51 protein-coding genes, 1 tRNA gene and 1 other RNA gene are annotated in these 57492 nt (G+C 71.5%); 35 read left to right on the forward strand and 18 right to left on the reverse strand.

The genetic code is table 11. The features are described 5' to 3' along the window. Positions 1-38: 38 nt before the first annotated feature. Together gabT and ACFQO7_RS26625 are read right to left on the reverse strand one after the other, a co-directional pair. A complete protein-coding gene (gene gabT / locus ACFQO7_RS26620) occupies positions 39-1316 on the reverse strand; it encodes a 4-aminobutyrate--2-oxoglutarate transaminase (protein ID WP_376808935.1) in 1278 nt (425 codons plus the stop codon). 2 nt (positions 1317-1318) lie between these two features. Beyond that, the gene (locus ACFQO7_RS26625) at positions 1319-2749 is read right to left on the reverse strand and encodes a gamma-aminobutyraldehyde dehydrogenase (protein ID WP_376808936.1); all 1431 of its coding nucleotides are present in this window, start codon (positions 2747-2749) and stop codon (positions 1319-1321) included. An 83-nt stretch (positions 2750-2832) separates the two neighbouring features. On the opposite strand from ACFQO7_RS26625, the gene ACFQO7_RS26630 reads away from it, so the two are divergent. From ACFQO7_RS26630 to efeB, 10 genes are all read left to right on the forward strand, one after another. Beyond that, on the forward strand, positions 2833-4266 hold the full coding sequence (locus ACFQO7_RS26630) for an aldehyde dehydrogenase family protein (RefSeq protein WP_376808937.1): 1434 nt from the start codon (positions 2833-2835) through the stop codon (positions 4264-4266). A 256-nt stretch (positions 4267-4522) separates the two neighbouring features. Continuing rightward, the gene (locus tag ACFQO7_RS26635; protein WP_376808938.1) at positions 4523-5902 is read left to right on the forward strand and encodes a phosphomannomutase/phosphoglucomutase; all 1380 of its coding nucleotides are present in this window, start codon (positions 4523-4525) and stop codon (positions 5900-5902) included. 97 nt (positions 5903-5999) lie between these two features. Further along, entirely contained in the window at positions 6000-6182 is a 183-nt protein-coding gene (locus ACFQO7_RS26640; protein WP_360522247.1) for a Trm112 family protein, read from the forward strand. Continuing rightward, complete coding sequence (locus tag ACFQO7_RS26645) at positions 6182-7384, forward strand: SIS domain-containing protein (RefSeq protein ID WP_361040082.1); 1203 nt, start codon at positions 6182-6184, stop codon at positions 7382-7384. Before ACFQO7_RS26640 ends, ACFQO7_RS26645 begins: the two co-directional genes overlap by 1 nt. A gap of 34 nt (positions 7385-7418) precedes the next feature. Continuing rightward, positions 7419-8357, forward strand: coding sequence for a cation diffusion facilitator family transporter (locus tag ACFQO7_RS26650; RefSeq protein WP_361040080.1), 939 nt, complete (start codon positions 7419-7421; stop codon positions 8355-8357). A gap of 2 nt (positions 8358-8359) precedes the next feature. Then, the gene (gene manA, locus ACFQO7_RS26655) at positions 8360-9523 is read left to right on the forward strand and encodes a mannose-6-phosphate isomerase, class I (RefSeq protein ID WP_376808939.1); all 1164 of its coding nucleotides are present in this window, start codon (positions 8360-8362) and stop codon (positions 9521-9523) included. A gap of 384 nt (positions 9524-9907) precedes the next feature. Then, positions 9908-11359: an adenosylhomocysteinase gene (gene ahcY, locus ACFQO7_RS26660; protein ID WP_376808940.1), complete on the forward strand. Its 1452-nt coding sequence runs from the start codon at positions 9908-9910 to the stop codon at positions 11357-11359. Between the two features lie 167 nt (positions 11360-11526). After that, entirely contained in the window at positions 11527-12399 is an 873-nt protein-coding gene (efeU, locus tag ACFQO7_RS26665) for an iron uptake transporter permease EfeU (protein ID WP_376808941.1), read from the forward strand. 29 nt (positions 12400-12428) lie between these two features. Further along, entirely contained in the window at positions 12429-13556 is a 1128-nt protein-coding gene (efeO, locus tag ACFQO7_RS26670) for an iron uptake system protein EfeO (RefSeq protein ID WP_376808942.1), read from the forward strand. Positions 13557-13625: 69 nt separating this feature from the next. Beyond that, positions 13626-14885, forward strand: coding sequence for an iron uptake transporter deferrochelatase/peroxidase subunit (efeB, locus tag ACFQO7_RS26675; protein WP_376808943.1), 1260 nt, complete (start codon positions 13626-13628; stop codon positions 14883-14885). A 183-nt stretch (positions 14886-15068) separates the two neighbouring features. Here efeB and ACFQO7_RS26680 read toward each other — a convergent pair whose 3' ends face one another. Then, positions 15069-16037 (reverse strand): RDD family protein, encoded by a 969-nt coding sequence (locus tag ACFQO7_RS26680; protein ID WP_376808944.1) that lies wholly within the window; start codon positions 16035-16037, stop codon positions 15069-15071. 81 nt (positions 16038-16118) lie between these two features. Here ACFQO7_RS26680 and ACFQO7_RS26685 point away from each other — a divergent pair, with 81 nt between their 5' ends. Next, positions 16119-17138 carry a stage II sporulation protein M gene (locus tag ACFQO7_RS26685; protein WP_376808945.1) on the forward strand — a complete coding sequence of 340 codons (1020 nt, stop codon included), beginning with the start codon at positions 16119-16121 and terminating at the stop codon, positions 17136-17138. On the opposite strand, the gene ACFQO7_RS26690 is transcribed toward ACFQO7_RS26685, so the two are convergent. From ACFQO7_RS26690 to ACFQO7_RS26710, 5 genes are read right to left on the reverse strand one after another with little or no spacing between them, the layout of a single operon-like run. Next, positions 17105-18418: a DUF58 domain-containing protein gene (locus tag ACFQO7_RS26690; RefSeq protein WP_376808946.1), complete on the reverse strand. Its 1314-nt coding sequence runs from the start codon at positions 18416-18418 to the stop codon at positions 17105-17107. The two genes, ACFQO7_RS26685 and ACFQO7_RS26690, sit on opposite strands and share 34 nt — an antisense overlap. Positions 18419-18424: 6 nt before the next feature. Beyond that, positions 18425-19402 (reverse strand): AAA family ATPase, encoded by a 978-nt coding sequence (locus ACFQO7_RS26695; protein ID WP_376808947.1) that lies wholly within the window; start codon positions 19400-19402, stop codon positions 18425-18427. Beyond that, a complete protein-coding gene (locus tag ACFQO7_RS26700; RefSeq protein WP_376808948.1) occupies positions 19399-20622 on the reverse strand; it encodes a DUF4350 domain-containing protein in 1224 nt (407 codons plus the stop codon). The genes ACFQO7_RS26695 and ACFQO7_RS26700 overlap by 4 nt, the downstream gene beginning before the upstream one ends. Then, positions 20619-21185 (reverse strand): DUF4129 domain-containing protein, encoded by a 567-nt coding sequence (locus ACFQO7_RS26705; protein ID WP_376808949.1) that lies wholly within the window; start codon positions 21183-21185, stop codon positions 20619-20621. Before ACFQO7_RS26705 ends, ACFQO7_RS26700 begins: the two co-directional genes overlap by 4 nt. Beyond that, positions 21185-22039: a hypothetical protein gene (locus ACFQO7_RS26710; RefSeq protein WP_376808950.1), complete on the reverse strand. Its 855-nt coding sequence runs from the start codon at positions 22037-22039 to the stop codon at positions 21185-21187. The genes ACFQO7_RS26705 and ACFQO7_RS26710 overlap by 1 nt, the downstream gene beginning before the upstream one ends. Positions 22040-22268: 229 nt before the next feature. Here ACFQO7_RS26710 and mtrA point away from each other — a divergent pair, with 229 nt between their 5' ends. From mtrA to hpf, 5 genes are all read left to right on the forward strand, one after another. Next, the gene (mtrA, locus tag ACFQO7_RS26715) at positions 22269-22958 is read left to right on the forward strand and encodes an MtrAB system response regulator MtrA (RefSeq protein ID WP_120316862.1); all 690 of its coding nucleotides are present in this window, start codon (positions 22269-22271) and stop codon (positions 22956-22958) included. Positions 22959-23087: 129 nt separating this feature from the next. Continuing rightward, positions 23088-24734, forward strand: a complete 1647-nt coding sequence (gene mtrB, locus ACFQO7_RS26720; protein ID WP_376808989.1) for an MtrAB system histidine kinase MtrB — start codon at positions 23088-23090, stop codon at positions 24732-24734. After that, a complete protein-coding gene (locus ACFQO7_RS26725) occupies positions 24731-26569 on the forward strand; it encodes an LpqB family beta-propeller domain-containing protein (protein WP_376808951.1) in 1839 nt (612 codons plus the stop codon). Before mtrB ends, ACFQO7_RS26725 begins: the two co-directional genes overlap by 4 nt. A 3-nt stretch (positions 26570-26572) precedes the next feature. Further along, positions 26573-27301, forward strand: a complete 729-nt coding sequence (locus ACFQO7_RS26730) for a ComF family protein (protein WP_376808952.1) — start codon at positions 26573-26575, stop codon at positions 27299-27301. Between the two features lie 254 nt (positions 27302-27555). Continuing rightward, entirely contained in the window at positions 27556-28191 is a 636-nt protein-coding gene (gene hpf / locus ACFQO7_RS26735) for a ribosome hibernation-promoting factor, HPF/YfiA family (RefSeq protein WP_376808953.1), read from the forward strand. Positions 28192-28252: 61 nt separating this feature from the next. Here hpf and ACFQO7_RS26740 read toward each other — a convergent pair whose 3' ends face one another. Genes ACFQO7_RS26740 through ACFQO7_RS26750 form a run of 3 tightly spaced genes read right to left on the reverse strand, consistent with a single transcriptional unit; the run spans position 28253 to position 31616 of the window. Beyond that, positions 28253-29374 carry a GNAT family N-acetyltransferase gene (locus ACFQO7_RS26740; protein ID WP_376808954.1) on the reverse strand — a complete coding sequence of 374 codons (1122 nt, stop codon included), beginning with the start codon at positions 29372-29374 and terminating at the stop codon, positions 28253-28255. Continuing rightward, entirely contained in the window at positions 29371-29952 is a 582-nt protein-coding gene (locus ACFQO7_RS26745) for a GNAT family N-acetyltransferase (protein ID WP_376808955.1), read from the reverse strand. The genes ACFQO7_RS26740 and ACFQO7_RS26745 overlap by 4 nt, the downstream gene beginning before the upstream one ends. 50 nt (positions 29953-30002) lie before the next feature. Beyond that, entirely contained in the window at positions 30003-31616 is a 1614-nt protein-coding gene (locus tag ACFQO7_RS26750; protein WP_376808956.1) for a BTAD domain-containing putative transcriptional regulator, read from the reverse strand. Between the two features lie 387 nt (positions 31617-32003). On the opposite strand from ACFQO7_RS26750, the gene secA reads away from it, so the two are divergent. Beyond that, complete coding sequence (secA, locus tag ACFQO7_RS26755; protein ID WP_376808957.1) at positions 32004-34841, forward strand: preprotein translocase subunit SecA; 2838 nt, start codon at positions 32004-32006, stop codon at positions 34839-34841. Between the two features lie 112 nt (positions 34842-34953). Here secA and ACFQO7_RS26760 read toward each other — a convergent pair whose 3' ends face one another. Continuing rightward, positions 34954-35460, reverse strand: a complete 507-nt coding sequence (locus ACFQO7_RS26760) for an Rv3235 family protein (RefSeq protein WP_376808958.1) — start codon at positions 35458-35460, stop codon at positions 34954-34956. Between the two features lie 125 nt (positions 35461-35585). Further along, the gene (locus ACFQO7_RS26765) at positions 35586-35819 is read right to left on the reverse strand and encodes a helix-turn-helix transcriptional regulator (protein WP_376808959.1); all 234 of its coding nucleotides are present in this window, start codon (positions 35817-35819) and stop codon (positions 35586-35588) included. 129 nt (positions 35820-35948) lie between these two features. Between ACFQO7_RS26765 and ACFQO7_RS26770 the strand changes: the two genes are divergently transcribed. After that, positions 35949-36452 carry a DUF6912 family protein gene (locus tag ACFQO7_RS26770; protein WP_360522316.1) on the forward strand — a complete coding sequence of 168 codons (504 nt, stop codon included), beginning with the start codon at positions 35949-35951 and terminating at the stop codon, positions 36450-36452. Between the two features lie 6 nt (positions 36453-36458). On the opposite strand, the gene ACFQO7_RS26775 is transcribed toward ACFQO7_RS26770, so the two are convergent. Continuing rightward, positions 36459-37412, reverse strand: coding sequence for a hypothetical protein (locus ACFQO7_RS26775; RefSeq protein WP_376808960.1), 954 nt, complete (start codon positions 37410-37412; stop codon positions 36459-36461). A gap of 380 nt (positions 37413-37792) precedes the next feature. Between ACFQO7_RS26775 and pruA the strand changes: the two genes are divergently transcribed. The 3 genes from pruA to ACFQO7_RS26790 all read left to right on the forward strand — a co-directional run bounded on the left by pruA (position 37793) and on the right by ACFQO7_RS26790 (position 41303). Further along, complete coding sequence (gene pruA, locus ACFQO7_RS26780) at positions 37793-39439, forward strand: L-glutamate gamma-semialdehyde dehydrogenase (RefSeq protein WP_376808961.1); 1647 nt, start codon at positions 37793-37795, stop codon at positions 39437-39439. Positions 39440-39520: 81 nt separating this feature from the next. After that, a complete protein-coding gene (locus ACFQO7_RS26785; RefSeq protein ID WP_376808962.1) occupies positions 39521-40300 on the forward strand; it encodes a tryptophan 2,3-dioxygenase in 780 nt (259 codons plus the stop codon). Positions 40301-40787: 487 nt separating this feature from the next. Then, positions 40788-41303 (forward strand): PadR family transcriptional regulator, encoded by a 516-nt coding sequence (locus ACFQO7_RS26790; protein WP_120316849.1) that lies wholly within the window; start codon positions 40788-40790, stop codon positions 41301-41303. A gap of 4 nt (positions 41304-41307) precedes the next feature. Here ACFQO7_RS26790 and ACFQO7_RS26795 read toward each other — a convergent pair whose 3' ends face one another. The 3 genes from ACFQO7_RS26795 to ACFQO7_RS26805 are packed head-to-tail and all read right to left on the reverse strand — an operon-like array spanning position 41308 to position 44826. Next, positions 41308-42312 carry an N-acetylglucosamine kinase gene (locus ACFQO7_RS26795; RefSeq protein ID WP_376808963.1) on the reverse strand — a complete coding sequence of 335 codons (1005 nt, stop codon included), beginning with the start codon at positions 42310-42312 and terminating at the stop codon, positions 41308-41310. A 37-nt stretch (positions 42313-42349) separates the two neighbouring features. Next, positions 42350-43609, reverse strand: a complete 1260-nt coding sequence (locus ACFQO7_RS26800) for a 6-phospho-beta-glucosidase (protein ID WP_376808964.1) — start codon at positions 43607-43609, stop codon at positions 42350-42352. 29 nt (positions 43610-43638) lie between these two features. Further along, entirely contained in the window at positions 43639-44826 is a 1188-nt protein-coding gene (locus ACFQO7_RS26805; protein ID WP_376808965.1) for an ROK family transcriptional regulator, read from the reverse strand. Between the two features lie 113 nt (positions 44827-44939). Between ACFQO7_RS26805 and prfB the strand changes: the two genes are divergently transcribed. From prfB to ACFQO7_RS26855, 10 genes are all read left to right on the forward strand, one after another. Further along, positions 44940-46055, forward strand: coding sequence for a peptide chain release factor 2 (gene prfB, locus ACFQO7_RS26810; RefSeq protein ID WP_360522337.1), 1116 nt, complete (start codon positions 44940-44942; stop codon positions 46053-46055). A gap of 221 nt (positions 46056-46276) precedes the next feature. Continuing rightward, positions 46277-46957 (forward strand): cell division ATP-binding protein FtsE, encoded by a 681-nt coding sequence (gene ftsE, locus ACFQO7_RS26815; protein WP_203689272.1) that lies wholly within the window; start codon positions 46277-46279, stop codon positions 46955-46957. A 63-nt stretch (positions 46958-47020) separates the two neighbouring features. Next, positions 47021-47896, forward strand: a complete 876-nt coding sequence (ftsX, locus tag ACFQO7_RS26820; protein WP_360522340.1) for a permease-like cell division protein FtsX — start codon at positions 47021-47023, stop codon at positions 47894-47896. Positions 47897-48040: 144 nt separating this feature from the next. Beyond that, positions 48041-49282: a peptidoglycan DD-metalloendopeptidase family protein gene (locus tag ACFQO7_RS26825; RefSeq protein ID WP_376808966.1), complete on the forward strand. Its 1242-nt coding sequence runs from the start codon at positions 48041-48043 to the stop codon at positions 49280-49282. 172 nt (positions 49283-49454) lie between these two features. Then, positions 49455-49931 carry an SsrA-binding protein SmpB gene (smpB, locus tag ACFQO7_RS26830; RefSeq protein WP_203689265.1) on the forward strand — a complete coding sequence of 159 codons (477 nt, stop codon included), beginning with the start codon at positions 49455-49457 and terminating at the stop codon, positions 49929-49931. 101 nt (positions 49932-50032) lie between these two features. After that, positions 50033-50830: a cellulose binding domain-containing protein gene (locus ACFQO7_RS26835; protein WP_376808967.1), complete on the forward strand. Its 798-nt coding sequence runs from the start codon at positions 50033-50035 to the stop codon at positions 50828-50830. 65 nt (positions 50831-50895) lie between these two features. Beyond that, complete coding sequence (locus ACFQO7_RS26840; RefSeq protein WP_376808968.1) at positions 50896-52302, forward strand: SRPBCC domain-containing protein; 1407 nt, start codon at positions 50896-50898, stop codon at positions 52300-52302. A gap of 89 nt (positions 52303-52391) precedes the next feature. Next, a complete protein-coding gene (locus ACFQO7_RS26845; protein WP_376808969.1) occupies positions 52392-53537 on the forward strand; it encodes an SRPBCC domain-containing protein in 1146 nt (381 codons plus the stop codon). Between the two features lie 86 nt (positions 53538-53623). Next, positions 53624-53999: a transfer-messenger RNA gene (gene ssrA / locus ACFQO7_RS26850) on the forward strand. A 171-nt stretch (positions 54000-54170) separates the two neighbouring features. Continuing rightward, positions 54171-54437, forward strand: a complete 267-nt coding sequence (locus ACFQO7_RS26855; RefSeq protein ID WP_376808970.1) for a hypothetical protein — start codon at positions 54171-54173, stop codon at positions 54435-54437. Between the two features lie 16 nt (positions 54438-54453). Here the strand turns inward: ACFQO7_RS26855 and ACFQO7_RS26860 are convergent, their stop codons facing one another. Beyond that, on the reverse strand, positions 54454-55041 hold the full coding sequence (locus tag ACFQO7_RS26860) for a nucleosidase (RefSeq protein ID WP_376808971.1): 588 nt from the start codon (positions 55039-55041) through the stop codon (positions 54454-54456). A gap of 48 nt (positions 55042-55089) precedes the next feature. On the opposite strand from ACFQO7_RS26860, the gene ACFQO7_RS26865 reads away from it, so the two are divergent. From ACFQO7_RS26865 to ACFQO7_RS26880, 4 genes are all read left to right on the forward strand, one after another. After that, positions 55090-55545, forward strand: coding sequence for a hypothetical protein (locus ACFQO7_RS26865; RefSeq protein ID WP_376808972.1), 456 nt, complete (start codon positions 55090-55092; stop codon positions 55543-55545). A gap of 40 nt (positions 55546-55585) precedes the next feature. Continuing rightward, positions 55586-56149 carry a hypothetical protein gene (locus ACFQO7_RS26870; protein ID WP_376808973.1) on the forward strand — a complete coding sequence of 188 codons (564 nt, stop codon included), beginning with the start codon at positions 55586-55588 and terminating at the stop codon, positions 56147-56149. 417 nt (positions 56150-56566) lie between these two features. After that, positions 56567-57187: a YqgE/AlgH family protein gene (locus ACFQO7_RS26875; RefSeq protein WP_376808974.1), complete on the forward strand. Its 621-nt coding sequence runs from the start codon at positions 56567-56569 to the stop codon at positions 57185-57187. 176 nt (positions 57188-57363) lie between these two features. Then, a tRNA-Ala gene (locus ACFQO7_RS26880) sits at positions 57364-57436 on the forward strand. Positions 57437-57492: the final 56 nt, after the last annotated feature.

Raw genomic sequence — 57492 nt, forward strand, 5'->3', positions numbered from 1 at the left:
ATGACGCTCCGCGTCATGAAGGTGCCCTTGCTTTGTTCTCAGGTGGTGGTGGCGAAGGCCTGGTCGAGGATGGTGAGGCCGCGGTCGAGGTCTTCGTCGGAGATGACCAGGGGCGGGAGGAAGCGGAAGACGTTGCCCCAGGTGCCGCAGGTCAGGGTGAGCAGGCCGGCCGCGTGGCAGGCCTTGTTGACCGCGCCGGTGAGGACCGGGTCGGGATCGAGGGTGCCGGGTTTGACGAGCTCGATGGCGATCATCGCGCCGCGGCCGCGGACCTCGGCGATCTGCGGGTACTTGTCGGCCAGGGTGGACAGCCGGTCGGTGAGCACGGTGCCGATGCGGCGGGCCGCCGTGGTGAGGTCCAGGTCGCGCATGGTCTGGATGGAGGCCAGGGCGGCGGCGCAGGCGAGCGGATTGCCGCCGTACGTGCCGCCGAGGCCGCCGACGTGCACCGCGTCCATGATCTCCGCCCGGCCGGTGACCGCCGCGAGGGGCAGGCCGCCCGCGATGCCCTTGGCCGTGGTGATCAGATCCGGGACGACCTGCTCGTGCGTGGAGGCGAACCAGTCGCCGGTGCGGCAGAAGCCGGTCTGGATCTCGTCGGCGACGTACAGCGCCCCGTTCGCCGATGCCCAGGACGCCAGCGCGGGCAGGAACCCGGGCGCGGGCACCACGAAACCGCCCTCGCCCTGGATCGGCTCGATCACGATCGCGGCCACGTTCTGCGCCCCGACCTGCGTCGTGATCATGTCGATGGCGCGGGCGGCGGCCTGCTCGCCGGTGAGGCCGTCGCGCATCGGGTACGACATCGGCGCTCGGTAGACCTCCGGCGCGAACGGCCCGAACCCGTGCTTGTACGGCATGTTCTTCGCGGTCAGCGCCATGGTCAGGTTCGTCCGGCCGTGGTAGCCGTGCTCGAACACGATCACCGCGGACCGCCCGGTGGCGTACCGGGCGATCTTCACGGCGTTCTCGACGGCCTCGGCGCCGGAGTTGAACAGCGCCGAGCGCTTTTCGAAGTCACCGGGCGTCAGCTCGTTGAGCTGCTCGCACACCGAAACGTACGACTCGTACGGCGTCACCATGAAGCAGGTGTGGGTGAAGCGTCCGACCTGTTCGCGCACCGCGGCGACGACCGCGGGAGCGCTGTTGCCGACGTTGGTGACGGCGATGCCGGCCGCGAAGTCGATCCACTCCCGCCCGTCGACGTCGGTCAGCGTGCCACCGCTCGCGTGGTCCACGTAGGAGGGGAGCACCGAGCCGACGCCGCGGGCCACCGCGCCCACGCGCCGGGCGTGGATCTCAGAGGACGTGCTCAAGGTCATTCTCCGATGTTGTGCATGACGTGCTTGACCCGGGTGTAGTCCTCCAGGCCGTACGCGGACAGGTCCTTGCCGTACCCGGACTGCTTGAAGCCGCCGTGCGGCATCTCGGCGACCAGCGGGATGTGGGTGTTGATCCACACGCAGCCGAAGTCGAGGCGCTTGCTCAGCCGCATCGCCCGCCCGTGGTCGGCGGTCCACACGCTGGAGGCCAGCCCGTACCGGCAGTCGTTGGCGTAGCGCAGTGCCTCCGCCTCGTCGGCGACCTTCTGCACCGTGATGACCGGCCCGAACACCTCGTCGGTGACGATCTCGTCGCCTTGGATCAGGTCCGCGACCACGGTCGGGGCGAAGAAGTAGCCGCGCTCGCCGACACGCTCGCCGCCGGTGGTGACCCGGGCGTGCGCAGGCAGCCGCTCGATGAATCCGGCGACCTTGGCGAGCTGGTTGGCGTTGTTCAGCGGGCCGTAGAGCACGTCCTCGTCGTCGGCCGCGCCGGTCTTGAGGCTGCGGGCCTGCTCGGTGAGGGCTTCGACGAACGCGTCGTACGCCCCCTCGGTGACCAGCACCCGGGTGGCCGCGGTGCAGTCCTGGCCCGCGTTGAAGAACCCGGCGATCGCGATGCCCTCGGCGGCCGCGGCGATGTCGGCGTCGTCGAACACCAGCACCGGGGCCTTGCCGCCCAGCTCCAGGTGGGTGCGCTTGAGCGCGGGCGCGGCCGACGCGGCGACCTCGGACCCGGCCCGGGTGGAGCCGGTGATGGAGACCATGGCCGGGGTCGGGTGGGCGACCAGGGCGCGGCCGGTGTCGCGGTCGCCGCAGACCACGTTCAGCACGCCCGGCGGCAGGAACTCGGCCGCGATCTCGGCCAGCAGCAGCGTGGACATCGGCGTGGTGTCCGATGGCTTGAGCACGACGGTGTTGCCCGCGGCGATCGCCGGCGCGAACTTCCACACGGCCATCAGCAGCGGGTAGTTCCACGGCGTGACCTGCGCGCAGACGCCGATCGGCTCGCGGCGCACGTAGCTGGTCATGTTCGCCATGTACTCGCCCGCCGAACGCCCCTCCAGCAGCCGGGCGGCCCCGGCGAAGAAGCGGATCTGGTCGATCGCGGGCGGCAGCTCCTCGCTCGCGGTCAGGTGCAGCGGCTTGCCGGTGTTGCGGCTCTCCAGGGCGACCAGCTCGTCGGCGCGCGCCTCGACCGCATCCGCGATCTTCAGCAGGGCCTTCTGGCGCTCGCTGGGCGTGGTGTCGCGCCAGGTCTCGAAGGCGGCGGCCGCCGCGGCCATGGCGTCCTCGACGTCCTGCTTGCCGGAGACCGGCGTCTGGGCGAGAACTTCCCCGGTGCACGGGTCGATGAGGTCGGCGTAGCCGCCGTCGACGGGAGCTACGTACTTTCCGTTGATGAAGTTGGCAAGTTTCTCTGTCATCGGTGGCATAGAGCTATCCTCGCGACGAAATCCGTGTCGAGCAAGGGTCTTGAGCAACTGTTTCCGTGCGTTAGGGTGGGCGTATGGCCGATCGGACCCCGTACTGGATCGCCGGTTCCCCGGAGACCAGTGATGATCTCGTTGATGTACGCAATCCCTACGACGGGCGCGTGGTCGGTCAGACCGCCAACGCTACGCCTGAGCAGGTCGAAAACGCGGTAGCGGCCGCGGCGTCGGTCGCGCCGGACGCGGCCCGGCTGCCCGCCGCGGCACGTGCCGCCGCGCTCGACCACGTGAGCCGCCGGCTGGCCGAACGGGGCGACGAGATCGCCGCGCTCATCAGCGCCGAAAACGGCAAGCCGCTCATGTGGGCCAAGGCCGAACTCGGCCGCGCGGTCTCCACCTTCCGCTGGGCCGCCGAGGAGGCGCGCCGCTTCTCCGGCGAGCTGATGCGGCTGGACACCGACCCCGCCGCGGCCGGGCGCATGGCCGTCGTACGGCGCTTCCCCAAGGGCCCGGTGCTGGGCATCAGCCCGTTCAACTTCCCGCTGAACCTGGTCGCGCACAAGGTCGCCCCGGCGATCGCGGTAGGCGCGCCGATCATCGTCAAGCCCGCCCCTGCCACTCCGCTGTCCGCGCTGCTGCTCGGCGAGCTGCTGGCCGAGACCGACCTGCCCGCGGGCATGTTCTCGGTGGTGCCGGTGCCCAACGAGCGCGCCGCCGCCCTGGTCGCCGACCCGCGGCTGCCCGTGGTCTCGTTCACCGGATCCGGGCCGGTCGGCGCGCAGATCCAGGCCGCGGTGCCGCACAAGCACGTGACGCTGGAACTGGGCGGCAACGCCGCCGCGGTGGTCTGCTCCGACTACGCCGACCTGGCCTGGGCGGCCCAGCGCATCGCCCTGTTCAGCAACTACCAGGCCGGGCAGAGCTGCATCGCGGTGCAGCGGGTCATCGTGCACCGGGACCAGGCCGAGGCGTTCGTGCCGAAGCTGGTCTCGGCGGTGCAGGCGCTGAAGACCGGCGACCCGGCCGCCGCCGACACGCAGGTCGGGCCGATGATCAGCGAGGCGGCGGCGGAGCGGGTGCAGAGCTGGGTGGACGAGGCCGTCGCGGCCGGTGCGACGGTGCTGACCGGGGGCACGCGTGACGGCGCCACCTACGCGCCCACGGTGCTGGCCGACGTGCCCGCCGATGCGAAGGTCGCCTGCGACGAGGTGTTCGGGCCGGTGCTCGTGGTCTCCACGGTGGACTCCGACGAGGCCGCGTTCGCCGCGGTCAACGACTCGGCGTTCGGCCTGCAGGCCGGTGTCTTCACGAGCAACCTGCAGACGGCGTTCGCCGCGCACGCGACGTTGCAGGTCGGGGGCGTGATCGTCGGCGACGTGCCGTCGTTCCGCGCCGACCAGATGCCGTACGGCGGCGTGAAGGGCTCCGGCACCGGCCGCGAGGGCCTGCGCAGCGCCATGGACGACTACACCGACCCCCGCGTCCTCGTCCTCACCGGGTTGCAACTCTGACGATCGCGCCACAACCGACAGTGATCGCGAAACGCGCCCCGGCGGCCTCGGCCCCGGGGCGCGCACGTCCGATGGCCGTCGTTGATCGTTCGACTTGCCAGGCACCTGTGCGAATCGTTGTTCAAGATACGCACGAGTGCCTGGCAAGTCGGGCGATCTTGGTCGATCGTTCATGCGGGATACGTGCGCGCCCGGCCCGGGTACGTAACGTGCGGTGGTTAGGGTGAAGCAGATAGCTGAGGCTTAAGGAGATGTTGTGTCTGACCTGTCCCAGATCGTCAAGGCGTACGACGTTCGCGGCACCGTGCCGGACCAGCTGAACGAGCCGGTGGCCGGTGCGCTGGGCCGGGCGTTCGCGCAGACGCTGCGGGCGCTGGGGGAGGACCGCGGGACCGTCGTGGTCGCGCACGACATGCGCGACTCCGGTCCGTCGCTGGTCAAGGCCTTCACCGACGGCGTACGCGCCGAGGGGATCAACGTGATCAACGCGGGTCTCGGCTCGACCGACCTGCTGTACTACGCGTCCGGCATCCTCGACCTGCCCGGGGCGATGTTCACGGCGAGCCACAACCCGGCCCAGTACAACGGCATCAAGCTGTGCTTTGCCGGGGCCAAGCCGGTCGGGCAGGCCAGCGGCCTGGCCGCGATCCGCGAGCGGGCGCAGGAGCTGCTGGACACCCGGGCCGAGATGCCCGCTCCCGCGGGCGAGATCGAGACGCGCGAGATGCTGGCCGACTACGCGGCGCACCTGCGCCTGCTGGTGGACCTGCGCGGGATCCGGCCGCTGAAGGTGGTCGTCGACGCCGGCAACGGCATGGGCGGGTACACCGTGCCCGCCGTGCTGGGCGACGCGGTGCTGGACCCGCTGCCGCTGGAGATCGTGCCCATGTACTTCGAGCTGGACGGCTCGTTCCCGAACCACGAGGCCAACCCGCTGGAGCCGGCCAACCTGGTGGACCTGCAGGCCGCGGTCCGCGAGCACGGGGCCGACCTGGGCCTGGCCTTCGACGGCGACGCCGACCGCTGCTTCGTGGTGGACGCCGACGGCGCGCCGGTCTCCCCGTCGGCGGTGACGGCCCTGGTCGCGACGCGGGAGCTGGCCAAGCACCCCGGGTCCACGATCATCCACAACCTGATCACCTCGGCGGCGGTGCCGGAGATCGTGCGCGAGCACGGCGGCACCCCGGTCCGCACGCGGGTGGGCCACTCCTTCATCAAGGCGGAGATGGCGGCCACCGGCGCGGTCTTCGGCGGCGAGCACTCGGCGCACTACTACTTCCGCGACTTCTGGGGCGCCGACACCGGCATGCTGGCCGCGATGCACGTGCTGGCGGCGCTGGGCGAGCAGTCCGGACCGCTGTCGGAGCTGGGCGCGCAGTTCGAGCGGTACACCTCCTCGGGTGAGATCAACTCGGTGGTGGCGGACCAGGGCGCGAAACTGGCGCAGGTGCGCGCGCACTTCGCCGGGGAGAAGCAGGACGAGCTGGACGGCCTGACCGTGACCTTCGCCGACGGCAGCTGGGTCAACCTGCGCGCCTCCAACACCGAGCCGCTCCTGCGGCTCAACGTCGAGGCGGCGACGCCGGAGCGGATGTCGGAGCTGCGCGACGAGGTGCTGAAGCTGGTCCGTGGGTAGGCTGCTTCGCGGAACGTGGTGAGAGCCCGCGACGCGCCTCTGGCGCGTCGCGGTGCGCCGCGTTCGGAGCTCAGCCGGCGATCTGAAGGAGCCTTACGTGTCGCTCGCCCCGCAACTGCTCGAAGTCCTCGCCTGCCCGGCGGAGGATCATGCGCCGCTGACCCACGACGCCGAGGCGCAGACGCTCACCTGCACCTCCTGCAGCCGGGTCTACCCGGTGCGGGACGGGCTGCCGGTGCTGCTGCTCGACGAGGTGCTCACCGCCCCGGCGGGTGAGTGATGAGCGGCCCGATCGACGGCGCCGCGGGTGTGCGCGGCAACCGCTTCTTCGACGAGGCCCTGCTGGACAACGCGCCGGCGCTGGCCGCGCGCGACCCGGGCGGCATGCTCCGGGCGATCGCGTCGGCCGGCGCGCAGGTGCGCGAGGCCACCACGCTGACGGCCGAGACCGACCTGAGCCACCTGGCCGACGAGGGCCGGCCGCGGGCGGTCGTGGTGGTCGGCGCGGGCACCGCCGCGCGGACCGGTGACATCCTGACGACGATCGCGGGGCCGCGCTGCCTCGTGCCGGTGCTGACCCACCGCAGCGTGGAGGTGCCGGGCTGGATCGGCGCGGCCGACGTGGTGATCGCCGTGTCGGCGTCGGGCCGCTCGCCCGAGGCGCTGGCCGTGGCCGAGGTGGCGGGCCGCCGCGGAGCGCGGCTGGTCGCCATCGGCGCGCCGGGGTCGCCGCTGCAGTCGGTGGCCGAGCGCTACCGCGCCCCGTTCATCCCGGTGCCGCGCCGCGGCGCGGCGCGGGCCAACCTGTGGGGCCTGACCGTGCCGGTGCTGCTCACCGCACGTGCGCTGGGCCTGGTCAAGGTCAACGAGGCGGACCTCGCCGAGACGGCGGTGCGCCTGGACCAGGACGCCGACCGCTGCCGGCCCACCGCCGAGACGTTCGTCAACCTCTCCAAGACCCTGGCCCTGAACATGGCCGGCTCGGTGCCGGTCATCTGGGGCGACTCGCCGCTGGCCGCCGTGGCCGCGGTCCGGTACGGCGACATGCTCTCCGCCAACGCCCGCTACCCGGTCGTCACCGATGCGCTCGGCGAGGCCGGCCGCGGCCGGGTGGGTCTGCTCGACGGCGTGTTCGGCGCGCTCGCCGCGCTGGAGCGGGACATCTTCGCTGATCCCGAGCTCGACGACGTGACGGCCGACCCCCCTCGTCTGCGGGTGGTGCTGCTGTGCGACGGTGGGCTCGCCGACGAGAACAGTGCGGCGCAGACGACGGACCGGCGAGCCGAGGTGGTGCAGGACATCGCGGCGAGGCGCGGGATCGAGGTGGACGTGCTCACCGCCGAAGGCGGATCGGCGCTGGAGCGGTTCGCCTCACTGGTCGCGGCGACGGACTTCGCCTCGGTCTACCTCGGCCTCGGGCATGGCCTGGATCCGATGGCGGTGCCGGCCGTCACGGAGCTGAAGGAGCAGTTGCGCAAGTGAGCGAGCGAAGGCTCAACAACAACGAGGTTTCGGCATGAGCGCGGGAGGCGGCACCAAGGCGATCGTCGCCGCGCTGCTGGCGAACGTGGGTATCGCGATCACCAAGTTCATCGCGTGGGCCCTGTCCGGGTCGTCGTCGATGCTGGCGGAGGCGATCCACTCGGTCGCCGACTCGGGCAACCAGGTGCTGCTGCTGTTCGGCGGCCGCCGGGCCCAGCGCCAGGCGACCCCGCTGCACCCGTTCGGCTTCGGCCGGGAGCGGTACATCTACGCGTTCATCGTGTCGATCGTCCTGTTCAGCGTGGGTGGCCTGTTCGCGCTTTATGAGGCGTACCACAAGTACCACGAGGCCATCCACAGCGAGAACAAGGGCGCGATCACCAGCTGGCAGTGGCTGCCGGTTACGGTGCTGATCGTCGCGATCATCCTGGAGTCGTTCTCCTTCCGGACCGCGATCGTCGAGTCCAACGCGGTGCGCGGCAACGCCTCCTGGAAGGAGTTCATCCGGCGGGCCAAGGCGCCGGAGCTGCCGGTGATCCTGCTGGAGGACCTCGGCGCGCTGGTGGGTCTGATCTTCGCCCTGTTCGGCGTGTCCATGACCCTGATCACCGGTAACGGTCTGTGGGACGCCCTCGGCACTATGATGATCGGTCTCCTGCTCGTCGTCATCGCCGTGGTGCTGGCGATCGAGACCAAGAGCCTGCTGCTCGGCGAGTCGGCCACCGACGAGCACGTCAAGGCGATCGCCTCGGCGATCGAGAGCGGGCCCGAGGTGGAGCGCCTGATCCACATGCGCACCATGCACCTCGGCCCGGAGGAGCTGCTCGTCGCCGCGAAGATCGCCGTCAAGCACGACGAGACGGCCGATGACGTGGCCAGGGGTATCGATGCCACCGAGCGGCGCATCCGCGAGGCGGTGCCGATCGCCAAGCTGATCTACATCGAACCGGACATCTACCACCAGAAGGGCTGAGAGTGCGCCGACTCCACAACCGCATCCGGCCCTACGCGTGGGGCTCGCGTGACGTGATCGCGCGGGTGCAGGGCCGGCCCGTGCCCAGCGAGGGCCCCGAGGCCGAGCTGTGGGTCGGCGCACATCCCGACTGCTCCTCCCTGGTGGACGACGTTGCGCTGGTCGACGTGATCGCGTCGGCGCCGGGCGACCTGCTCGGTGCCGACGCGCTCGACCGCTTCGGCGTACGGCTGCCGTACCTGCTCAAGCTGCTGGCGGCGGAGCGCTCGCTGTCGCTGCAGGCGCACCCCGACGCGCGGCAGGCGGCCGACGGCTACGCGGCCGAGGACGCGGCCGGCGTGCCGCGCGGGGCCGCCCACCGCAGCTACGTCGACGGCAACCACAAGCCCGAACTGCTCGTGGCGTACACCGAGTTCGAGGCGCTCTGCGGGTTCCGGCCCGCGGCCGAGTCCGCGGAGCTGGTCGACGCGCTCGGCGTCATGGCGCTCAAGCCGGTGGTCGGCGCGCTGGCCGTGGGGGACCTGCGGGAGGCGGTGCGGGCGCTGCTCAGCTGGCCCGCGGCGGCTCGCGCCGAGCTGGTCGACCAGGCGGTGGCGGCGTCCGGGAACCTGCCGGACGGCCCGGCCGGCGGAGGTCCGCGCGGCCTGGTGCGGCTGCTGGCCCACGACTATCCCGGCGACGTCGGGGTGCTGGTCGCGCTGCTGCTCAACCACGTGGTGCTGGCCCCGGGCCAGGGCATCTGGATGCCCGCGGGCAACCTGCACGGCTACCTGCGCGGGGCCGGGGTCGAGATCATGGCGGCCAGTGACAACGTGCTGCGCGGCGGGCTGACTCCCAAGCACGTGAACGTGCCGGAGCTGCTGCGCGTGCTGCGCTTCGAGCCGCTGCACTCACCGGTGCGCGATCCGGAGCCGGTCGCGCCGGGCGTGGACACCTGGTCGGTGCCGGTGGAGGACTTCCGGCTGCACCGCATCCGGCTGGACGGCGGCGAGGCGGCGCTCGACCCGGCGGGTCCGCGTACCGCGCTGTGCATGGCGGGGGCGGTGACCGTCGCCGACGGCGCGGGCTCGGCCCGGCTGACCGGTGGCGAGGCCGCGTTCGGCGCCGCGGGCGGCGGCAAGATGATCTTCGCGGGCACCGGAGAGGTGTTCCTGGGCTCGCTCTGAGCGCAGCCCTGTTCCACAACAGACGCACGGCCTGGCCGGTTGAAAATGAACCCCATTTCTCAGCCGGGCAGGCCTTTTCGCGTACCCGGGGACCGGCGCGACACGGCGACGCGCGCGACTTGAGGGTTCTGCTTGACAGCCGAAGTGCGGAGTGTAGCCTTTTACTCACGCAGCGTTATCGGGATCATTTCAGTCCGAGCCACGCGCGGGGGAACCAAACCGGGGGGAGTGTGGCCCGGTCTTCGAGGCGGAGGGTCCGTCCGGAGACCGGGCCACACGTATGACCCCGGGCCGACGCACCGGCGGAGCCGGTTCTCGGACCCTGGGACGCGGAGAAGTACGCTGTACCTCGCACTGGTCAGCCGACCGATTGGGAGTTCATCTATGGCCCGCACCCTTGCCCCCGGCGACTTCAAGGTCGCCGATCTGTCTCTCGCGGCGTTCGGCCGCAAGGAGATCCAGCTCGCCGAGCACGAGATGCCCGGCCTGATGGCGGTCCGCCGTGAGTACGCCGCCGCCCAGCCGCTGGCGGGGGCACGCATCGCCGGTTCGCTGCACATGACCGTGCAGACCGCGGTGCTGATCGAGACGCTGGTCGCGCTGGGCGCCGAGGTGCGCTGGGCCAGCTGCAACATCTTCTCCACCCAGGACCACGCCGCCGCGGCGATCGCGGTCGGCCCCGAGGGCTCCCCTGACGCGCCGGCCGGTGTGCCGGTCTTCGCCTGGAAGGGCGAGACGCTGGAGGAGTACTGGTGGTGCACCGAGCAGATCCTGCAGTGGCCCGGCGGCGAGGGCCCGAACATGATCCTCGACGACGGCGGTGACGCCACGCTGCTCGTGCACAAGGGCGTCGAGTTCGAGGCCGCCGGCGCGGTGCCGTCGCCCGAGACCGCCGACTCCGAGGAGTACGCGATCATCCTCGGCGTGCTGCAGCGCTCGCTGGTCGAGGACGCCAAGCGCTGGACCACCATCGCGGCCGGCATCAAGGGCGTGACCGAGGAGACCACCACCGGCGTGCACCGTCTCTACGAGATGCAGCAGACCGGCTCGCTGCTCTTCCCGGCGATCAACGTCAACGACTCGGTCACCAAGAGCAAGTTCGACAACAAGTACGGCTGCCGCCACTCGCTCATCGACGGCATCAACCGGGCCACCGACGTGCTGATCGGCGGCAAGGTCGCGGTCGTGGCCGGCTACGGCGACGTGGGCAAGGGCTGCGCCGAGTCGCTGCGCGGCCAGGGCGCCCGGGTCATCGTGACCGAGATCGACCCGATCTGCGCGCTGCAGGCGGCGATGGACGGCTACCAGGTCGCCACCATGGAGGACGTGGTCGCCACCGCGGACATCTTCATCACCGCGACCGGCTGCAAGGACGTCATCACCGGCGAGCAGATGAGCCGGATGAAGCACCAGGCGATCGTGGGCAACATCGGCCACTTCGACAACGAGATCGACATGGCCGGGCTGGGCAAGATCCCCGGTGTCGAGCGGATCAACATCAAGCCGCAGGTGGACGAGTGGCGCTTCGCCGACGGCCACTCGATCATCGTGCTGTCCGAGGGCCGGCTGCTGAACCTGGGCAACGCCACCGGGCACCCGTCGTTCGTGATGAGCAACAGCTTCACCAACCAGGTCATCGCGCAGATCGAGCTGTTCACCAAGCTCGACCAGTACCCGGTGGGTGTCTACACGCTGTCCAAGCAGCTCGACGAGAAGGTGGCCCGGCTGCACCTGGACGCCCTCGGCGTCCGGCTGACCGAGCTGACCAAGTCGCAGGCCGACTACCTCGGCGTGGCTGTCGAGGGTCCCTACAAGGCGGACCACTACCGGTACTGAACCGGATCGCCGAAACGGAGGAAGGGCGCCCGCTCGGGCGTCCTTGTCCGTGTTCTGGACCGGCTCCAATGAAGTGACCGGGATCGACTTCTCAGCTGATGGACACCTACGCTAAGGTACGCCTCGCCTTACTAAGGCAAGGCTGGTCTATCAACTGAGGTGGTGCCATGGATGCCAACGTCTTCCTCCCCACGTTCCTGATCGGGCTGCGGGAAGGCCTGGAGGCGACGCTCGTCGTCACCATCCTGGTGGCTTTCCTGGTCAAGACCGATCGCCGGGACCGGCTGCGCTTCGTCTGGCTCGGGGTCGCCGTGGCCGCGGCGCTGTCGGTCGGCTTCGCGGCGGTGCTGCAGTACACCAGCGCGCACCTGGAGTTCGAGCGGCAGGAGCTGTTCGAGGCGATCACCTCGATCCTCGCCGTGGTGTTCGTCACGTGGATGATTTTCTGGATGCGCCGGGCCGCCCGCTCCATCTCCGGTGAGCTGCGCGCCAAGCTCGACGCCGCCATCGCGCTCGGGCCGCTCGCCGTGGTCGTCACCGCCTTCCTCGCCGTCGCGCGCGAAGGCCTGGAGACCTCGCTGATCTTCTTCGCGACCGTGCAGGGCGCGACCTCGACCTGGTCGGTGGTCGCCATCCTGGCCGGCATCGCCACCTCCATCGCGCTGGGCTTCCTGATGTACCGCAGCGCCCTGAAGATCAACCTGACGAAGTTCTTCACCTGGACCGGGGTGCTGCTGGTGCTGGTCGCCGCGGGCATCCTCAAGTACGGCGTGCACGACCTGCTGGAGGCGGGCGTGCTGCCCGGCCTGAACACGCTGGCCTTCGACATCTCGACCGCCCTGCCGCCGACGACCTGGTACGCCGAGCTGCTGCGCGGCACGTTGAACTTCACCCCCGCGCCGACCGTGCTGGAGACCGTCGCCTGGGTCGCGTACGCGGTGCCGGTGCTCGTGCTCTTCCTGCTGCCGCACCGTCCGGCGACGCCGCCGGCCGCCCCTGCTCCCGCTCCCGCGCCGGTCGCCACCGGCGGCGACCGCTGAAACCACCCCTCGAAACACAGGAGCCACCCATGCGCAAGCTCTCCGTGCTCACGGCGACCGCCGTGCTCGGCCTGGGCCTGTCCGCCTGCACCACCGACCCCGAGCCGGCCGCCCCCGGTGACACCACCGGCCCGATCGCGGTCAAGGCGACCGACTCGACCTGCGAGGTCGGCCGGGCCGAGACCGCCGCCGGCACGGTCACCTTCACCATCACCAACGGCGGTGCCAAGGTCACCGAGTTCTACGTGTACGCCGCCGGCGACCGGGTGATGGGCGAGGTCGAGAACATCGCGCCCGGCTTGACCCGCGAGCTGAAGGTCGAGCTGACCGCCGGCACGTACGAGACCGCCTGCAAGCCGGGCATGATCGGCAAGGGCATCCGGGGCGCGTTCAAGGTCACCGGTTCGGCCGCGCCGTTGACCGCCGACGCCAAGCTCGCCGAGGCGACCGCGAACTACCAGCGCTACATCCAGAGCCAGACCGCGGCGCTGCTGCCCAAGACCGAGGAGTTCGTCGCCGCGATCAAGGCTGGGGACGCCGAGAAGGCCAAGGCGCTTTTCCCGATCGCGCGCACGTACTGGGAGCGCATCGAGCCGGTGGCCGAGATCTTCGGCGACCTGGACCCGAAGATCGACGGTCGGGCCGAGGTGATCGAGGAGGGCATGGCCTTCACCGGTTTCCACCGCCTGGAGCAGGACCTGTGGGAGAAGAAGGACATCTCCAAGTCCGGCCCGATCGCCGACCAGCTGCTGGTCGACGTGAAGGAGATCGTGGCCAAGGCCAACGCGGAGAAGCTGTCCCCGCTGCAGCTGGCCAACGGCGCGAAGGAGCTGCTGGACGAGGTCGCCTCCGGCAAGATCACCGGCGAGGAGGACCGCTACTCGCACACCGACCTGTGGGACTTCGCCGCCAACGTCGAGGGTTCCAAGGCCGCCGTGCAGGCGCTGCGCCCGACCCTGGAGGAGCGCGCCCCGGAGCTGGTCACCGCGCTCGACACCGCGTTCGCCAACGTGGACACCGCGCTGGGCAAGCACCGCGCCGGTGACGGCTGGAAGCTGCACAACCAGCTCACCCAGGCCGAGCTGAAGGAGCTCAGCGACGTGATCAACGCGCTCGCCGAGCCGATCAGCAAGGTCGCCGCAGTCGTCGCCAAGTAGTCCCGTCCGCCGGTCCGGGAGCTCCTACGGCTCCCGGACCGGCGTCGGATCCCGGAAGAGGTGGAGCAGATGGTTTCGCGACGGGTGGCCCTGACCGCGGCCGGAGTCGGCATCGCGGGTGTGGCCGGCGCGGCGGCCGTGGGTGCCGCAATGATGGACGAGGACCGGTCGCCCGCGGCGGCGTCGCCCGGCGACGCGGTGCCGTTCTACGGCGAGCACCAGGCGGGTATCGTCACGCCCGCGCAGGACCGGCTGCACTTCGCCGCCTTCGACGTGATCACGAAGGATCGCGCGAAGCTGGTCGAGATGCTGCGCGAGTGGACCGCGGCGGCGGCGCGGATGACCCAGGGCCGGGACGCGGGCCTGCTCGGCGCGGTCGGCGGCCAGGCCGAGGCCCCGCCGGACGACACCGGCGAAGCGCTCGGGCTGCCGGCCAGCGGCTTGACCCTCACCATCGGCTTCGGCCGCAGCCTGTTCCGCGACGCGGCAGGCGTGGACCGGTTCGGCATCGCCGACCGGATGCCCGCCGCGCTGGAGCCGCTGCCGCACTTTCCGGGCGACGCGCTGCGCCCCGAGATCAGCGACGGCGACCTGTGCGTACAGGCCTGCGCCAACGACCCGCAGGTGGCGGTGCACGCGATCCGCAACCTGGCCCGGATCGGCTTCGGCGTGGTCAGCATTCGCTACTCGCAGCTCGGGTTCGGGCGCACCTCCAGCACGTCGCGTGAGCAGGCCACCGCCCGCAACCTGATGGGCTTCAAGGACGGCACCCGCAACATGAAGCTGGAGGACACCGACCTGCTGCGCGAGCAGCTGTGGGCGCGGGCCTCCGACGGCGCGGACTGGATGGCCGGCGGCAGCTACCTGGTCACCCGGCGCATCCGGATGACCGTCGAGACCTGGGACCGCACCCCGCTGGCCGAGCAGGAGGCGATCTTCGGCCGGGACAAGGGCGAGGGCGCGCCGCTCGGGCAGGCCAAGGAGTTCGACGAGCCGGACTTCGCGGCCAAGGGCGCCGACGGCGAGCCGGTCATCGCGAAGGAAGCCCACATCCGGCTGGCCCACCCTGACTTCAACAACGGGGCGCACCTGCTGCGGCGCGGGTACAACTTCGTCGACGGCTCCGACGGGCTGGGCCGCCTGGACGCGGGGCTGTTCTTCATCGCGTACCAGCGCGACCCGCGCAAGCAGTTCGTGCCGGTACAGCGCAGCCTGGCCCGGGCCGACATCCTCAACGAGTACATCCGGCACGTCTCCAGCGGCCTGTGGGCCTGCCCGCCCGGCGTCACCGGCGACGGTGACCACTGGGGCCGGGCGCTGTTCGCCTGACCCGGGCGCAGCAAGGTATCTCGGCGAGCGGTTACATCTATTTTGATGTGGCCACATCAAAATAGATGTAACCGCTGACCCGGCCACACTCGCCCGCCGGCGGACGTGCCGCCGGGTGGTCCGGACAGACCCGCCCCGTCAGGCTGGGCGACCGGCCGGCAAGCGACCGTTGGTCCGACCCGGTCAGGCCGGCGCCGCCGGGCGCAGTGATCGCGAGTCGGCCGCAGAGCCGGTCGGCTGGCCGGGGATGAGCGGTGTGGAGCCACCGGGCGGGGTTCCGCCGGGGACGGCGGCGGGCACCGGGGTGGGCGCGGGTGCGAAGAGTTCCGGCCACAGCATGGCGTGGCTGGCGCGGTCGCGGGCCAGGCGGCGGGCGGCGCGGCTGTGCCGCTCGCCGATCACGGCCGCGAGATAGGCCCAGCCGGGGGTGTCCGCCGGGGGACCGGGCGTGACGCAGGCGGCGATCTCGGTGGCCAGGGCGTGCCCGAGCCGCGTGCGGTACGGCTCGCTCAGCCCGCGGCTGCGGGCCAGGAAGTGCCGGGCCGCGAGCGCCAGTTCGTCGTCGAGCCCGGTCAGGTCGAGGGTCGACGCCCAGCGGGCCAGCGGCGGCGGGGTCGTCGGGATCCAGCCCCAGCCCTCCGGGGTGCGGTCGTGGATGACGATGGTGCCCGCGACCACGTCGGCCAGGCGCTTGCCGCGCGGCGAGCCGGTCAGCACCACCAGGCTCACTGCCCAGTTGACGATCAGCAGCATGCCCGGCCACTCCAGCGTGGCCCCGACCAGCGCGCGGGTGAACGACTGGCGCAGCGTGATCGGTCCGCCGTCGTCGCGTACCACCCGCAGGCCCATCGCGAGCTTGCCCAGCGACCGGCCCCGGGTCAGCACGAGCATCAGCGTCGGATAGCCCACGGCCGTCAGCACCACGGCGATGATGTACGAGGCGTTCTGGCTCGCCGCATCCATGAGCCCGGTGAGGCCGAAGAACGCCAGCAGTCCCAGTGCCAGCCCGAAGAACAGGACGGCCTGGGCCATGATGTCGATCATCAGGGCGGGCACCCGCGAACCCGCGCGGGCCAGCCGGACCTCCAGGTGCACGGCCTCGCCGCTGACCAGCCCCGCCGTGCTCTGCACCGTGTCCTGCCCCTGCCGCATCGGCACAGTGAATCACAGGCCCGCGCGCCGCGACTGCCCCCGCTAGGCTGCACGGCGGACGACCGGGGAGAGGACGAACGGGTGGACCTGGACGCGTACGTGGCCGAGCACCGCGGCGAGTGGCGGCGCCTGGAGGTGCTGAGCCGTCGGCGCAAACCGACCGCGGCCGAGGCCGACGAGATGGTGCTGCTGTACCAGCGGGTCGCCACCCACCTGTCCGTGGTGCGCAGCCGCACGCCGGACCCGGCGCTGGTGGCCGAGCTGTCCCGGCTGGTGCTGTCGGCCCGCGCGGCGATCACCGGGGCGCAGCCGGTGGACTGGCGGCGGGTGCCCCGGTTCCTGGCCCACGACCTGCCGCTCGCCTTCTACCAGGCCCGCCGCTGGTGGATCGCCTCCGCCGTGTGCTTCCTGCTGGTGGCGGCGGCGGTGGCGGCCTGGGTGATCGGGGACCCGACCCTGCCCAGGGCCTTCGGCATGTCCGAGGCGGACATCGACAGCCTGGTGAACCACGACTTCGAGAGCTACTACAGCGAGAACTTCGCGCCGAACTTCGGCCTGCTGGTGTGGACCAACAACGCCTGGATCGCCGCGCAGTGCCTGGCCGCCGGGGTGCTGCTGCTGCCGGTGGCGTTCATCCTGTGGCAGAACGCCCTGAGCATCGGCATGGTCGCCGGACTGATGATCGGCAACGGCCGCGGCGACCTCTTCTTCGGCCTGATCGCCCCGCACGGCCTGCTGGAGCTGACCGCGATCTTCGTGTCGGCCGGGGTCGGCCTGCGGGTCGGCTGGGCGTGGGTGGTGCCCGGACCGCTGCTGACCCGGGGACAGTCGCTGGCCGCGGCCGCGCGGCAGGGCATCACCGGCGCGGTCGGCCTGGTCGGCGTGCTCGCCGTGGCGGGCCTGCTGGAGGCGTTCGTGACGCCGTCGTTCCTGCCGCTGATCGTGCGGGACGCGATCGGCGTGCTGGTGTGGAGCCTGTTCCTGGCGTACGTCTTCGTGCTGGGCCGCCGCGCCGAGCGCGCCGACCTCGTGCTCGCCGTCGACGGCCCGGACCGGGCCGCCGCCGCTCAGAGCCGGCCGGTGCTCTTCAAGGCGAGGTAGACGTCGGTGACCTGGCTCGCGAATGTGTCCGCCGGGAAGTCCAGCACCTCCACGCCGTACTTGGCCAGCGCGGTGCCGAGCTTCTCCCGCTCGGCCAGCGCCCGGGTGCCCGCCGCGGCGGCGTAGACCTCGTTCGCGCCGTGCAGCGGGGTGGCGGCGAGCGCGTTCAAAGCCGGGTCGTGCACGGCGGCGATGAGCACCTTGTGCCGCGCGGCCAGCCGCGGGAGCACCGGCAGCAGGCCTTCGCCGAGCGCCCCGGGCTCCAGCGCGGTGAACACCACCACCAGCGAGCGTTTGCGCTCCCGGCGCAGCACCTCGCTGGTGATCAGCTCGAAGTCGGTCTCCACCATCGCCGGGTGCAGCGGGGCCACCGCGTTGATCAGGCGGGGCAGGGTGGCGCGGCCGTGCGAGCCGGCCACCACCGCGCGCACCCGGTGGTCGGCCGCGATGAGGTCGACCTGGTCGCCGGCCTCCTGCGCCACCGCGGCCAGCAGCAGCGCGGCGTCCATGGCGGCGTCGAGGCGGGGCTCGTCGCCGACCCGGACCGCGCTGGTGCGGCCGGTGTCCAGCACGCACACGATGCGCCGGGAGCGCTCGGGCCGCCAGGTGCGCACCATGACGTCGCGCCGCCGGGCGGTGGCCCGCCAGTCGATCGAGCGCACGTCGTCGCCGGGCACGTACTCGCGGAGCACGTCGAACTCGGTGCCCTGGCCGCGGCCCCGGATCGCGGTCGCGCCCTCGACGGTGCGCAGCCGGGCCAGTTTCTCCGGCAGGTGCTTGCGGGACGTGAACCGGGGGAGCACCCGCAGCGTCCACGGCGGCCGGTGGGCGGCCTGGCGCACGGCCAGCCCGAGCGGGCCGTGGCAACGCACGACGACCTGCTCGGCGGCGCGGTCGCCGCGGCGGGTGGGGGTCAGCGTGGTGGTCAGCGTCGCCGCCTCGCCCGCGGCCAGGACCAGCGGGTGGGCGTACGGCGCGGCCCCGGCCGAGGGCACCCAGGCGTCGCGCACCAGCAGCCGGGCGTCGACGCCGCTGCGGTTCGCCACGGTCAGCGCGGCGGCGACGTCCTCGCCGAGCCGCACCACGGCTCCCGGGGTCTCCCGCCGCACGGTGATCCGGCGCGGGTCGGCGGCCATCGCCCAGTCGGCGAGCACGGCCGCCGCGACGAGCGCCAGCAGCACGCCGGACAGCGCCCACGGCGCGACGCCGTACAGCGCCGACAGCACGCCGACGACCGGCGCGCACAGCGCGGCCAGCAGGGCGGCACGAGCGGTGGGCACGCCGCCCTACCGCGGGGTGGGCACGGAGGCGAGCACGGCGTCGAGGACCGACTCGGCGGTGACCCCCTCCAGCTCCGCCTCGGGCGTCAGCCGTAGCCGGTGCCGCAGCGTGGGCCGGGCCATCACCTTCACGTCGTCCGGCGTCACGTGGTCGCGGCCGCCCAGCCAGGCCCACGCCTTCGCGGTGGCCAGCAGCGACGTCGCGCCACGGGGCGAGGCACCCAGCTCCACCGACGGGGTGGCCCGGGTGGCCCGGCAGACGTCCACGATGTATCCCAGCACCGGCTCGGTCACGGTGACCCGGCCGACCGCCTCCCGCGCCGCGGCCAGCTCGACCGGTCCGGCGACCGCCTTGATGCCGACCGCGCCGAGGTCGCGCGGGTCGAAGCCGGCGTGGTGCGCGCGCAGCACTCCCAGCTCCTCCTCGCGGGCGGGCAGCGGCACGGTCAGCTTCAGCAGGAACCGGTCCACCTGCGCCTCGGGCAGCGGATAGGTGCCCTCGTGCTCGATCGGGTTCTGCGTCGCGGCGACCAGGAACGGCTCGGGCAGCGCCCGGGTCACGCCGTCCGCGGAGACCTGGCGCTCCTCCATGACCTCCAGCAGCGACGACTGGGTCTTCGGCGGCGTCCGGTTGATCTCGTCGGCCAGCAGCAGATTGGTGAAGACCGGGCCGGGCCGGAACTGGAACTCCGCGCTGCGCGGGTCGTAGATCACCGAGCCGGTCACGTCACCGGGCATCAGGTCGGGCGTGAACTGGATGCGCTTCATCTCCAGGTCCAGGGCCGCGCCGAGGCTGCGTACCAGCAGGGTCTTGGCGACCCCGGGCGGGCCCTCCAGCAGCACGTGCCCGCGGCACAGCAGGGCGATGACCAGCCCGGCGACGACGCCGTCCTGGCCGACCACCGCCTTGGCCACCTCCGTGCGCAGCCGGCCGAGCGCCTCGCGGGCGGGTTCGGCGTGCTCGGTAGTCAACGGCTCGGTCACCGGTGCTCTCCTTCTTCGACAGGTCGTGCGGTCACGTGTTCGACCAGGTCCCGCAGCTCCACGGCGCGGGTGTGCAGCTCTTCGTCGGTCTCCGGCGGCGGCCCGTAGAGGATCTCGCCGAGCCGGTGCGCCTGCTCGCCGGTGCGCGCCTGCAGCGCGGGCAGCAGCGTCTCGGACTCCGCCGTGGCGGGCAGGCCCAGCGCCACGGCCAGCCTGCGCCGGGCGGCGGCACGCAGCGTCTCCAGCGCTGGGCCGCGTGCGCGGACCCGCCGGTAGAGCCGTCCCCGTCCGGCCGCGGTCTCGGCGGCCGGCACCTCGACCGGCAGCGCCTCCGGCACAGGCGGGCCCAGCCGCCGGCCGCGCGCCAGGACGATCGTCAGCGTCGCCGCCAGCAGTGTCACCACCACCCAGAACAGCCAGTCGGGGAACGGGCTCGGGCCCTCCTGCCGCTCCGGCTGCTCGGCCTGCGGCCGGGGGCTCACCTCGGTTCGCGGCCTCGGCGGCGTCGGCGGGACCGCCTCCCGCTCGTGCAGGTCGAGCCAGACCAGGGTGCTCTTCGCGCTGAGCAGGTCGAGCGCGAGCCCGGTGTTGTCGTGCTCGGCAGCCCGGACCGCCCGGAACGGGTCGGCGCTGCCGACGAGCACGAACTCCACGCCGTACTCGAAGACCCGGACCACGCCGCCGTCGTAGCAGCTCTCGACCGTGGCGACCGAGTCCTCCCACCGCGCGTAGCGGGTCCGCACCACGGTGGCCGGACCGGCGTCGGTCAGCCTGCAGTCCGCGCCGCGGCCGGTCACGCCGGTCGCCCAGCGCCGCCGGGCCGTCCCGAGCGTGTCGACGGACTGCCCGGTCTCGCTGCTGTCCGGTTCCACCAGCACCACGCGGGTCCGGTCAGGCAGCCAGGACAGCCTGCTCAGCTGGCCCCGGTACGGGTAGCCGGGGGTGGGCACGAACAGCGTCGCGTCCCCGCCGGCGGCCTCCACCGCGTCGAAGGCCTCGTCGCTGCCGGTGACCCGGCGGATCGTCACGCCCCGGGCGCGCAGCTGCTCGGCCAGCTCGGCCGCGCTGTCCGGGCCGTCGCCGACCGGCGACAGGTACGCCGGGTCGGACGGCGACGGCTCCTCGACCCCGTGCGCGATCACCGAGAAGCCGAGCAGCGCCACGACCGGCAGGAACGGCAGCACCAGCCGCCAGCGGCGGCGTCGGGTCCGGGCCGTCATCGTCCACCTCGCACCAGTTCGTGCACGGTGGCCAGGTGGCCCCGCATCTGCTCGTCGTCCGCGGCGGTCGCCGGGCGCTGGGCGTACCAGATGCCGGAGAAGACACCCGTCGCGCTCTGCAGGGCGGGTCCCAGCTCCGGCCGGGCCCCGCCGGCGGCGCGCGCCAGCTCGGTCACCGTCCAGCCGGGCACGTGCTCGACGACGCCCCGGTCGACGAGTTCGCGCACCATGGCCCGCAGGCGCTCGCGCACCGCCTCGGCCCAGCGGCCCTCGGCCGCGTAGCGGTCGGCCTGGGAGAGGTAGACCTCCGGCGCCAGCGCGGGCAGCTCCTCCACCCCGGTCTCGTCCTCGTCCGGATCGGGCCGGTCGTCGGCCGGCTCGGTGTACGACACCGACTCGTCGGCGTGTTTCGCCCGGCGCATCCGCCAGCGTCTGGGCAGCCAGCCCGGGTAGGTGAACCACAGCACCGCGACGATGGCCGCGAGCAGCAGGAGCAGCGGCGCGGCCAGCCCGAACGGGACGACGTCGTCGAAGGCCGCGACAAGTTCGTTCCATCCGCGCATCAGCGGGCCGCCAGCATCTCGGGGCCGGGCTCGCGGTGCCGGGCGGCTCCGGTCAGCCACAGGTCGAGGCCCTCCTGCCGGACCCGCGACTCGATCAGCAGCGCGGCGTCCAGGGCCGCCAGGCTGGCGTACGCCAGCGTGTTGGCCGCGATGAGCAGCGGCACCAGCAGCCACTCCGCCGCCTCGGCGGACAGCGGCAGGTATCCCAGCCCGGCCAGCAGGCCCAGGAAGAAGGCGAAGCGGATGAGCAGCCAGGAGGCGTAGCCGATGATCCGGACGGCGGCCCCGCGCATGCCCCCGCGGAAGGCCAGCCCGGCCCCGCGCTTGAGCGCGCCGAACGGCCCGCGCCGCTCGATCGTCACCGCGACCGCGGCCAGCCCGAACAGCGGGTATCCAAGCAGCCACACCGGGCCGAGGAACGCCCCGAGCGCCGCCGGCACCGCCGCGACCAGGCCCACCAGCGCGATCGAGGCACCCTGCCGCCGGCGGTCCTGCCAGCGGCTCCGGGGCACCGGCTTGCCGGTGACGGCGGCGACCGCGGCCCGGCCCGCAGGCGCACCGAGCCAGGCGATGATCAGAGCCTCCAGGCCCGCCCCGGCGGCCAGCAGCACCCAGTAGCCACCGCTGAGGTCGGGCACGCCCTCGCTGAGGCGGATGTCCAGGCTCAGCCGTCCGGGCACCAGCACCGCCTGCTCCAGCAGAGCGAGCACTGCGGCGGTCACCAGCAGCGCGGCGGCGCGGCGGCGTACCAGCTCGGAAGCGGTGTCCAGCAGCTCGCCCAGGGTGAGCGGGCGCAGCGGCAGCGCTTCGTCACGCGGCAGCCGGCGCGCGGCCGAGGGCGCGGCGCGTTCCAATCGTCGCTCCGAGGGGTGTCGGCGGACCGTGGGGGAGTCTCCGCACGATACGGGAGACGGACCATGTTCCGGGGGTGGCGGAGGCCGCCGCCATCCTGGCACGGCGTGGCCACATACGTGGCCCCTACCCTGGCCGATCGGACGAGATCCGTGAAGCGGGTTCGTGTCTCGGCGGATGGGATGGGATATTGGACGGCATGAGCGAGCCGATGACGCCGAGGTTTACCGCATGAGGGCCCGTGTCCTGGTGGTGGACGACGATCCCGCGCTCGCCGAGATGCTCGGCATCGTGCTGCGCAGCGAGGGGTTCGTGCCCGCGTTCGTCGCCGACGGCGAGCGGGCCCTGGCCGCGTTCCGCGAGGCGCGTCCCGACGTGGTGCTGCTGGACCTGATGCTGCCCGGCATGAGCGGGCTGGACGTCTGCCGTGCCATCCGGGCCGAGTCCGGCGTGCCGATCGTGATGCTGACGGCCAAGAGCGACACCGTCGACGTGGTGCTGGGCCTGGAGTCCGGGGCCGACGACTACGTGGTCAAGCCGTTCAAGCCCAAGGAGCTGGTGGCCCGGGTGCGGGCCCGGCTGCGCCGGGGCGAGGACGTCACCCCCGAGCTGCTGACCATCGGCCCGCCGGACAACCAGATCATCATCGACGTGCCGGCGCACACGGTGACCCGCAACGGGGCCGAGGTGAAGCTGACCCCGCTGGAGTTCGACCTGCTGGTGGCGCTGGCCCGCAAGCCGCGCCAGGTGTTCACCCGCGAGGTGCTGCTGGAGCAGGTGTGGGGCTACCGCCACTCGGCGGACACCCGCCTGGTGAACGTGCACGTGCAGCGGCTCCGGGCCAAGATCGAACCCGATCCGGAGCGCCCGGAGATCATCTTGACCGTGCGCGGCGTGGGCTACAAAGCCGGCACCAGCTAACCTTGTCCGACCGTGACCACCCCCACCCCCACCCCTGTTGAGCTGCCCGAACCCCGCGAGGCGGGGGTCGGGCAGCCTGCGGCCGTGTCCGGGCGCGCCGCTGCAGCGAACGCCGCGCTCAAACGGCTGGTGAAGCGGACAGCCCGGGTTCCCGCCCTGCGCCCCGCGGCGCGGCGGCTGGCCCCGGGAGTGCGCCAGGCCCGGCGGATCTGGCGGCGCTCGCTGCAGCTGCGCATGGTCACCATCACCCTGCTCTGTTCCAGCGTGCTGGTCGGCGGCTTCGGCTACCTGATCGCCAAGAGCAGCACCGACGACCTGATCAAAGGTGCCCAGGCGGACGCGGAACACCAGTTCGTCAGCGGCCGCGACAAGGCGATCGAGCAGATGGTCGCCATCCCGAACTCGGAGAGCCCCGGCACGCCGGCGGAGATCACCAACCTGCTGCGTACGCTCGCCGGCGGCCAGGATGGTGTCGTGGTGATCATGCGGTTCACCGACGAGCAGGTGCCGTCCCTGCCTACGGCCGGGCTGTCCTGGCCGCAGGGGCTGAAACTGGCGGACGCCGTGCCCGTCGAGCTGGAGCGTGAGGTGCTCGACGGCTACCGGGCTCATCAGTACTTCACTGCGGATCTCGGCGACGGCACGCACACCTTCCTCGGCCTGGGCTCGCCGGTGACTACGCCGAAGTGGGACGCAGGCTCGGTCGAGCTGTACTACCTCTTCCCGGTGGACACCGAGGCGAAGGTCGCGGGGTCGATCCAGTCGACGATCATGTTCGTCGGCGTGGCGCTGGTGCTGCTGCTCGGCACGGTCACCGCACTGGTCACCCGGGCCACGGTCAGCCCGGTGCGGGTCGCCGCCCGCACCGCGCAGCGCCTGTCCGCGGGCCTGCTGGACCAGCGCATGGTGGTCAACGGCGAAGACGAGATGGCGCTGCTCGCCGACGCCTTCAACCAGATGGCTGCCAACCTGCAGCGCCAGATCGTGCGCCTGGAGGAGATGTCCCGGCTGCAGCGGCGGTTCACCTCTGACGTGTCACATGAGCTGCGTACCCCGCTGACCACGGTGCGCATGGCGGCCGATCTGCTCTACTCGCAGCGCGAGGACTTCGATCCGGCTTCGGCGCGCAGCGCCGAACTGCTGCAGGCGGAGCTGGACCGGTTCGAGGAGCTGCTCACCGACCTGCTGGAGATCAGCCGGTTCGATGCCGGTTTCGCGATGCTGGACTCGGAGCCGACTGACCTGGTCACCGTGGTGCGCCGGGTGACCGAGCGGCTCGAACCGGTGGCCGAGCGGGTCGGGGTGAGCCTGGAACTGGTCGCGCCGGATCCGCCGATCATCGCCGAGATCGATCCGCGCCGGGTGGAGCGCATCCTGCGCAACCTGGTCGGCAACGCGGTCGACCACGGCGAGGGGCGGCCGGTGACGGTCACCCTGGGCCTCGACGCGCGTGCCGTGGCGATCACCGTGCGGGATCACGGCGTGGGGCTGAAGCCGGGCGAGGAGAAGCTGGTGTTCAACCGGTTCTGGCGGGCCGATCCGTCGCGGGCCCGGCAGACGGGCGGTACAGGCCTCGGCCTGTCGATCAGCCTGGAGGACGCCCGCCTGCACGGCGGCTGGCTGGAGGCGTGGGGCGCGCCGGGACACGGCGCGCAGTTCCGGCTGACCCTGCCCGTCCGGGCCGGAGGCCGGCTGTCCAACTCGCCGCTGCCGCTCATCCCGGCAGACCACGCCGTGGTGCGCCAGCGCATCGAATCCGCCGAGGTGACGGCATGAGCGAACGAATCGGCAGGCTGGTGGCCGGCGCGACGGCCGCCCTGGTCACGGTGGCACTCGCCGGGTGCAGCATCGGTCTGCCCGACGGCGTGGTGCGGGACGGGCTCGGACCGTCGGCCGCGCCGGGGCAGGTCGACTCCGCCCGGGCCGACCCACCGCGCTGGAGCCCGCACGAGGACAACCCGGTCGAACTGGTGCTGCAGTTTCTGGAGGCCGCCGCTGGGGACCACGCCGTCGACGGTAGCCGCGCCACGCTGATGACGCAGGTCGAGCAGTTCGTGGCCGAGGACAAACGGCCCGAGTGGAACCCGGGTCCGGATCTCGCGCTGGTCCGCATGGAGGGCACCCCCAGCCGCCGTGATGACAAGGGTGTCAGCACAGTCGACGTGACGTTGCGCTATGTCGGGTCGCTCACCGCCGAGGGCCGGGTGATCGAGCACCCCGGTAGCACGCGCAAGTTCAGCTTCCAGTTCGACCGCGGCCCCGACCAGGAGCTGTTCATCAAGAACCCGCCGGACGAGTTGCTGCTCAACGTCGACCGGCTCGAGACGTACTACCGGCGGCTGCCGATCTACTTCTGGAACAGCGACGGCACGTCGCTCGTGCCCGATCTGCGCTACCTGCCTCGGGCGGTCGCGCCCGAGCAGGTGAACAACCGCCTGGTCGACTGGCTGCTGCAGGGACCGTCGGACTGGCTGAAGCAGGCCGTGGCCGATCTGCCCGGCGACGCGAGCCGGGTGGACAACATCGTCAAGGACGGCCGCCTCGTCAAGGCGAACCTGGCCATGACCGACCCCGACGTGAATCTTCGCGCGCTCGGCCAGCAGCTCTACTGGACGCTGGCCGAGCAGCGCGACGAAATGCTGAACCTTCAGGTCAACCGCAGCACCATCACCATCGGCTTCGACGACGCCAAGGCGTTCCTGGTCTCCTCCGCGGTGAACTCCGCCGATCCCCAGCAGTACGCCGTGCGCGACGGGAAGCTCGTCAGGCTCGGTACGGCCGGTGGCGAGCTGCTGGACCCGACCGGGAACAACAATGTGCTCGCCGCTTCCGTGGCACGTGGTGAGAAGGCGTTTGCCCTGGTACGGGAGGTGAGCGGTCGGCTGAGGCTGTTCATCCGGGGCAAGGACGGACTGATGCATCCGGTGGGCATCCCGGACGTGCCGAGGCCGAAGTCGATGTCCGCGCCCATCTGGCTGGACCGGTCCTCCAGCGTCGCGCTGGTCGTGGTCGACGGCAAGCTGTACACGGTGACCACCGAGGGCCCGGTCGCGACCCCGGTCAACAGCCAGCGCGTCCCCGGCGACATCACGGCGCTGACCGTGGCGCCCGACGGGCGGCGGCTCGGGCTGGTGCTGAAGGGGCGGCTTTATGTCGCCGGGTTGCAGCGGAAGGGCATCCTGACCGGTTCGTTCACGGTCGTTTCGCTGCGCCCGGTGCCGACCAGTCTCGACGGTGAGCTGCAGGGAGTGGCGTTCATCAGCGACACCGAGCTGGTGGCCGGTGCCGGCGGGGAGAAGGTGCGGCTGACCGAGGTGTCGGTGGACGGTGCCGTCGAGCAGGTGTTCGTGAGCGAGCAGGGCGGTGAGGTGTCGAACCTGACCGCCTACGTGCCCGACGGCGGGCGTGCCGACTTCAGCAGCAGGATCATGTTGGATGTGGGTCGCCATGCGTACCAGGCATTCAACGGTGGCGGCCGGGCGACCTTGTCGTCCCTGGCGAGCCAGGTCCAGCCCTCGTCGACCGCCTCGCCGTCACCTTCGTCGTCGGCCTCGCCGTCGGCCGGTGCACCGCGGGAGGCCGACGTCTGGGCGCCTTGCTACGAGGGCTGAGCCGTGCCGGTCGGGGCGCTCTGGCAGGCACTGGCCGATCTCGTGCTGCCCGCGTCCTGCGCCGGTTGCGGCGGGTCCGGGCAGACCTTGCGCCATGAGGTCTGCGCCGGCTGCGCCCGCGCGGTCGAGTCGCTGCGTGCGGCACCGACCCGCCCCGACCCGGCTCCGGCGGGGCTGCCCGCCTGCGTGGCGCTGGGCGAGTACGACGGGCGGCTGCGGGAGCTGATCCTCGCGTTCAAGGAGCGCGGCCGGCATCGGCTGGCCCGGCCCTTGGGCGCGCTGCTGGCCGAGGCGGTCGCCGCGTCCGCCGCCCCGGAACGCCCGTTGCTGCTGCTGTACGTCCCCGACACGGCCGAGGCGGCCCGCGCGCGGCACGGTGACCACATGCGGGCGCTGGCCCGGTGCGCGGCCGAGCGGTTGCGGGAGGCCGGTCGGCGGGTGGAACTCGCCGCGCCGCTGCGCGCCCTGCCGAAGGCCGATTCGGCGCACCTGTCGTCGGCCGAGCGGGCGGCAGGCGCTGCGGGGGCGTTCACGTTGCGGCGCGGGGCGCTGGAGACGGCGAGGCGGGCCGCGCCCGGGTCCGTGACGGTGCTGCTGGACGACATCGTGACCACCGGGGCGACCCTTGCCGCAGCATCTTCGCTGCTCGCAGGGGCGGGCGTACGTGTCGACACGTGCGTCACGCTGGCCGCGACACGCCGGTACCTGCCGCACCGCGCAATATGGCCGTAATCTTCGGATAATGGCTGGATCGATGCTGGGTGACGGCTCCGTGACGCGCGGTACCGAAAGGGCGAATCTCGTCAAAACAGTCTTGGTACAAGGGATGACGAGTGGCTGACAAGAGGCTAGCGTCAGAAGCCAACCACCTGATGGAGGTCACCGCTCAGCGGTGAACGAGAGCGTCGGAAGGGGCTTACAGAAGTGCGCCCCGGACACCAGTTGCCGGGGTGTTCCGCACTCGGACAGACCGTGGGAGGTCAGGCGTGGACATCGAGGTCAAGGGTCGTAATGTCGAAGTTCCGGATCATTTCCGGGTTCATGTGGCCGACAAGCTGCAAAAAGTTGAGCGTTACGACCAGAAGATCATTGAATTCGACGTCGAGCTAATCCACGAGCGCAACCCGCGCCAAGCTGATTCCTGCCAGCACATCGAGATCACCTGTGTCACCCGCGGCCCCGTGATCCGCGCCACCGGTGCCGCCAGCGACTTCTACTCCGCACTCGACGAGGCCGTTGAGCGGCTCGACCGCCGCCTGCGCAAGGCCGCCGACCGCCGCCGGGTGCACCGCGGCCGTCGCGCCCCGGTCTCCGTCGCCGAGGCCACCGCGAACCTGGCCATGTTCGAACCCCCCATGGGCGGCACCGCCACCGCCACGCTCGCGCGCTCCGCCAACGGCGCGGGCGGACCGATGGACGCCCTGGAGGACCAGGACCAGCCGTGGCACATCGTGCGGGAGAAGGAGTTCTCCGGTGAGCCGATGACAGTCGACGACGCCCTGTACCAGATGGAGCTGGTCGGGCACGACTTCTACCTGTTCCACGACAAGGACAGCGGGCGGCCGTGCGTCGTCTACCGCCGCAAGGCGTACGACTACGGGCTGCTGACGCTGGCCTGGTGAACAGCCGATAGGCAGGTCTCGGCCTGTCCCGTCCGCCGGATGGGACAGGCCGATCTTCGTGTCAGCGGTGCTTCTCGGCGATCCGCACGTACTGGATGTCGTCGATGCGGGTGCCGTCGCGCCCCGGCAGCCGGGCTTTGAGCGTGCCCTCCAGCTCGAAACCGGCCCGCTCCAGCACCCGCCGCGAGGCCTCGTTGTAGGGGAACGTCCCGGCGACCACGCGCACCACGTCCGCCTGCTCCATCGCCCAGTCGCTGAGCAGCCGGGCCGCCGCGGTGGCGAACCCCCGGCCGCGGTGCTCCGGGCGCAGCGCGTAACCGAGGATCGCCTGCTGCAGGAAGCGCTCGTGGTAGTACAGGCCGATCTCACCGGCGAACGCGCCGCTCTCCGCGTCCAGGATCACGCAGGTGGCGCGGGTGCCGGCCAGCCAGTCCGACTCGGCGGTGGCGCAGCGCTCGCGCACCCCGTCCAGGGTGGTCGGGCCGCCGACGTTGCTGCGGGCCACCTCGGGCAGCTCGGCCAGCGCGAAGTAGTCCTCGGCGTCGGCCGGGGCGATCCGGCGCAGCCGCACCCGCCCGTCACTCAGCTCGCCGTCCGGGAACTCGGGCAGGCCGGGCGGCACCGGGCCGGGCGGGTCGGTCGCCAACCTGACGAAGACCACGTAGTCGCCGGGGGAGCCGTCGCGGCGGGGGGCCGTGCCGCGGCGTACGCCCTCGCGGGTGAAGCCCGCCGCCAGCGCGACCCGCTGGCTGGCCGCGTTCGCCGGCACCGTGAGCAGCTCCATGCGGTGCACGCCCAGCGTGCCGAACGCCCAGTCGGTGATGGCCCGGGTCACCGCGGTGGCCACACCCCGGCGGCGCGCCCACGGCGCGACCCAGTAGCCGACCTCGGCCTGGCGGCGGTCGGCCTGCAGATGGCTCAGCCCGGCCCCGCCGAGCACCTCGTCGGTGACCGGGTCCACCACCGCCCAGGTCGCCTCGCCCTGCTGCCAGGTCGCGGGCGACCCCTCGGTGATCCACCAGCGCGCGTCCTCCGCCGTGTACGGGGCGGGCATCTGCGCCATGAAGTGCGCCGTCACCGGGTCGTCGCAGGCCTCGCGCAGCTGCTCGGCATCGCGCAGCCGCCACGGCCGCAGGCGCACCGTGCCGCCGTCCAGCGTGAACGGCTCCCGGGCCTCGCTCATGCGCTCTCCTCGTCGAGGTCCTCGGCGACCATGGCCGCGGTCCACGCGTCGCGGCGCTCGCCGCGGTGGGCGCAGCCGCTGCGCTGGACACCCTCGTAGCGGAAGCCGGCTTTCTCGGCCACCCGGCGCGAGCCGTCGTTGCCGACGTACGCCTTCCACTCCACCCGGGCCAGGCCGAGCTCGCGGATGCCCCACTCGGCCACGACGCGCAGCGCGGCGCTCATGTAGCCGTGGCCGCGGGCGTGCGGCGCGGTGAGGAAGCCGACGTCGGCGACCTGCGGGTCGCCGGAGACGCGCAGGTCGATCTGGCCCACGTAGGCGTCGTCGGCGTCCGCGAGCACGAACGCGGCGCCCTGCCGGCGTTCCCACCAGCCGGGGGCGTAGCCGGTCACGAAACCGACCGCCTTCTCGTGGTCGTAGCCGAGCGGAACGGTGGTCCAGCGCAGCGTCTCCTCGTCGAGGCAGGCGGCCAGGACACCGGCCGTGTCGCCGAGTTCGGCGGGTCGCAGCGTCAGCGGGGCACCCTTGTCGGTGACGGTGCGCAGGACCGGTTGGGGGTTGTCGTACGGGTCGGTCATGGCCCCACCCTGGCATACGGTCCTGGGATCCGGCATCGGAGATTCCCCGCTCAGGTCAGCGCGACCAGCACGTCCCGGTGCTCGTCGACGAGCTGCCGGGGCAGCAGCCGGTGATCCACGAGCTGGTCGACGGCCAGCAGCGGGCCGGTGGTGGTGCGGTGGTCGACGATGCGCTGGGCCTGCTCCAGGCTGATCCCGGGTACCCGGGCCAGCACCTCGGCGGGCACGCCGTTCACGTCGACGAGGCCGCCGTCGTCGAAGGTGGGGGCCAGGTCAGGCCGGCCGATGTGCAGCCGCCGGGCGATGTCGGGATACTGGGTCAGCAGGCGACGCGCCTGCTCCCGGCGTACCCGCAGCTCGATGGCCTGCACCAGGGCGGCGGCGGGCTGGTGGCGCGGCTTGTCCAGGCCGAGGAAGAGGCCCTGCGCGACGCCGCCGACCCACATCACCAGCACCGCCATGAGCGAGATGTCGTCGCCGGTGGTGATCTGCTCGGAGCTGGGGTCCCCGGACATCCACGCGACCACGGCCAGGACCAGGTAGGCGACGGCGGACAGGCCGATCCGCCAGCTGCGCCGGTACGCGGCGAAGAATCCCATCACCGCGAAGGCGGCGAAGCCGCAGGTGAGCAGCGGCACCGCCGCACCCACCGCGGCGAGCACGATGCGTTTGGTCCCGGCCGAGTCCGACTCCGGGGCGCGCACCGGGACCGGGTACGGCGCCCACAGCGGCATCCCGTACGGCGTCCAGCCGCCGGCCGGCGGGCCGATGTGGCCGGGCGGGACCGGCTGCGGATAGGGCGGCGGCAGGAAACCGGCGGGCGGTCCGGGACGTGGGCCGGGCACCGGCGCCGGGGCATGCGGGTGCCCCGCGGGCGCGGTGGCGGGGTGCAGCAGTGCCGGGTCGCCCTGCAGGATGGACCGGTGCAGCTGCTGCAGCCGCTCGCCGGGTTCCACCCCGAACTCCTCGGCCAGCAGCGCGCGGGCGTCGCGGTACGCGGCCAGCGCCTCCGCCTGCCGGCCGCACCGGTAGAGCGCCAGGATCAGCAGGTGGCGCAGCCCTTCCCGGAGCGGGAATTCGGCCACCAGCTCCACCAGCCGGGTCGCCGCGTCCACGTGTCGGCCCAGTTCGAGCTCCAGCTCGACCATGGTCTCCAGGGCGGCGGCGCGGCTCTCCAGCAGCCGCTCGCGGGCCGCGTCGAAGGCCGGTCCGGGCAGGCCGCCCAGCGGCTCGGCCCGCCACAGCGCCACGGCGTCGCGCAGCACCGCGACGGCTTCGAGCAGCCGCCGCTCGGCGCGCAGCCCGTGCGCGCGGGACAGCTGCCGGGCGAAGACGTCCGTGTCGAGGCTGCCCTCGGCCGCCGACAGCACGTAACCGGCCGGGGTCAGCGTGATCAGGCCGCCCGGGTTGCGGGGCGAGTGCTCGGGGTCCAGCGCGCGGCGCAGGCCCGCGACGTACTTCTGCACCACGTTCGGCCCGTTCTCGGGCGGTTCGGACTGCCAGACCGCGTCGATGATGGCGGCGGGGGCGACCGGCCGGTTGGCGTGCAGCACCAGCATCGCCAGCACCGCCCGCTGCTTACCGGGTCCCAGGTCGAGTTCCGTGCTGCCGTGCCACGCCCGCAGGGGGCCCAGCAGTTCGAAGCGCAGCGGTCGGTCGGTCACGGTCCCCCCTGTCTGCTGGCGCGGGCGACACCTGCCCGAGCGGCGTTGACCTGGACTGACGTGATCACGGCAGCCGGAGCGCAGCAGTCGGCAGCATAGCGGCAGCGCGGCGGCCGCAGGGGTGGCCACCATGGTCACCGTTGGCGGAGCGGCCCGGCCCGGAGTCAGGGGGTACGGGGGCGGCCGGCGCGGCGTGCGACGTCGTGGCGGTCGTCTCCCCGGCGGCCGGTTCCGGGCGCCCGCGAACGACCCCGAACGGCGCGACGGCGGCTCGAAGGTTTGTAACTTCGTGCCCGATTCTGCCGGTTCGCTTCCCCGGGGGTGACGATTCGCCGTGCGATGCGCCTACGATGGGTCGGCAGACTGTCTAGGGAGCGATGAACACCCGTGTCGATTTTCGAGAAGATCCTCCGTGCCGGTGAGGGGCGGATGCTCCGCCGGCTCAAGGCCATCGCCGACGCCGTCAACTCCATCGAGGAGAACTACGTCGATCTGAGCGATGCCGAGCTGCGGGCACTGACCGACCAGTACCGTGAGCGTCTCGCCGACGGGGAGACCCTGGACGACCTGCTCCCCGAGGCGTTCGCCACGGTGCGTGAGGCCGCCAAGCGGGTGCTGCACAAGCGCCACTACGACGTGCAGATCATGGGCGGCGCGGCCCTGCACTTCGGCAACATCGCCGAGATGAAGACCGGTGAGGGCAAGACCCTCGTGTCGACCCTGCCGGCCTACCTCAACGCGCTGGCCGGCAAGGGCGTGCACGTCATCACGGTCAACGACTACCTGGCCCAGCGTGACGCCGAGTGGATGGGGCGCGTGCACCGCTTCCTCGGCCTGACCGTCGGGACGGTGCTGCCCAACCGCCCGTCCGACGAGCACCGCGCGGCCTACGAGTGCGACATCACGTACGGCACGAACAACGAGTTCGGGTTCGACTACCTGCGCGACAACATGGCCTGGTCGGCCGCCGACATGGTGCAGCGCGGCCACAACTTCGCGATCGTCGACGAGGTGGACTCGATCCTCATCGACGAGGCGCGCACCCCGCTGATCATCTCCGGCCCGGCCGAGCAGTCGCAGCGGTGGTACGGCGAGTTCGCCGCGGTGGTGGCCCGGCTGGAGCGCGGCAAGGACGGTTCGGGCGACTACGAGGTCGACGAGTCCAAGCGCACCGTCGCCGTCACCGAGCGCGGCGTCTCGCGGGTCGAGGACCGCCTGGGCATCGACAACCTGTACGAGTCGGTGAACACCCCGCTGGTCGGCTACCTGAACAACGCCATCAAGGCCAAGGAGCTGTTCAAGCGCGACAAGGACTACATCGTCTCCGACGGCGAGGTCCTGATCGTCGACGAGTTCACCGGCCGCATCCTGCACGGCCGCCGCTACAACGAGGGCATGCACCAGGCGATCGAGGCCAAGGAAGGCGTCGAGATCAAGCAGGAGAACCAGACCCTCGCGACGGTCACCCTGCAGAACTACTTCCGCATGTACGAGAAGCTGTCCGGCATGACCGGCACGGCGCAGACCGAGGCGGGCGAGTTCAACAAGGTCTACAACGTCGGCGTGGTGAGCATCCCGACGCACCGTCCGATGGTCCGCCAGGACAAGTCGGACGTCATCTACAAGACCGAGAAGGCGAAGTTCCAGGCGGTCGTCGAGGACATCGCCGAGCGCCACGCCACCGGCCAGCCGGTCCTGGTCGGCACGGTCTCGGTGGAGAACTCCGAGATCCTGTCGCAGCTGCTGCGCCGCAAGGGCATCCCGCACGCGGTCCTCAACGCGAAGTACCACGCCCGCGAGGCGGAGATCATCGCGCAGGCGGGCCGCAAGGGCGGCGTCACGGTGGCCACCAACATGGCCGGTCGTGGCACGGACATCCTGCTCGGCGGCAACGCCGAATTCCTCGCCGCGGCGGAGCTGCGCCAGCGGGGGATCACCGAGGAGGAGAACGGCGACGACTACTACAAGGCGCTCGAGGAGATCCTCCCCACCTGGGAGGAGGCCTGCGCGGCCGAGGCCGAGGAGGTCACCGGCGCGGGCGGCCTGTACGTGCTGGGCACCGAGCGGCACGAGTCCCGCCGCATCGACAACCAGCTGCGCGGTCGCGCCGGCCGGCAGGGTGACCCGGGCGAGTCGCGGTTCTACCTGTCGCTGCAGGACGACCTGATGCGCCGGTTCCGCTCCGGTGCGGTCGAGGCGGTCATGGACCGCTTCAACATCCCGGACGACGTGCCGATCGAGTCGAAGATGGTGACCCGCCAGATCCGGGGCGCGCAGACGCAGATCGAGGCCCAGAACGCCGAGATCCGCAAGAACGTGCTCAAGTACGACGAGGTCATGAACAAGCAGCGCCAGGTGGTCTATGCCGAGCGCAAGCGCGTGCTCGACGGCGAGGACCTGCACGACCAGGTCGACTCGATGATCGACGACGTGGTCGCGGCGTACGTCACCGGCGGCACCGTCGGCACCGGCAAGGAGTACGCCGAGGACTGGGACCTCGACCAGCTGTGGACCAACCTCAAGCAGCTGTACCCGGTCACCATCACGCTGGAGGACCTGGAGGAGGAGACGGGCGCCGAGCGCACCACCTTCGACCACGAGTTCCTCGTCGAGCGGATGAAGCAGGACGCGCACGACGCGTACGACCGCCGCGAGCAGCAGCTCGGCCCGGAGGCGATGCGCGAGCTGGAGCGCCAGGTGCTGCTGGCCGTCATCGACCGCAAGTGGCGCGAGCACCTCTACGAGATGGACTACCTCCAGGAGGGTGTCGGCCTGCGCGCGTACGCCCAGCGTGACCCGCTGGTCGAGTACCAGCGCGAGGGCTTCGACATGTTCGCCCAGATGATGGAGGGCATCAAGGAGGAGGCCGTCGGCTTCCTGTTCAACCTGGAGGTCCAGGTCGAGCAGGCGCCGGCCGAGCCGTCCTCGCCGGGCGTTCCGCTGCCGGACGGCGAGTCGCACGTCGAGGTCCGGGCCAAGGGCCTGGGCCAGCGGCAGCAGTCGCAGCGCGTGCAGTACACCTCGCCGACGATCGACGGCGCGGCGGGCGCGGGCTCGCCGCAGGTGCAGCAGGCTCCGGCGCTGGGCATCGGCAACGGTGACGGCGGCCGCAAGCCGTCCCCGCGTAGCGGTGGCCGCGGCGCGGTGGCCGCTCCGGCCTCCCGCAACAGCCCCTGCCCCTGCGGCTCGGGCAAGAAGTACAAGCGCTGCCACGGCGCTGCCTGACTCACCGACCGCAGCACAGCGAAGAAGGACCGGCCCGCGGGCCGGTCCTTCTTCGTATGGAGCCCGGGACGGGCGGCGCGGATCGATGGGGTGCAGCCGCCCGCCCCGGGAGTCAGAGGAGCACCAGGAGGGCGGTGCAGCGCCAGGTCGTGGTGTCGCGCTCCAGGCGGTACGCCACCGACCAGGTGGTGCGGCCGTCGCTGAGCACCGCGGCGACCTCGGCGACCCCCGGGCGGGGCTCGCAGGTGCGCAGCTGGCGACGGCGGACGGGGCGGCGCGGGGAGCCGGCGGGCACGGCCTGCCGGAGCGCGGCCAGCCGGCGCAGGCTGCGGGACAGCTCGTCGAGCACGGTGTTGGCCTCGGTGACGCGCAGCAGCGGGCGCAGCTGGCCGGGGGAGCGGAAGCCGTTGAACAGCTCCAGGCACAGGTTCAGGAAGCGCAGGGCCGCGGTGTGGCACTCGGGAGAGGCTCCGGCGACGGCCTCCGGCGGGATGATCTCGCTGGGCTCGGGCCGGGCCGGCCGGTAGGTGGTGGGGCGCAGCTCGTCGTCGAACGGCGGGTCGAGCGGGGGCGCGCGATGGATGCGGACGGATCCGGCCGGTACGGCGAGTGCCGTCATCGAGACCACCACCTCTGATCTTGAGTTTGCTTGAGTTTGCCTCCGTTTGACATTTGTAGCCTGTGTGCGAGGCATTGGTCAATGCCTATCTCGCGATCTTGGTGTGCGTGCGGGCCGCGCCGGGCTCAGTCCTCGCCGCCGGTCAGCGGGTTGTCCTTCACGTACTGCTGGGCCTCGTCGTAGAGCTCGGCGATGAACTCCTCCAGTCGGGACCGCTCCACCCGCCACTGGCCGCGCCCGCCCAGCCGGATCGCGGGCAGCTCGCCCCGCCGGACCAGCGCGTAGATCTGCGCCGTGGAGGTGCTGAGCTCCTCGGCGACCTGCTCCAGGGTGAGGAACCGGGGCGACGGCTGGGTCATGGCGGCGGATCTCCTGAATCGGGGCTGATTCTTGCGGTTGCTTCAGTTTGCCACCGGATGGTGTGACGCGGGAGTCCGGTGCCGTCGTGCGAGACTGTGCGCAGGCGAACGGGGACGGAAGGATCCGACGTGGCGAACGATCTCGTGAGGGTGTACCTGCCGGCGACGGTGAAGCTGGTGGCGACGTTGCGTGACGCCGACGAGCTGCCCGGCGCGATCGCGCACGCGGTGACCCCGGCCCTGCGTGAGTGGTATGCCGAGGGCGACGAGGAGGAGCTGGAGTACGTCGCCTTCATGCGGGCCGCCCAGGACGCGCTGCGCCTGCTGCGGGACGACCCGTCCGCGCCCCGGCGGCGCGTGGTGGTCTCCGCCGACGTGCCCGCGAGCCAGGTGATCACCGAGAGCCGGGATCTCGGCACCAGCTCGGTCCGGCTCGACGGCGCTGTGCGCCGCGCCGCGATCGCCGCGTTCCACGTGGACGAGCCCGAGGCGGAGCCGGTGGTGGCCGAGGCCGCCGAGGTGGTCGAGCGGGCCGCGGGCGGCGACCCGGACGCGCAGTTCACCGTCGACTCCGCCGAGGACCTGGACCTGCTCTGGTACGCACCGGAGGAGCTCGACGAACTCCTCCGGTGAGGGCGCTCAGTCCCGGACGGCCTTCGGCAGGCTCCGGCCGTACGCGATGGTCGTGGTGAGCGCGCCGACGAACAGCACGACCAGCCCGGTGTTCAGGCGCGAGGCCGCGATGAAGGACAGGATCTCGCTGTCGGCGGAGATGTCCGCCTCGGCGAGCGAGAGCAGCTGGGCGACGCCCAGCCGGGTGCAGAACTCGGCCACGATCAGCAGCAGCCCGGCGGCCGCGCCCGCGGCCAGGTAGACCGGCCACTTGGCGGTGTCCCCGCTGCGCGCGGCCGCGCGCCGGATGCGCCAGTACGCGGCGAGCCCGGCGATCAGGCCCGCGATGATCGCGGTGGTGCCGGCCAGCAGCCCGTTCGCGGAGTAGCGCTCGGCCGCGGTGTCGCCGCTGCCGAACGCGTTCAGCAGCGGAGTGGAGAACAGCGCCACCACGTTGAGGAAGATCAGCACCAGCAGCGCCGCGGACAGACCCGCCGCCATGATGCGGGCCGGGCGGATCGCGCCCAGCGCCCCGCCGAGCGCCCCGGCCACCCCGACGGCGACGGCCACCACGCCCACGGCGCGCGCCGACATGCCGTACGCGAGCAGGACGGCCCCGCTGGCCAACGTGCCGGTCAGCAGGCCGGCGGCGGTGCCCACGGCCCAGCGGCCGACGCCGCCCTCGGCCCACGGCTTGCGGCGGCCCAGCGCGAGCGTGGACCACAGCCCGACCGCCGCCCCGGCGAGCAGGTTGGCCTGGATGACCTGCGGCAGCAGGATCGCCGCCATGACCAGGCTCCAGTCGCCCGCCTCGCCGGTGAACGCGGTGCGGTAGAAGAGCAGCGTCACCAGGAGCCAGGCCAGGGCGGAGAAGGCCAGCCAGCCGGTTGTGAACGGCGCCCGCGGCGGGGTGGGCGCGGCGGGAGGCTCCGCGGTCTTGCGCGGTGACTCGGTGGACGTGGCGGTCGCGGGCTCGGTCATCGTGGTCTCCTGTTGGGCGACAGTGGGCCTGCCGACGGCGTGGTGCTCGCCGCGGCGGCCCCGTGTCGGAAGGGCCTGGACGGCTGGCGCGGGGCCACCGGTGGGACCGGTCCGGCCGACCGGCCCGCCGACGAGGCGGCAGGCGTGGCCGAGCGGGGTCCCATGCTCCGGCGACCTAGCCTAGCCAGGCCGGAGGGGTGGGTAGGCTGGAGCGGTAGGGCGGGCCCGGTGACCAGGACCGGAACGCGGTCGACCCGGTGGCCGCCGACCCGGTCACGGTCGAACGGATCACATGTCTGCCGCCGGGCCGGGCTGTGGCGGTACTTTGCGTGCAAGTATGCAAAGAACGTTGACGTACCTTCCGACCGGAGGAGCCATCGATGGACGCCGTATCCGTGGTGCCCGAGCCGCACAACGAGCCGGTGCACACCTACGCACCGGGCAGCGCTGAGCGATCCCGCCTGCACAAACGTCTCGGGGAGCTCGCCTCGGAGCAGCTCGAACTGACGATGACCATCGACGGGCAGCAACGTATGGGTGGCGGCAACGCGATCCACGTCGTCCAGCCGCACAAGCACTCGCATGTGCTGGGAGTCACCCACAATGCCACCAACGCCGATGCGGTGGCGGCGGTGACGGCCGCGAAGAAAGCCGCCCCTCTTTGGCGTGATATGTCCTTCGACGACCGCGCCGCGATCTTCCTCAAGGCCGCCGATCTCCTCTCCGGCCCGTGGCGCGACACCCTCAACGGCGCCACCATGCTCGGCCAGTCGAAGACCGTCCAGCAGGCGGAGATCGACTCGGCCTGCGAGCTGATCGACTTTCTGCGCTTCAACGTGCACTTCGGCCGCAAGCTGCTGGCCGAGCAGCCGGTCTCCTCGCCCGGCGTGTGGAACCGCTTCGACCACCGCCCGCTGGAGGGCTTCGTCTACGCGGTCACCCCGTTCAACTTCACCGCCATCGCGGGCAACCTGCCGGCGACCCCGGCCCTGATGGGCAACACGGTGGTCTGGAAGCCGGCGCACACCCAGCAGTTCTCGGCGCACTTCCTGATGCGGCTGTTCGAGGAGGCGGGCCTGCCCCCGGGCGTCATCAACATGGTGACCGGCGACGGCCTGGCCGTCTCCGAGGTGGCCCTGGCCGACCCGGACCTGGCCGGCATCCACTTCACCGGCTCCACCCGCGTCTTCCAGCACCTGTGGAAGCAGATCGGCGACAACATCGCCGGCTACCGCTCCTACCCGCGCATCGTCGGCGAGACCGGCGGCAAGGACTTCATCGTCGCGCACCCGTCGGCCGACCCGGCCGCGCTGGTCACCGCGATGGTCCGGGGCGCCTTCGAGTACCAGGGCCAGAAGTGCTCCGCCGCGTCGCGGGCGTACGTGCCGCGCTCGCTGTGGGAGGCGGGTGTGCGTGACCAGCTCGTCGCGGACACCGAGTCGCTGACGTACGGCGACGTGACCGACTTCCGCAACTTCGGCGGCGCGGTGATCGACGAGCGCTCGTTCGCCCGGCTGTCGGCGGCCCTGGAGAAGGCCAAGGCGTCGGAGTCCTGCGACATCATCGCGGGCGGCGAGGCCGACGACAGCACCGGCTACTTCGTGCAGCCGACCGTGATCGTCTGCACCGACCCGACCAACGAGGTGTTCACCACCGAGTACTTCGGGCCGATCCTGGCCGTCTACGTCTACGACGACGCGGACTTCGCCTCGGTCGTCAAGCAGATGGAGAGCGTCGCCCCGTACGCGCTGACCGGCGCGATCTTCGCCCAGGACCGGCGGGCGCTGGAGTGGCTGTCGCACGAGCTGCGCTTCGCCGCGGGCAACTTCTACCTCAACGACAAGCCGACCGGCGCGGTCGTCGGCCAGCAGCCCTTCGGCGGCGGCCGGGCCTCGGGCACCAACGACAAGGCGGGCTCCTGGCACAACCTGATCCGCTGGATGTCCCCGCGGACGATCAAGGAGACGTTCGTCCCGCCGACCGACCACCGCTACCCGCACATGGACACCGACCACCCGCGTCCGTGACCCGCTGACTACGCAGGGGCGGTATCGGCTTAGCGCCGATACCGCCCTTTATTCGGTATATGTCTGAGTTACCGTGGCTGCGTGCAGAGCTTCGGGGAGCAGGGTGGCCGCCTGACCTATGGCTCCTACCTGCGCGTGCCCGAGCTGCTGGCCCAGCAGGTGCCCCAGTCCTCGCCCGCCGCCCACGACGAGCTGCTGTTCATCACCATCCACCAGGCGTACGAGCTGTGGTTCCAGCTGCTGCTGCACGAGCTGGCCGACGCGCGGGACCGCATGCTGGCGGGGGAGAGCTACCTGCCCCGGGTGCGCCTCGAGCGCTGCCACGTCGTCGAGCAGCTGCTGGTGCAGCAGGTCGACGTCATCGACACGATGACTCCGCAGGACTTCCTCGCCTTCCGCACGCTGCTCGCGCCCGCGTCCGGGTTCCAGTCCAGCCAGTTCCGTGAGATCGAGTTCATCTCCGGGCTCAAGGATCCCGGCTTCGTGGACCGGTTGCGCGGGCTGTCTCCCGCTGAGGAGGCGCGGCTGCGCCGCCGGCTGGCAGAGCCGACCCTCTGGGACGGGTATCTGGCGCTGCTGGCCGCGCACGGCTTCGCCGTCGGCTCCGACGACGAGGTGCTGGCGGCGCTCGTCGCCGTCGCGCGCGACCGGGAGCGCCACGGCGCGCTGTGGGATCTGGCAGAGGCACTGATCGCCCACGACCAGGCATGGTCGCTGTGGCGGGCCCGGCATGTGCTGATGGCCGAACGCCAGATCGGGGCGAAACCCGGCACCGGCGGCTCCGCCGGCAGCCCCTACCTGCGCTCGCGCCTGGACAACCGCTTCTACCCGGCCCTCTGGTCCCTCCGCGCGGCCCTCTGACCCGCCCGCCACCGCGGGACATGGTCCAAGATCGTCCGATTTGCCGGGCAGCTGTGCGAAAAGCTGATCAAGATACGCACGACTGCCGGGCAAGTTGGACGATCTTGAGGATGTGGTCGGGGCCGGTCGCCGGATGTGGAGATCGTCGTTTCGGGTCAGGAAGTGGGGTGTGGGCCGAGGTTCTGACCGGAAACGGCGATCTTCGCCAAGATCTTGTGGACCAGGCTGCGAATATGTCGGGTTTGGGGTGATGGTGGAGGGGGTGGGCAAGATCGAGTAGGTGTGGGTGGGGCGAAAAAGGGGCGACACGCCGAGGGGAGAGATATCGGGCGGTTTGTGTTATCCCGTCAGGCGGGACTTCGGAGGCAGGAAACGGACATATTCCTGTCTGATCAGACAGTCGGAAAGGGACTGTCCGGCGGGGAATGTGCACTGTGGATGGGCCGATATCCTGGACAGAAGGCTGGGAAAGTGGCAGCGTTGAGTCATGGCAGAGGTAGGAATCAACGCTACTGCGGCGGCCGTGCTCGGCCTGCTGCACGATGGACCCATGACCGGTGGCCAGCTGATGGCCGCGGCCGAGCGCCGGCTCAGCCCGTACTGGTCGATGACCCGGTCCCAGGTCTACCGCGAACTGCCGGTCCTCGCCGAGCTCGGTTACGTCAAGCTCGGCAAGCCCGGCCCGCGGGCGAGCCAGCCCTACGCGATCACCGCGTCGGGCAAGCGCGCCTTCGCCCGCTGGCTGAACGAGGAGCCCGGCCGCGAGCTGGTGCGCAACCCGTACGCACTGCGTGTCGCGTTCGGATCCACGCACGCGACCAACCAGTTCGACTCGCTGCTAAACAGCGCCAACTCGCACCACACCGAGGCCCTCGCGGAAGCTCGTGAGCAGGCCAAGGAGGCCAAGAAGGAAGGCGACGACTTCACCGCAGCAGGGCTGGAGTTCGCCGTCGCCTACCACAAGGCCGCGCTGAACTGGCTGAAGACCGCCATCGCCAAGTAGCGCCTCAGCGCTGGGCGAGGTGCGGTCGCCCCTCCTCCAGCGCGGAACGCAACACGGCAGCGGCGGCCGGCGACGCCCCGAGCGCGTCCAGTGCGAAAAGGCCCGCTCCCACCACCGGTGGCTGTGCGAGCACGGTCAACCGGGCCTTCGACGAGTGGGCCTTCACCCCCGCGTCCACGGCATCCTGCAGCAGCGAGTGCCGGGCGCGCAGCACGCCACCGCCCAGGACCACGGCGTACGGTTCCTCCCTCAGCCCGAGCCGGTCCGCGGCAACCGTCACCAATGAAGTGATCTCGGTCGCCTGACGCGCCACCACGCGCCGGGCGACCTCGTCACCCTGCCCGGCGACGGCGAACAGCACCTCGCTCAGCTCGATCAGGCGGTCCTGGCTGAGGCTGCCCAGGTGCAGGCCGGTGATCACGTCGTTGACGGAGGCCTGCCCGAAGTGGGCGGCCACCGCCCCGGCCAGCGCCGTGGCCGGCCCGCGGCCGTCCTCGGCCCGCGCCGCGTGCCACATCGCCAGCGAGGCCAGGTGCAGCCCGCCGCCCCAGTCGCCGGAGATCGGTCCGAGCGCCGGGAACCGGGCGGTGCGCCCGTCGGCGCTGCGCCCCACGCAGTTGATCCCCGCCCCGCACACCACCGCGATCGCGTCCGGGCTGTCGGTGCCCGCGCGCAGCAGCGCGAACGTGTCGTTGTCCAGCCGGTACGACTCCGCCCACCCGGTCACCGCGACCGCCTTGGCCGCCGCCTCGACCTCCTCGGGCAGGTCGAGACCGGACAGGTAGACCTCGGCACGGCTGATGGGCACGGACGGGGGCATCTCGGCCACCCGCAGCGCCGCGCCGACCAGCCGGTCCAGCAGCGCGACAGCGGTGTCCAGGCCGATGACCTGCGGGCACGAGCCCGGCCCGCGGACGTAGCCGTGCACCCGGCCGTCCGAGTCGGCGAGCACCACGTCGGTTTTGGAGTTCCCGCCGTCGACGGCCAGGAACAGTTCCGGAGTGTTCATGCCTGCTCCTGGCTGCGCACGTGGGCGGTCCGGGCGCTCATCGGGCCCACGCCAGGTGGTCGGCGTTGGCGGCGAGCAGGCCCTGGGTGAGGGCCTCGGCGTACTCGTGCTGGCCGACCAGTGGGTGCGCGAGCAGCGCGGCGTAGACGCGGTCGCGGCCGCCGTGGACCGCGGCGCGCACGGCCAGCTCCTCGTACGCGGCGACGCCGGCGATGAGGCCGGACAGCTCGGGGCCGACCGGCGGGGCCGGGACCGGGGTCGCGCCGTCGCGGTCCACCCGGGCGCTGACCTCGATGACGGCGTCGTCGGGCAGGAACGGCAGGTGGCCGCCGTTGCGCAGGTTCACCGCGTGCACCGCGCCGTCGCCGGTGAGCAGCGAGGTGATCAGGCCGACGGCCGCCTCGGAGTAGAACGCCCCGCCCCGCTTGGACAGTAGGTCCGGTTTGGTGGTCAGGGCCGGGTCGGCGTACATCTTCAGCAGCTCGGTCTCCATCTCGGCGACCTTCTGCCCGCGGGTCGGCGCGCCGCGCTCTTCGCGCACGACCTCGTCGTGGGCGTAGAAGTAGCGCAGGTAGTACGACGGCACGTTGCCGAGCAGCCGCAGCAGCGACGGCGGCAGTTGCACCGGCCGGGCCAGCTCGTCCAGGTGGCCCGCGAGCAGCTCGGGCAGCCGGTCGACGCCGTCGACGTAGGCGGCGCGCTCCCAGGTGAGGTGGTTGAGGCCGACGTGGTCCAGGGTGACCGCGCCCGGCTCGACGCCCAGCAGCTTGGCGAACCGGCGCTGGAAGCCGATGGCCACATTGCACAGGCCGACGGCCCTGTGCCCGGCGTCGAGCAGGGCCCGGGTGACGATGCCGACCGGGTTGGTGAAGTCGACGATCCACGCGCCGGGCGCGGCGAGCCGGGCCGCCCGCTCGGCGACGTCCAGCACGACCGGCACCGTGCGCAGCGCCTTGGCCAGGCCGCCCGAACCGGTGGTCTCCTGCCCGACGCAGCCGCACTCCAGCGGGAAGGTCTCGTCGCTGATCCGGGCGGCCTGCCCGCCCACGCGCAGCTGCACGACGACCACGGCGGCGTCGGTCAGGCCCGCGTCGAGGTCGGTGGTCCAGGTCAGCGTGCCGGGGTGGCCGTGGTGGGCCATCAGGCGGCGGGCGTACGGGCCGATGACGTCCAGCCGCGGCCCGGCCGGGTCGATCAGGCACAGCTCGGTGACGTCGAGGCTGCCGGCCAGCCGGGCGAACCCGTCGACCAGCTCGGGGGTGTAGGTGGACCCTCCACCCACGACTGCGATCTTCATGTGGTGCTCTTCCGGTGAGTGGGGGTTGATCAGCGAGCCGGGATCGGCCGGGCGTTCAGGGAGTCGACCAGGGATTCGCGCACCGAGCGCAGGCCCGAGTCCATGGCGCCGAGCAGCACCGCGTCGTCGGTCAGCGCGGTGACCTCGACCGGGGTGCGCAGCGGGGTGTTGCGGTGGAAGGCCTCGGTGACCAGGTCGCGCAGCCGCGCGCCGCCGGCCTGGGCGACCTCGCCGGCCAGCACCACCAGCGGCGGGTCGAGCAGCGAGGCGACCACGGCCAGCACGACGGCGATCCGGTCGGCCAGCGCGCCGAGGAAGGCGGTCGCGGCGGCGGAGTCCGCGCGGGCGGCGTCGGCGACCATCTCCTCGGCGGTGGCCCCGGTGAAGCCGTGCGCCGCGCCCAGCGCCGCGACGGCCGGTCCGCCGGCCAGGCTCTGCAGGTCGCGGGGCTGGCCGGGGGCGGCCAGGCCAAGGGGCACGTAGCCGATCTCGCCCGCCCCGCCGGTGGCCCCGCGCAGCAGCGAGGTGCCGAGGTCGATCGCGCAGCCCAGGCCCGCGCCGAGCCAGAGCAGGGCGAAGCTGCCGCTGCCCGCGGCCGCGCCGCGGTGGCGCTCGGCGATCGCGGCCAGGTTCACGTCGTTGTCGGCGTCCACGGTCAGGTCCAGCGCGGCGGCCAGCTCGGTGACCAGCCCCGGGCGGCCCCAGCCGGTGACGTCGATGTGCCGGATCGTGCCGGTCCCCGGGTCGTACGAGCCGGGCACGCCCAGCTGCAGGTGGGTGACGCGGTCGCGGCCGGCGCGGGCGCACAGGTCGGCGGCGATCGCCCGGACGGTCCCGACCGGGTCTCCGTCGGCCGGGTCGCTCGGGTACGCCGCGCGGGCGAGCACCGCCCCGCCGAGATCGCACAGCGCCGCTTCGAACGGGGCGTGTAACGTCTCGCTCACGTCCCGTACCGAGATCGCCAGCACCGTCGCGGCGGCCGGGTTGACCGCGTACACCTCCGCGTTGGGGCCGGGCCCGCCGCTGGTGTGGCCCACGACGACCGCCAGCCCGGCCTCGGTGAGCGTGCGCAGCACGTCGGAGGTGGTCGGCTTGGACAGCCCGGTCAGTTCCCGCAGCTCCCCACGGGTGAGCGTGCCCCGGTCGATGAGCAGCGCCATGGTCGCGCTCTCGTTCATGGCCCGGAGCAGCTTGGACGAACCGGCGAGCCGTGCCACGTGCCCTCCTCGTAATAGGAAAGTAGATTTACTATTGTCGGCGACCATGGCCGCTGTCAAGTCGCGGGTGCGCCCCGGAAAACCGTGCGGCGGGTGCCACTAGTCTTGTGGATGTGACTGCCGACTACGCCGATCAGCTCAAGAACCTTGACGCGACCATGCGCAACATCGAGTCCGTGCTCGACATCAACCGGCTGCGCCGGGACAAGGAGCGGCTCGAGGAGGCGGCCTCGGCCCCGGACCTGTGGGACGACCAGGCCAAGGCGCAGGAGGTCACCTCGCAGCTGGCGTACGCCACCGGTGAGATCAACAAGCTGACGAAGCTGCGCGGCCGGATCGACGACGTCGCGGTGCTGATGGAACTGGCCGAGGCCGAGGACGACGCGTCCTCCATGGCCGAGGTCGGCACCGAGCTGACCTCCCTGGCGAAGGCGGTCGAGGAGCTGGAGGTGCGCACCCTGCTCTCCGGGGAGTACGACTCCCGCGAGGCGCTGGTCGCCATCCGGGCCGGCGCCGGCGGCGTGGACGCCGCGGACTTCGCCGAGATGCTGCTGCGCATGTACCTGCGCTGGGCCGAGCGCCACGGCTACGCCACCGAGGTCTACGACACGTCGTACGCCGAGGAGGCGGGGCTGAAGTCGGCCACGTTCGCGGTGAAGGCGCCGTACGCGTACGGCACGCTGTCGGTCGAGTCGGGCACCCACCGCCTGGTCCGAATCAGCCCGTTCGACAACCAGGGCCGCCGCCAGACGAGTTTCGCGGGCGTCGAGGTGCTGCCGGTGGTGGAGCAGACGGACCACATCGACATCCCCGAGAACGAGATGAAAGTCGACGTCTACCGCTCCAGCGGGCCGGGCGGGCAGAGCGTCAACACCACCGACTCGGCGGTGCGCATCACGCACATCCCGACCGGCATCGTGGTGACCTGCCAGAACGAGAAGTCCCAGCTGCAGAACAAGGCCTCGGCGCTGCGCGTGCTGCAGGCCCGCCTGCTGGAGCGCAAGCGCCAGGAGGAGCGGGCCAAGATGGAGGGCCTGAAGACCGACGCGGCCGGCTCCTGGGGCGACCAGATGCGCTCGTACGTGCTGCACCCGTACCAGATGGTCAAGGATCTGCGCACCGAGTTCGAGACGGGCAACCCGTCCGCGGTCTTCGACGGCGAGATCGACAACTTCGTCGAGGCCGGCATCCGCTGGCGCAAGCAGAACGAGCTGGAAGCCGCTGCCTGATCGGCCGAGTGAGCCTCGCTCCGCCCGGCTGTCCACGCAGCCGGGCGGAGTTTTTCATGTATGGACATCGCTGGCGTTTCGCCCGCGCGGGTGACCCGACTACTGTCGGTGACAGTTGATCACGGTTAGATCACGGAATTTTCCAGGAACATTCACGGCAATACCGTCATCTCAACCCCTGCGGACTTGGCGAAACGGCGACACCGCGTAGACTCTCCGCCGTGATTCGACTTGAGCACGTGACTAAGACCTACCCGAAGGCGTCCCGGCCCTCACTGGACGACGTGTCGGTCTCGATCGAGAAGGGTGACTTCGTCTTCTTCATCGGTCCGTCCGGCTCCGGCAAATCAAGCATCGTCAAGCTGATGCTGCACGAGATCAAGCCCAACAAGGGCAAGGTCTTCGTGAACGGCAAGGAGATCAGCTCCATGCGGTCGTGGAAGATCCCCAGCTTCCGCCGCTCGATCGGCTGTGTCTTCCAGGACTTCCGGCTGCTGCCGAACAAGACGGCCTACGAGAACGTCGCGTTCGCGCTCGAGGTCATCGGCAAGTCCAAGGCGGTCGCCCGCCGCGTGGTGCCCGAGGTGCTGGAACTGGTCGGCCTCGGCGGCAAGGAGCACCGCTACCCGCACGAGCTCTCCGGTGGCGAGCAGCAGCGTGTCGCGGTGGCGCGCGCGTTCGTGAACCGGCCGCTGATCCTGCTGGCCGACGAGCCCACCGGTAACCTCGACCCGGACACCTCCATCGAGATCATGCGCCTGCTGGACCGGATCAACCGGACCGGCACGACCGTCGTGATGGTCACCCACGACTCGAACATCGTCAACCAGATGCGCCGCCGCGTCATCGAGATCGAGGGCGGCCGGATCGTCCGCGACCAGGCCCGTGGTGTGTACGGCTGAGCCGTGCGCCCCTTGAGCCCCTGTCCCTGACGACCGACCGTCTCCCCCGGAGGATTTCCCCCGATGCGTGCGAAGTATGTCCTGGCCGAAATGCTGGTCGGGCTGTGGCGCAACGTCACGATGACCATCGCCATGATCATTACGATGATCGTGTCGCTCTCCATGCTCGGCGCCAGCCTGCTGATGTACATGCAGGTCGACGAGATGAAGGGCCACTACTACGAGCAGGTCGAGGTCTCCATCTACCTGGAGAAGACCATCGACGACACGCAGCGGTCCGAGATCAAGTCGAAGCTCGACAGCGACCCCCTGGTCAAGAGCGTGCTCTGGGAGACCAAGGAGATGGCGTACGAGAACTTCAAGCAGCAGTTCCGTGACGCCCCCGACCTGGTCAACGCGATCGGCGCGGACGAGCTGCCCGAGTCGTTCCGGGTCGCGCTGAAGGACCCGCAGAAGTTCGACCAGATCAACGCCACCTACGCCGGCCTGGCGGGCGTGGACACGGTCGTCGACCAGCAGAAGCTGCTGCAGAAGATCTTCGACATCCTCGGCTCGATCCAGAACCTGTCGCTGGTCGTCGCCGGCTTCATGGGGCTGGCCGCCCTGTTGCTGGTCGCCAACACCATCCAGGTCGCCGCGTACAGCAAGCGGCGTGAGGTCGCGGTCATGAAGCTGGTCGGCGCGTCGAACTGGTTCATCCAGGCGCCGTTCGTGCTGGAGGCGGTCTTCGCCGCGCTGCTGGGCTCGATCCTGGCCTGGGTGATGCTGGTCGTCGGCAAGATCGTGCTGATCGACGGCAAGCTGGCCGCACTGACCGACCTGCTGCTACCGGTGAGCTGGGGCAACGTCAACCTGATGCTGCCGATCCTGGCGGGCATCGGCTCGGTGGTCAGCGCCGTCACCGCCTGGGTCACCCTGCGCTTCTACATCCGCGTCTAGTCGCGGCGACGCACGTCGACGGCCCGCTCCCGGCTTCGGGGCGGGCCGTCACCTTTTCTGCGCCACTCCTGTTGAATGTCGGTTTTGCCGTGTATCGGGGCATATGTCGGCAGTAGGGTGATCGGGATAGGCGAGGGAGGTCCCGTGCGCTGGCGACTGGTACAGGTGGTGTTCGCCCTGCTGACCGCTGTGACGGTCGGCATCCCGGCACATGCCGCTCCCGACGACCTCAAGAAGGACAAGAAGCGCGTCGACGCCGAGTTGGCCAGGACCGGGGCCCTGCTGGAGGCGTTGTCGGCGAAGGCGCGCACCGCCGCGACGGAACTCGCCGAGGCCAACGCGGCCATGCCCGCCGCGCAGGAGCGCATCGCCACGACCCGGGCGGCCGTGGTGGTGGCCGAGACCAAGGCCGCGTCCGCCCAGCGGCGCGCCGAGCAGGCCACCGCCGCCTGGGCCGTCACCGACCAGGCCTACCAGGCGTCGGTCCGGCAGGTTCAGGAGGGCCGGGACCGGTTCGCCCGGTTCGCCGTGGCCACCCTGCACGGTTCCAACCTCACCGAGTTCAACGTGCTCATGGCCGCGACCCGGCCGCAGGAGTTCCTCGACCGCGGCAACTTCATCAGCCAGATCGGCCGCATCCGCCGCGACGCGATCGACGACTACGTCGCCGCGCGCCGGGCCGCCAAGCAGATCACCAGCGACGCCGAGCTGAAGCGGCGGGAGGCCGCCGACGCGGCCCGCATCGCCCGTGCCGCGCTGCTGGCCGCCGAGAAGGCCCGCCAGGACGCCGAGCAGGCCCGCCGCGACCTCGACGCGCTCGCCGCCCGGCAGAAGAAGGCGATCGAGACGACCAAGGCGGAGAAGGCCGAGGCCCAGCGGCACTACCAGGAGGTCAAGGAGCAGAGCGAGCGCATCGCCGACGAGCTGCGGGTCTGGGAGGGGCAGTACGGCAAGCTCGTGCCGATCCTGCGCCCCGGGGCGAAGTTCCTGATGCCGACGAAGGGCTGGAAGTCCAGTGACTTCGGCAACCGCTACGACCCGTACTACGGCGTATGGCAGCTGCACGCCGGCGTCGACATCGCCGCGGGCGGCGGCCAGCCCATCTTCGCGGCGGCGGGCGGCACGGTCAGCAGCGCCGGCTGGCTCGGCGGGTACGGCAACTACACCTGCATCACCCACGGCAAGACCGGCGGCAAGGTCATCTCCACCTGCTACGCCCATCAGTCCAAGATCCTGGTGAAGGTCGGCGACAAGATCCGCGGCGGCCAGCTCATCGGCAAGGTCGGCACCACCGGCGCCTCCACCGGCTTCCACCTCCACTTCGAGGTCCGCCAGAACGGCAACCCCATCCAACCCTTGAACTGGCTCCCCGGCTGCCTCTGCTGACTCACCCCCTGCCGCAACTCTTAAAAAGTCGCGGCCACCGGCACGTCCTGACAGCGCGACTCTTTGAGAGTTGCGGCAGGGGTGGGTGGTGGAGGGCGTTAGTCGATCGCGGAGGTGGGTGGGGGGTCGGTAGCATTGTCGGGTTGCCGTGATCGAGGAGAGGAGGGCCGTCATGCCGCGGGAGAAGGGGCGCAAGGTCATCGCGTCGAACCGCAAGGCGTACCACGACTACACCATCCTCGAGACGTTCGAGGCGGGCATCGCCCTGATGGGCACCGAGGTGAAGTCGCTGCGGGCCGGGCGGGCGTCGCTGGTCGACGCGTTCGGCCAGGAGCGCGACGGCGAGCTCTACCTGCACGCGCTGCACATCCCCGAGTACGCCATGGGCACGTGGACCAACCACGCGCCGCGGCGCACCCGCAAGCTGCTGCTCAAGCAGAAGGAGATCGTGCACCTGATCACCAAGACCCGTGAGGGCGGGCTGACCATGGTGCCGCTGTCCATGTACTTCAAGGACGGCTGGGCCAAGGTCGAGATCGGGCTGGCGCGGGGTAAGAAGACCTACGACAAGCGCCAGGACATCGCCAAGCGTGATTCCGACCGGGAGATCAGCCGCGAGCTCGGCCGTCGTGCCAAGGGCATGAGGTAGGTCGGATGCAGGTCGGCTGACGAGGTCGCGCATCCGTCGGCACGGCTCGGGTCGGATGGCCGATCGCGGAGGCGGGCGCGGGGACGGTAGCCTCGCGGGTCGTGAGCAAGCATCGGCTGCACGAGGACGACGAGACCACCATGCTGCCCCGCGTCGTCGCGGGGCCCGTGGCCGACGAGCCCGACCCGGCCGTTCACGTGCGGCAATCGGCCGTGGCGGAGCCCGACCTGGCGGATCACGATCTGCCGCCGCTGGAGGAGTCCTCTCCGCGAAGGTCCGGGCGGCAGCCGTTGGTGATCGGCGTGGCGACCATGTGCCTGCTCGTGTCGGGCGCGGCGGCCTGGGCCCTGGCCAAGCCGGCACCGCAGCCGTCGCTGGTGCTGCCCACCGGCGGGCCGAGCGCCACCGGCGCGGGCTTCACCGACGGCTTCGGCGTGATGACGCCCAGCCCCGAGGCGTCAGCCGGGGCCGCGCCTGCCCGGCCGACCGCCTCCGCTTCCGCGGCGGCCACCACGTCCCCTGCGGCGAGCCCCGCTCCGGGCAGCAGCGGACCCCGCCCGCCGAGCCCACCCGCCGCCCCGCCGCCCGCCGGTGGCACCGCGAGCGCGACGTACCACGTGGACAGCTGGGGCGGCGGCTACGTCATCTCCGTGCAGGTGCGCAACACGGGCGGCACCCCGCTGGCCTGGACGGTGCGGATCCAGCTGCCGCCGGGCGCCAGCGTCGACGGGGACTGGGAGGCCGACCGGTCCGGTCAGGACGGTGCTTGGGTCTTCACCCCCGAACGCGGCGACCTCGCTCCCGGAGCGTCGTTGAGCTTCGGTTTCATCGGTCGCCGCGGACCGGGCCCTTTCCCGGTCACCTGCACGGTCAACGGGGTCGCCTGCCAGGCTGGCTGAGCGATGGCTTAACTCCGCCCTAAAGCACACGGCAGGTAGGCGAAACCGGCTCTAATATTCGGCGCGTGACCGTGCTGCGACTCGATGTGGAGCTCCCTTACCCGGTGGAGCTGGTGTGGCAGGCGCTGACCGATCGTCGGCTGCTCGGCGAGTGGTTCCTGCAGACCGACCTGATGCCGGTGGCGGGCGGGGTGTACCGCGCCTTTCCCGGCACCGATCTGCCGGGATTCACGGCGCCGTTCGACGTGGACGTGGTCGAGGTGGTGGGCCCGACCCGGCTGGTGCTGCGCTGGCGCGGCGAGCAGCTGCACGCCGACGTGGTCTGGGAGCTGTCCACCGTCGCCGGGGGCAGCCGCCTGCGGATCAGCCAGACCGGTTTCCTCGGCATCGGCGGCCAGGTGCGCCGGGCCGAACTGCAGCGGGCGTACGCGACGATGTTCGAGCAGCGGCTGCCCGCCCTGCTGGCCCGGCAGGAGCAGGCCGCGTTGCCGGCCCGCCGCCGGCGCAGCATGGACATCTACGATGCCGCCGACATGCCGCGCCGCCCCCCGGCCACGACGTTCGCGCCCCCGGCGGACGAGCCCGCCCCGCAGTCCGCCGGATCGGCGGCGGGCAGCCCTGCGGCGGCACCGGATCCGGGCGGCCTGACCTCGACGACCGCTGCACCCGAAAACCGCTCCACGGCGATCCTCGACCCGCGTACGCCGCCCGCGGTGGACGACAGCCCAGGCGTCGAGACCGGCGACCGTGAGCGGAGCACCCGGCTCGCCGCGGACCCTGATCCCACCGCAGCGGACGACGAGGACGACCCCGCGTCGCGTTCCAGGCGTGCGCTGAGCCGGGTGTTCCACATGCCGGCGGATCGGCGGCTGCGGCTGCTGTCGGTGGCGGGCGCGATGGTGCTCATCATGCTGGCGGCCACCGCGGTGGCGACGCTGGTGCTGCGCTCGCCCGGCCCGGGGGCTGATCCGCTCGGCGGCGACCGGAGCCCGTGGTCGGGGGTTCAGGCGGGAGAGTCCAGGACGCTTCCGCCGACAGCCGGCCCGGCGAGTCCGACCGCCTCGCCGAGCGCGACGGCCGTCACCTCCCCGTTGGCCTCCGCGTCGCCCGCGGTGTCCCTGCCGGACAGTCCGGGTGCCACGGAGGTCGGCGAGGTGGCACCGGCCGTCTCATACCGGACACTCGAAACCTGGACCGGCGGCTACATCGGAGAGATCACCTTCCGGCCGGCCGCGGCCGTCGACGGCTGGTCGGCCCTCATCATGCTTCCGGCGAAGGCCCAGGTGACCAGCGCGTGGGACCGGATCGACTTCCGGCAGAACGGTGTCAGGGTGACGTTCACACCGCAGGCCGTGCACCGCGTGCTGCCTGCCGGAACGGACTTCGTCTTCGCCTTCCAGGTCGGCGACCCGTCCGGTGCGACGCGGCCCCGGAGCTGCAAGGTCGAGGACGTGAGCTGCGCGGAGCTGTAGACGCCGCTGTCCGGTGACGGACACCTGTGACGTGACCGTGGTCGATTCCGGGGATGCCGCGAGCCGTGGGGCGACCCTATAGTCGGACCGTGACCGAGCTGCGACTCGATGTCGATCTCTCCCATCCCCGGGCGCGAGTCTGGCGGGCACTCACCGAGCAGCGGCTGCTGCGCGAGTGGTTCGTGCCCACCGACCTCACGCCGAACGCCGGGGAGACCTTCCGTGCCTTCCCGCCGCCGGGCCTCGCCGGGCTCACGACACCGTTCGATCTGGACGTGGTGGAGGTGGCGGCACAGGAGCGGCTCGGCATGCACTGGCGCGACGACCACACGCACACCGAGGTCACCTGGTCGCTGGCGGACAACGAGGCGGGCTGCCGGTTGACCGTGCTGCAGTCGGGGTTCTTCGGGGTGGACGGCACCCAGCGGCGGCGCGAGCTGCGCCGGTCGTACCAGTTCATGTTCGGCGACCAGCTGCCCGCTGCCCTGGACCGGCTCGCCTCCGGCGAGGTGGACCTGGGCGGGGTGCGGGCCGACCTGCACACCGCGATCCCGCGGCGGCGGGAGACGGTCCCGCTCGAACCGGCGCGGGTGCCGCCGCCCTCGGGCGGTTCGAAGCGGTTGCGGCTGCTGTCCCTGGCCGGCGCGGTGGTGCTGGTGGTGCTGATCAGCACCGCGGTCGCGGTGGTGATCGGGGGCGGCCCCGGCGGCGCGCCCGACGTCGACACCGAGCCGGTGTACGGGCTGGGCTCAGGTGTGCAGCCGGGTGCGGTCGCGACGGATCCCGCGGCAACCGCCTCCGGCACCCCGCTGCCGGGCGTGGCCGGGGAGACGCCGCAGCCGGGGACGTCCGGGTCACCGGGTGCGTCGCCCGTCGCCGAGGCGACCGCCACACCGGCGGGCCAGCCGCTGACCGCGAACTACCGCACGATCGCACTGCTCGGCCTCGGTGGCTTCGACACCGAGGTGACGGTCCGCAACCCGGGCACGACCCCGCGGGAGGGCTGGACGGTCGTGCTGACCATGCCGGCCGACCGGGCGGTGGAGAATCGGTCCACCGCGGCGGTGAACTTCACGCAGGAGGGCACGAAGGTGACGGTGACCCCGGTCGGCCCGGCCCGCTCGGTGAGTGCGGGCGGATCGGTGACGTTCATCATCCGCTTCCCCGCGCTGCTGGCCCTCGGCCAGGCCGTCACCGCCTGCACCGTGGACGGGACCGCCTGCACGGGGAGTTGACCGATACCGGAATGACTTTGGTCGCCCCGGGCGTTATTGTTGACGGACGCGGTGATCGTCACCGTGCGTGCGTTAGCGCATGACCAGGGGGTGACAGGTTTCGACATCGTACGTTGCGGCAGGAGAAGCGAGCCGAGGAAGCCGACGTCGTCTCGATAATCGTCGTCGGAAAACTATAAGCGCCAAGACTAACGTCAAGCGCGACTTCGCTCTCGCCGCCTGAGGCGAGTAGCAAGTCTGTCGGTCCGGGAGTGCCTACGGCCCGTGTACCGGCATCAGTAAGTAGGCTGGCCGATTCAGTCCCGTCGCGGGGCTGCTGAGGCGAGATCAATCGCGACTGGGCCCGTCACACCGTCTCGCTCATGTGATCGGTGGGGTCGAGTAGAGGCATAGTGAGCTGCGCTCGGAGAAGCCCTGTTAATGCGGCGATGGACCCGGGTTCGATTCCCGGCACCTCCACCAGACATGAACGGCCCCGGTCCACCAGGACCGGGGCCGTTCGCCGCATATGCCCCGCTACCTGCTCGGATGACCGGCTGAACGTCCGTTCAAACCTGGGCAAAGGTATGGACTTCGGGCCCCACCCGCGTGACCATCGAACGCAAGGACGTTTCTGCGGTCCGGGGGTGAGGTATGGCCACCGATTCACTGGACGAGCTGTCGAACGCGGTGCTCGGCCCCTCCGGCCGGCTCGGCGACGTGATCGCGGACGCGCCGCGGCTGACCCACAGCGTGCGCGCGCTGGAATCCGATCGCCGCGCGCTGCTCGACGCCGTGATGTCGACCGCGGCCGACCGGCGCGCCGAGGAACAGCTCGCCCAGCGGCTCACGGCCTACCGCCAGCGCACGGCCGACGTGCTGCACCAGGCGTACGGCGTCGACCTCGGCGGAGAAACCTGACCGGGAGCGAATCGGGTCAGCGCACCCCGGCCGTGTTCTGCCAGTCGTTCAGCCAACCCGCGAGCAGGCGCGCGCACCGGTCGACGGACTCCGCCCAGCCGGTGACCGCCTCGCCGTCGGCCTCGTCGCTGACCTGCTTGGCCATCCGCACCCGCACGCCGTAGGCGGCAGCCGCCGCGGCGACGGCATAACCCTCCATGTCGACCAGGTCCGCATGCTCGGCCAGTGCGGCCCGCAGCGCCGGGTCGGAGACGAACACGTCACCGGAGGCCAGCACCGGCCCGGTGCCCGACAGCTCCAGCGGGCCGCCGAAGTCGCGGCCGGTCACCGCGCGGATCGTCGCGGTGTCGAAGTCGTGCTGCACCACCCGGCTGATCTCATGGATTCCGCCCAGGCCCGGCCGCAGCGCGCCGGCGGTGCCCAGGTTGACGATCTCGCTGGGCAGCACGCCGCCGGCCAGTGCGCGCGACACCGCGATCGCGGCGCAGACCTTGCCCACGCCGGTCAGCAGCACCGGAAGCGCGGTGTCCAGATGCGCCGCCTCCTCGGGCACGGCGACGACGATCAGCGGCCGGTCGGGGGTCACGGTGCCGGTAAGAGTCACCCGGGAAGTCTAGGCGGCGTGTCGAGCAGCTCTCATGTAACCCGGAGGGTGCAGGTCAGCAGCAACAAGAACGGCGTCGACGAGGAGCTCACCAAGAAGCTGGGCAATATCGGCGTCCCGGTCTTCCAAGCCGGCTCGGGCACTGGGACCACGAAGGAAGGCCACTCCGAGGCGGCCGCGAGAGCGTTCGGCAACGACATCGAGAAGCAGAAATCCGTGCTCGGCGGTGTCATCAAACGGGTGAACGGCTACATCTCCACCAACCGGACGTGCAAGAAGGGCTGCAACGTGGACGGCAGCGCGTTCATGCGCAAGCCCGGCTCCGTCACCAACGAATCCCACGGCAACTGGGACGGGCAGGACCTGACCATCGAGCGGATGAACACGATCAAGAAGCAGACAGGGCTCGGCAGGGCGATCCCGGCGCTGTCCCGGGCGATCCGCAGGGGCTTCGGCCTGCGGAATCTCGTGATCACCGGCATAAACTACGGCCGTCGTCGGTGAGCGTGCAGGCGCTCGGCAGCTCCGAGCAGGGAGGGGACACATGAAGGCGCAGATCATGGATCTGTCACTGTCTGTCAAACAGGCGCTCAAGGCGCTGGCCTACCCGAGATACCTCGCCGCCATGTGGGTCATCACCAGCGAGCTGGTGGAGGCGTACGGCAACAGGAACACGCCCGATAGCGTCGACCTCGCGGGCCGGTCGCTGACACTGCTGCGCACGGCGGTCGACGAGTCACCGGAGGATGTCAGGGCCGACGCACGTCCCCTCAAGCTGGAGTGGTTCGCCCTGACAGGCGTCTGCGAGGAGGGCCACGACGACGAGGCACCGCCCTTCGACCTGCCAGTGGATCCGGGTGCCGGCAATCTCTGGTGGGTCATGCGCGACCTGATGGCCGAGCTGGAGACCGGAATCTACCTGTATTCGGCCATCGGCTCGGTGACGCGGGCAGTCACCATGCTGGCGGACTCGGACTCGGCAGCGGACGACGCACCCAGCGTGGAACTGCTGCACAGATGCCTGGCCGTCGTGAGACTGGTCGGCGAGGCGGACGGCGACCGGGCCCCTGACCTTGAGGAGGTCCGCGCCGTCGCCTTCCACGGATGACAGCGATGCGCCGTCGCACATGACGCCTTCCTGACGGCGTCGGGGGACGGTGCGGACCGGCGGGCCTCGCGGCCCGTGACGGTTCGCACCGTCCCCGCGCCGTGTCGGTCACCTCTGCGCAGCTGCCGACGCCTGCCGACGCGGCTCCTGACCCCGGCCGGGTACGGCAGGAGGCGCCCTTCTCCTCGGGGTAGGCCACGCCTCGGCCGGGGCCTACGCGGCGCGATCAGGGCCGCCGCGTCCTCGGTGCGCCGCACGATGTCCTCGGGTTCATTGATGCCATCACCCTGGCCGGCCAGAAGATCGCAGAAGGGATACTGGTATCCGGCGAGGCTTGTCACCGAGTCGGGCAAGTTTGCCGCACAAGCCGTGCCGAGACCCTGACCGCGCCGCCTCCGGACGGATAGGGTGCCAGTCATGACGTCGGGAGAGCCGCACACCACGCGGCACGACAATGCGGGAAAGGGCACAGGACGGCACGCAGTGGAGTCACTGACCGGGCACCTGTTGGTTGCCATGCCCTCGCTCCGGGACCCCAACTTCGAACGTACGGTCGTCTTCGTCCTGGCCCACGAGGCCGACGGGGCGCTCGGGGTGGTGCTGAACCGGCCCACCGAAGCGCTGGTCGGCGACATCCTGCCCGGCTGGGAATCGCTGCTGCGCGAGCCGGGGGTGCTCTTCGAGGGCGGCCCGGTCGGCACGGACTCCGCGATCTGCGTGGCCCGTGCCCGCGCCGGTGTGGCGGGGTTCGTCGGCTTCAGCCGGGTCATGGGGCAGATCGGCACGGTGGACCTCAGTCGCGACCCCGCGCGGGTCGGCCAGCGGCTGGAGTGCGTCCGCGTGTACCACGGCTATGCCGGCTGGGGCGCCGGGCAGCTGGAGCAGGAGATCGAGGAGAACGCCTGGCTGGTGTTCGAGGCCCTGCCCAGCGATCCGTTCCGCACCCAGCCCGAGGAGCTGTGGCCGCTGGTGCTGCGCCGCCAGGGCGGCATGACGGCGGCGGTGGCCAACTTCCCCCCGGACGTCTCCCTCAACTGACCAGCGGCGGTGCTTCGGTCGATCATGAATGTGCATTCGTGGTCGGCCGGTGGGTGTGGCGTGCACCGCCTGGTCAACTCGCGGGGATACCCGTTTTTGCGCGGGGGGCGGGGCCGTGTAATATTTCGCAGGTGCCCGGGCGGCGGAAACGTCAAACGGGGACTTACCAGGAACAAGGGGCCGTGGCGCAGCTGGTAGCGCACCACACTGGCAGTGTGGGGGTCAGGGGTTCGAGTCCCCTCGGCTCCACCGAAGAAACGCCCAGGTCAGAAGACCTGGGCGTTTCGCTTTGTCTGGGCAGTGAT

It is taken from the genome of Catellatospora aurea, assembly GCF_042663325.1.
GTDB lineage: Bacteria > Actinomycetota > Actinomycetes > Mycobacteriales > Micromonosporaceae > Catellatospora > Catellatospora aurea.

What these genes read in the sequence shown, in the direction of transcription:
- ACFQO7_RS26700 (WP_376808948.1), bottom strand. Translation starts at nt 20,622, where the DNA reads ATGACGGCCCGGACCCGACGCCGCCGCTGGCGGCTGGTGCTGCCGTTC.
- ACFQO7_RS26745 (WP_376808955.1), bottom strand. Translation starts at nt 29,952, where the DNA reads ATGACCGACCCGTACGACAACCCCCAACCGGTCCTGCGCACCGTCACC.
- smpB (WP_203689265.1), top strand. Translation starts at nt 49,455, where the DNA reads ATGCCGCGGGAGAAGGGGCGCAAGGTCATCGCGTCGAACCGCAAGGCG.
- ftsX (WP_360522340.1), top strand. Translation starts at nt 47,021, where the DNA reads ATGCGTGCGAAGTATGTCCTGGCCGAAATGCTGGTCGGGCTGTGGCGC.
- ACFQO7_RS26725 (WP_376808951.1), top strand. Translation starts at nt 24,731, where the DNA reads ATGAGCGAACGAATCGGCAGGCTGGTGGCCGGCGCGACGGCCGCCCTG.
- ACFQO7_RS26630 (WP_376808937.1), top strand. Translation starts at nt 2,833, where the DNA reads ATGGCCGATCGGACCCCGTACTGGATCGCCGGTTCCCCGGAGACCAGT.
- ahcY (WP_376808940.1), top strand. Translation starts at nt 9,908, where the DNA reads ATGGCCCGCACCCTTGCCCCCGGCGACTTCAAGGTCGCCGATCTGTCT.
- ACFQO7_RS26765 (WP_376808959.1), bottom strand. Translation starts at nt 35,819, where the DNA reads ATGACCCAGCCGTCGCCCCGGTTCCTCACCCTGGAGCAGGTCGCCGAG.
- ACFQO7_RS26790 (WP_120316849.1), top strand. Translation starts at nt 40,788, where the DNA reads ATGGCAGAGGTAGGAATCAACGCTACTGCGGCGGCCGTGCTCGGCCTG.
- ACFQO7_RS26800 (WP_376808964.1), bottom strand. Translation starts at nt 43,609, where the DNA reads ATGAAGATCGCAGTCGTGGGTGGAGGGTCCACCTACACCCCCGAGCTG.
- efeB (WP_376808943.1), top strand. Translation starts at nt 13,626, where the DNA reads ATGGTTTCGCGACGGGTGGCCCTGACCGCGGCCGGAGTCGGCATCGCG.
- ACFQO7_RS26855 (WP_376808970.1), top strand. Translation starts at nt 54,171, where the DNA reads ATGGCCACCGATTCACTGGACGAGCTGTCGAACGCGGTGCTCGGCCCC.
- ACFQO7_RS26705 (WP_376808949.1), bottom strand. Translation starts at nt 21,185, where the DNA reads ATGCGCGGATGGAACGAACTTGTCGCGGCCTTCGACGACGTCGTCCCG.
- efeO (WP_376808942.1), top strand. Translation starts at nt 12,429, where the DNA reads ATGCGCAAGCTCTCCGTGCTCACGGCGACCGCCGTGCTCGGCCTGGGC.
- ACFQO7_RS26680 (WP_376808944.1), bottom strand. Translation starts at nt 16,037, where the DNA reads ATGCGGCAGGGGCAGGACACGGTGCAGAGCACGGCGGGGCTGGTCAGC.
- ACFQO7_RS26650 (WP_361040080.1), top strand. Translation starts at nt 7,419, where the DNA reads ATGAGCGCGGGAGGCGGCACCAAGGCGATCGTCGCCGCGCTGCTGGCG.
- ACFQO7_RS26740 (WP_376808954.1), bottom strand. Translation starts at nt 29,374, where the DNA reads ATGAGCGAGGCCCGGGAGCCGTTCACGCTGGACGGCGGCACGGTGCGC.
- efeU (WP_376808941.1), top strand. Translation starts at nt 11,527, where the DNA reads ATGGATGCCAACGTCTTCCTCCCCACGTTCCTGATCGGGCTGCGGGAA.
- ACFQO7_RS26795 (WP_376808963.1), bottom strand. Translation starts at nt 42,312, where the DNA reads ATGAACACTCCGGAACTGTTCCTGGCCGTCGACGGCGGGAACTCCAAA.
- ACFQO7_RS26870 (WP_376808973.1), top strand. Translation starts at nt 55,586, where the DNA reads ATGAAGGCGCAGATCATGGATCTGTCACTGTCTGTCAAACAGGCGCTC.
- ACFQO7_RS26775 (WP_376808960.1), bottom strand. Translation starts at nt 37,412, where the DNA reads ATGACCGAGCCCGCGACCGCCACGTCCACCGAGTCACCGCGCAAGACC.
- ACFQO7_RS26875 (WP_376808974.1), top strand. Translation starts at nt 56,567, where the DNA reads ATGACGTCGGGAGAGCCGCACACCACGCGGCACGACAATGCGGGAAAG.
- mtrA (WP_120316862.1), top strand. Translation starts at nt 22,269, where the DNA reads ATGAGGGCCCGTGTCCTGGTGGTGGACGACGATCCCGCGCTCGCCGAG.
- ACFQO7_RS26760 (WP_376808958.1), bottom strand. Translation starts at nt 35,460, where the DNA reads ATGACGGCACTCGCCGTACCGGCCGGATCCGTCCGCATCCATCGCGCG.
- ACFQO7_RS26625 (WP_376808936.1), bottom strand. Translation starts at nt 2,749, where the DNA reads ATGACAGAGAAACTTGCCAACTTCATCAACGGAAAGTACGTAGCTCCC.
- ACFQO7_RS26645 (WP_361040082.1), top strand. Translation starts at nt 6,182, where the DNA reads ATGAGCGGCCCGATCGACGGCGCCGCGGGTGTGCGCGGCAACCGCTTC.
- pruA (WP_376808961.1), top strand. Translation starts at nt 37,793, where the DNA reads ATGGACGCCGTATCCGTGGTGCCCGAGCCGCACAACGAGCCGGTGCAC.